Annotated in this window: 49 protein-coding genes (1 of these 49 only partly in view); 32 read left to right on the top strand and 17 right to left on the bottom strand. The window is 64.8% G+C overall.

Annotated elements, in window-relative coordinates; genetic code table 11:
• On the top strand, window positions 1-5,076 hold the 3' portion of the coding sequence (locus tag BDI24065_RS41545) for a YadA-like family protein (RefSeq protein WP_175033427.1). Its footprint begins 183 nt before the window's first position; 5,076 of the gene's 5,259 nt are visible here — the last part of the coding sequence; the start codon falls outside the window, past its left edge; its stop codon occupies window positions 5,074-5,076.
• Between the two features lie 44 nt (window positions 5,077-5,120).
• A complete protein-coding gene (locus tag BDI24065_RS24485; RefSeq protein WP_175033426.1) occupies window positions 5,121-5,516 on the top strand; it encodes an outer membrane protein assembly factor BamE in 396 nt (131 codons plus the stop codon).
• Window positions 5,517-5,778: 262 nt separating this feature from the next.
• Here the strand turns inward: BDI24065_RS24485 and BDI24065_RS24480 are convergent, their stop codons facing one another.
• Entirely contained in the window at window positions 5,779-6,588 is an 810-nt protein-coding gene (locus tag BDI24065_RS24480; RefSeq protein WP_175033425.1) for a hypothetical protein, read from the bottom strand.
• A gap of 361 nt (window positions 6,589-6,949) precedes the next feature.
• Entirely contained in the window at window positions 6,950-7,714 is a 765-nt protein-coding gene (locus BDI24065_RS24475; protein ID WP_175033424.1) for an LEM-3-like GIY-YIG domain-containing protein, read from the bottom strand.
• 991 nt (window positions 7,715-8,705) lie between these two features.
• Between BDI24065_RS24475 and BDI24065_RS24470 the strand changes: the two genes are divergently transcribed.
• Window positions 8,706-9,041 carry a hypothetical protein gene (locus tag BDI24065_RS24470; RefSeq protein ID WP_175033423.1) on the top strand — a complete coding sequence of 112 codons (336 nt, stop codon included), beginning with the start codon at window positions 8,706-8,708 and terminating at the stop codon, window positions 9,039-9,041.
• Window positions 9,042-9,328: 287 nt separating this feature from the next.
• Here the strand turns inward: BDI24065_RS24470 and BDI24065_RS24465 are convergent, their stop codons facing one another.
• Window positions 9,329-9,517, bottom strand: coding sequence for a hypothetical protein (locus tag BDI24065_RS24465; protein WP_175033422.1), 189 nt, complete (start codon window positions 9,515-9,517; stop codon window positions 9,329-9,331).
• A 124-nt stretch (window positions 9,518-9,641) separates the two neighbouring features.
• On the opposite strand from BDI24065_RS24465, the gene BDI24065_RS24460 reads away from it, so the two are divergent.
• The 12 genes from BDI24065_RS24460 (at window position 9,642) to BDI24065_RS24405 (ending at window position 20,587) form a co-directional block, all read left to right on the top strand.
• Entirely contained in the window at window positions 9,642-9,857 is a 216-nt protein-coding gene (locus BDI24065_RS24460) for a DUF3820 family protein (RefSeq protein WP_043184321.1), read from the top strand.
• Window positions 9,858-10,064: 207 nt separating this feature from the next.
• Window positions 10,065-10,574 carry a hypothetical protein gene (locus BDI24065_RS24455; RefSeq protein ID WP_043184322.1) on the top strand — a complete coding sequence of 170 codons (510 nt, stop codon included), beginning with the start codon at window positions 10,065-10,067 and terminating at the stop codon, window positions 10,572-10,574.
• A 216-nt stretch (window positions 10,575-10,790) separates the two neighbouring features.
• The gene (locus BDI24065_RS24450) at window positions 10,791-11,306 is read left to right on the top strand and encodes a hypothetical protein (protein WP_175033421.1); all 516 of its coding nucleotides are present in this window, start codon (window positions 10,791-10,793) and stop codon (window positions 11,304-11,306) included.
• A 104-nt stretch (window positions 11,307-11,410) separates the two neighbouring features.
• Window positions 11,411-12,562, top strand: coding sequence for a cytochrome c oxidase subunit II (locus BDI24065_RS24445; protein ID WP_175033420.1), 1,152 nt, complete (start codon window positions 11,411-11,413; stop codon window positions 12,560-12,562).
• A gap of 22 nt (window positions 12,563-12,584) precedes the next feature.
• Window positions 12,585-14,345 (top strand): cytochrome c oxidase subunit I, encoded by a 1,761-nt coding sequence (gene ctaD / locus BDI24065_RS24440; protein ID WP_175033419.1) that lies wholly within the window; start codon window positions 12,585-12,587, stop codon window positions 14,343-14,345.
• Complete coding sequence (locus tag BDI24065_RS24435) at window positions 14,342-14,953, top strand: cytochrome c oxidase subunit 3 (RefSeq protein ID WP_175033418.1); 612 nt, start codon at window positions 14,342-14,344, stop codon at window positions 14,951-14,953. The genes ctaD and BDI24065_RS24435 overlap by 4 nt, the downstream gene beginning before the upstream one ends.
• Window positions 14,950-15,681, top strand: coding sequence for a heme-copper oxidase subunit III family protein (locus BDI24065_RS24430; RefSeq protein ID WP_175033417.1), 732 nt, complete (start codon window positions 14,950-14,952; stop codon window positions 15,679-15,681). Before BDI24065_RS24435 ends, BDI24065_RS24430 begins: the two co-directional genes overlap by 4 nt.
• Before the next feature lie 8 nt (window positions 15,682-15,689).
• Complete coding sequence (locus BDI24065_RS24425; RefSeq protein ID WP_175033416.1) at window positions 15,690-16,031, top strand: cytochrome C oxidase subunit IV family protein; 342 nt, start codon at window positions 15,690-15,692, stop codon at window positions 16,029-16,031.
• A 160-nt stretch (window positions 16,032-16,191) separates the two neighbouring features.
• Complete coding sequence (locus tag BDI24065_RS24420; protein ID WP_175033455.1) at window positions 16,192-16,512, top strand: high-potential iron-sulfur protein; 321 nt, start codon at window positions 16,192-16,194, stop codon at window positions 16,510-16,512.
• A gap of 245 nt (window positions 16,513-16,757) precedes the next feature.
• Window positions 16,758-17,672 carry a LysR substrate-binding domain-containing protein gene (locus tag BDI24065_RS24415; RefSeq protein ID WP_175033454.1) on the top strand — a complete coding sequence of 305 codons (915 nt, stop codon included), beginning with the start codon at window positions 16,758-16,760 and terminating at the stop codon, window positions 17,670-17,672.
• 183 nt (window positions 17,673-17,855) lie between these two features.
• Window positions 17,856-19,130 (top strand): dicarboxylate/amino acid:cation symporter, encoded by a 1,275-nt coding sequence (locus BDI24065_RS24410; protein WP_175033415.1) that lies wholly within the window; start codon window positions 17,856-17,858, stop codon window positions 19,128-19,130.
• Window positions 19,130-20,587, top strand: a complete 1,458-nt coding sequence (locus tag BDI24065_RS24405; RefSeq protein WP_438820032.1) for an amino acid racemase — start codon at window positions 19,130-19,132, stop codon at window positions 20,585-20,587. The genes BDI24065_RS24410 and BDI24065_RS24405 overlap by 1 nt, the downstream gene beginning before the upstream one ends.
• Before the next feature lie 68 nt (window positions 20,588-20,655).
• Here BDI24065_RS24405 and BDI24065_RS24400 read toward each other — a convergent pair whose 3' ends face one another.
• The 3 genes from BDI24065_RS24400 to BDI24065_RS24390 are packed head-to-tail and all read right to left on the bottom strand — an operon-like array spanning window position 20,656 to window position 22,965.
• The gene (locus BDI24065_RS24400; RefSeq protein WP_254609854.1) at window positions 20,656-21,783 is read right to left on the bottom strand and encodes a D-alanyl-D-alanine carboxypeptidase family protein; all 1,128 of its coding nucleotides are present in this window, start codon (window positions 21,781-21,783) and stop codon (window positions 20,656-20,658) included.
• A 55-nt stretch (window positions 21,784-21,838) separates the two neighbouring features.
• Window positions 21,839-22,582, bottom strand: a complete 744-nt coding sequence (locus BDI24065_RS24395) for an SDR family NAD(P)-dependent oxidoreductase (protein WP_175033413.1) — start codon at window positions 22,580-22,582, stop codon at window positions 21,839-21,841.
• Window positions 22,583-22,593: 11 nt separating this feature from the next.
• Window positions 22,594-22,965, bottom strand: a complete 372-nt coding sequence (locus tag BDI24065_RS24390) for a DoxX family protein (RefSeq protein WP_254609853.1) — start codon at window positions 22,963-22,965, stop codon at window positions 22,594-22,596.
• A gap of 141 nt (window positions 22,966-23,106) precedes the next feature.
• On the opposite strand from BDI24065_RS24390, the gene BDI24065_RS24385 reads away from it, so the two are divergent.
• From BDI24065_RS24385 to BDI24065_RS24320, 14 genes are all read left to right on the top strand, one after another.
• Window positions 23,107-23,493 carry a winged helix-turn-helix transcriptional regulator gene (locus BDI24065_RS24385; protein ID WP_217481833.1) on the top strand — a complete coding sequence of 129 codons (387 nt, stop codon included), beginning with the start codon at window positions 23,107-23,109 and terminating at the stop codon, window positions 23,491-23,493.
• A 183-nt stretch (window positions 23,494-23,676) separates the two neighbouring features.
• The gene (uvrA, locus tag BDI24065_RS24380; protein ID WP_175033410.1) at window positions 23,677-29,580 is read left to right on the top strand and encodes an excinuclease ABC subunit UvrA; all 5,904 of its coding nucleotides are present in this window, start codon (window positions 23,677-23,679) and stop codon (window positions 29,578-29,580) included.
• Window positions 29,581-29,689: 109 nt separating this feature from the next.
• The gene (locus BDI24065_RS24375; protein WP_175033409.1) at window positions 29,690-29,926 is read left to right on the top strand and encodes a hypothetical protein; all 237 of its coding nucleotides are present in this window, start codon (window positions 29,690-29,692) and stop codon (window positions 29,924-29,926) included.
• Between the two features lie 116 nt (window positions 29,927-30,042).
• On the top strand, window positions 30,043-30,330 hold the full coding sequence (locus BDI24065_RS24370; protein WP_175033408.1) for a DUF1330 domain-containing protein: 288 nt from the start codon (window positions 30,043-30,045) through the stop codon (window positions 30,328-30,330).
• 441 nt (window positions 30,331-30,771) lie between these two features.
• Window positions 30,772-31,812 carry an LLM class flavin-dependent oxidoreductase gene (locus tag BDI24065_RS24365; protein ID WP_175033407.1) on the top strand — a complete coding sequence of 347 codons (1,041 nt, stop codon included), beginning with the start codon at window positions 30,772-30,774 and terminating at the stop codon, window positions 31,810-31,812.
• A gap of 74 nt (window positions 31,813-31,886) precedes the next feature.
• On the top strand, window positions 31,887-32,582 hold the full coding sequence (locus tag BDI24065_RS24360) for an energy transducer TonB (RefSeq protein WP_175033406.1): 696 nt from the start codon (window positions 31,887-31,889) through the stop codon (window positions 32,580-32,582).
• Between the two features lie 68 nt (window positions 32,583-32,650).
• Window positions 32,651-33,586 carry a MotA/TolQ/ExbB proton channel family protein gene (locus BDI24065_RS24355; RefSeq protein WP_175033405.1) on the top strand — a complete coding sequence of 312 codons (936 nt, stop codon included), beginning with the start codon at window positions 32,651-32,653 and terminating at the stop codon, window positions 33,584-33,586.
• Between the two features lie 12 nt (window positions 33,587-33,598).
• Window positions 33,599-34,021: an ExbD/TolR family protein gene (locus tag BDI24065_RS24350; RefSeq protein ID WP_175033404.1), complete on the top strand. Its 423-nt coding sequence runs from the start codon at window positions 33,599-33,601 to the stop codon at window positions 34,019-34,021.
• Between the two features lie 12 nt (window positions 34,022-34,033).
• Window positions 34,034-34,465: an ExbD/TolR family protein gene (locus tag BDI24065_RS24345; RefSeq protein WP_175033403.1), complete on the top strand. Its 432-nt coding sequence runs from the start codon at window positions 34,034-34,036 to the stop codon at window positions 34,463-34,465.
• Between the two features lie 455 nt (window positions 34,466-34,920).
• On the top strand, window positions 34,921-37,305 hold the full coding sequence (locus BDI24065_RS24340; protein WP_254609852.1) for a TonB-dependent receptor plug domain-containing protein: 2,385 nt from the start codon (window positions 34,921-34,923) through the stop codon (window positions 37,303-37,305).
• Between the two features lie 67 nt (window positions 37,306-37,372).
• Window positions 37,373-38,146 carry a 2OG-Fe(II)-dependent halogenase WelO5 family protein gene (locus BDI24065_RS24335; RefSeq protein ID WP_254609851.1) on the top strand — a complete coding sequence of 258 codons (774 nt, stop codon included), beginning with the start codon at window positions 37,373-37,375 and terminating at the stop codon, window positions 38,144-38,146.
• Window positions 38,147-38,148: 2 nt separating this feature from the next.
• The gene (locus BDI24065_RS24330; RefSeq protein WP_175033400.1) at window positions 38,149-38,859 is read left to right on the top strand and encodes a hypothetical protein; all 711 of its coding nucleotides are present in this window, start codon (window positions 38,149-38,151) and stop codon (window positions 38,857-38,859) included.
• A complete protein-coding gene (locus tag BDI24065_RS24325) occupies window positions 38,852-40,210 on the top strand; it encodes an MFS transporter (protein ID WP_175033399.1) in 1,359 nt (452 codons plus the stop codon). Before BDI24065_RS24330 ends, BDI24065_RS24325 begins: the two co-directional genes overlap by 8 nt.
• A 366-nt stretch (window positions 40,211-40,576) precedes the next feature.
• Window positions 40,577-43,297, top strand: a complete 2,721-nt coding sequence (locus BDI24065_RS24320; RefSeq protein ID WP_175033398.1) for a TonB-dependent receptor — start codon at window positions 40,577-40,579, stop codon at window positions 43,295-43,297.
• 191 nt (window positions 43,298-43,488) lie between these two features.
• Here BDI24065_RS24320 and BDI24065_RS24315 read toward each other — a convergent pair whose 3' ends face one another.
• The 4 genes from BDI24065_RS24315 to BDI24065_RS24300 form a co-directional block, all read right to left on the bottom strand.
• On the bottom strand, window positions 43,489-44,334 hold the full coding sequence (locus BDI24065_RS24315) for an HpcH/HpaI aldolase/citrate lyase family protein (RefSeq protein WP_438820031.1): 846 nt from the start codon (window positions 44,332-44,334) through the stop codon (window positions 43,489-43,491).
• Window positions 44,335-44,343: 9 nt separating this feature from the next.
• Window positions 44,344-45,534 (bottom strand): CaiB/BaiF CoA transferase family protein, encoded by a 1,191-nt coding sequence (locus BDI24065_RS24310; RefSeq protein ID WP_175033396.1) that lies wholly within the window; start codon window positions 45,532-45,534, stop codon window positions 44,344-44,346.
• A gap of 10 nt (window positions 45,535-45,544) precedes the next feature.
• Complete coding sequence (locus BDI24065_RS24305; RefSeq protein WP_175033395.1) at window positions 45,545-46,408, bottom strand: FAS1-like dehydratase domain-containing protein; 864 nt, start codon at window positions 46,406-46,408, stop codon at window positions 45,545-45,547.
• An 89-nt stretch (window positions 46,409-46,497) separates the two neighbouring features.
• Entirely contained in the window at window positions 46,498-47,670 is a 1,173-nt protein-coding gene (locus BDI24065_RS24300) for an acyl-CoA dehydrogenase family protein (protein ID WP_175033394.1), read from the bottom strand.
• Between the two features lie 112 nt (window positions 47,671-47,782).
• Between BDI24065_RS24300 and BDI24065_RS24295 the strand changes: the two genes are divergently transcribed.
• Window positions 47,783-48,712, top strand: a complete 930-nt coding sequence (locus tag BDI24065_RS24295) for a LysR family transcriptional regulator (protein ID WP_175033393.1) — start codon at window positions 47,783-47,785, stop codon at window positions 48,710-48,712.
• A 126-nt stretch (window positions 48,713-48,838) separates the two neighbouring features.
• On the opposite strand, the gene BDI24065_RS24290 is transcribed toward BDI24065_RS24295, so the two are convergent.
• Together BDI24065_RS24290 and BDI24065_RS24285 are read right to left on the bottom strand one after the other, a co-directional pair.
• Window positions 48,839-49,672, bottom strand: a complete 834-nt coding sequence (locus BDI24065_RS24290) for an AraC family transcriptional regulator (protein WP_175033392.1) — start codon at window positions 49,670-49,672, stop codon at window positions 48,839-48,841.
• 434 nt (window positions 49,673-50,106) lie between these two features.
• A complete protein-coding gene (locus BDI24065_RS24285; RefSeq protein ID WP_175033391.1) occupies window positions 50,107-50,898 on the bottom strand; it encodes an MHYT domain-containing protein in 792 nt (263 codons plus the stop codon).
• A gap of 362 nt (window positions 50,899-51,260) precedes the next feature.
• On the opposite strand from BDI24065_RS24285, the gene BDI24065_RS24280 reads away from it, so the two are divergent.
• Entirely contained in the window at window positions 51,261-51,905 is a 645-nt protein-coding gene (locus tag BDI24065_RS24280; protein ID WP_175033390.1) for a carbonic anhydrase, read from the top strand.
• On the opposite strand, the gene BDI24065_RS24275 is transcribed toward BDI24065_RS24280, so the two are convergent.
• Both BDI24065_RS24275 and BDI24065_RS24270 read right to left on the bottom strand, forming a co-directional pair.
• A complete protein-coding gene (locus BDI24065_RS24275; RefSeq protein ID WP_175033389.1) occupies window positions 51,892-52,260 on the bottom strand; it encodes a hypothetical protein in 369 nt (122 codons plus the stop codon). The genes BDI24065_RS24280 and BDI24065_RS24275 overlap by 14 nt on opposite strands.
• Window positions 52,257-52,991 (bottom strand): ABC transporter substrate-binding protein, encoded by a 735-nt coding sequence (locus tag BDI24065_RS24270; protein ID WP_175033388.1) that lies wholly within the window; start codon window positions 52,989-52,991, stop codon window positions 52,257-52,259. The genes BDI24065_RS24275 and BDI24065_RS24270 overlap by 4 nt, the downstream gene beginning before the upstream one ends.
• Window positions 52,992-53,388: 397 nt before the next feature.
• On the opposite strand from BDI24065_RS24270, the gene BDI24065_RS24265 reads away from it, so the two are divergent.
• Window positions 53,389-54,834 carry a DEAD/DEAH box helicase gene (locus BDI24065_RS24265; RefSeq protein WP_175033387.1) on the top strand — a complete coding sequence of 482 codons (1,446 nt, stop codon included), beginning with the start codon at window positions 53,389-53,391 and terminating at the stop codon, window positions 54,832-54,834.
• Between the two features lie 333 nt (window positions 54,835-55,167).
• Here BDI24065_RS24265 and BDI24065_RS24260 read toward each other — a convergent pair whose 3' ends face one another.
• From BDI24065_RS24260 to BDI24065_RS24250, 3 genes are all read right to left on the bottom strand, one after another.
• Window positions 55,168-55,584 carry a hypothetical protein gene (locus BDI24065_RS24260; RefSeq protein WP_254609850.1) on the bottom strand — a complete coding sequence of 139 codons (417 nt, stop codon included), beginning with the start codon at window positions 55,582-55,584 and terminating at the stop codon, window positions 55,168-55,170.
• A 210-nt stretch (window positions 55,585-55,794) separates the two neighbouring features.
• Complete coding sequence (locus tag BDI24065_RS24255) at window positions 55,795-56,538, bottom strand: hypothetical protein (protein ID WP_175033385.1); 744 nt, start codon at window positions 56,536-56,538, stop codon at window positions 55,795-55,797.
• Window positions 56,539-56,811: 273 nt separating this feature from the next.
• A complete protein-coding gene (locus tag BDI24065_RS24250) occupies window positions 56,812-57,114 on the bottom strand; it encodes a hypothetical protein (protein ID WP_175033384.1) in 303 nt (100 codons plus the stop codon).
• Window positions 57,115-57,671: the final 557 nt, after the last annotated feature.

Below are 57,671 nucleotides of genomic sequence, written 5' to 3'. Positions count from 1 at the left end.
GTGTTGATGGCGTCCGCGTATCTCGCGCTGTTCCATGCCGGCGCGCATGCGCAGTACAACCCGGATGGCGGCACGGCCACCGGCGGCGTCAGCTCGATCTCGATCGGCGTCGGGTCGAGCGCCGCGCAGACGAACTCCACCGCGTTGGGCAATCTGTCGACGGCGCAGGGCGTGTCGGCCACGGCCCTCGGCCCGGGTGCGCATGCGATGGCTGACGGTTCGACGGCCGTCGGCATCAATGCGCAGGCGACGGGCGTCAACAGCGCGTCGATGGGTGTGCAGGCGATCAGTTCGGGCGCGTTTTCGGTTGCCGTCGGCAACCAGGCGCAAGCGACGCAATCCGGTGCGGTAGCGATGGGCAGTGGCGCGACCGCAACCGGTGTTTCTGCCATCGGGCTCGGCAACAATGCAACGGCCTCCGGTCAGAATGCGGCTGCGCTCGGTCTTGGCGCGGTTTCGTCGGGCCTCAGCAGCGTTGCACTCGGCTTTTCGGCACAAGCAATCAACCAGGGCTCGATTGCGTTCGGCAACCAGTCCACCAGTTCCGGCGCGGCCGGTGTAGCAGTGGGCAGCGGCGCGCTGGCTTCCGGCAATTCCGCTCTCGCGATGGGTGTCAACAGCGGCGGGAAGGGCACGACGTCGATCGCGATCGGCTGGGGCGGCACCGCGGGGGTGGCCGGCTCCGGCACGCAGTCGCTCGGTACCAGTTCGATCGCGCTGGGCTCGAATACGACGGCCGGCGCCGATACCTCGATGGCGTTCGGCACGAGCGCGAATGCGGCGGGTGTCAGTTCGATTGCGGTGGGCGTCCAGTCGAGCGCGACGCAGCAGTTCGCGACCGCGCTCGGTAATGCCTCGCTGGCGAGCGGCGTGTCGGCGAGCGCACTGGGAGCCGGCGCGACGGCGTCGGCCACGAATGCGACGGCCATCGGCATCAACAGCGTCGCGGCGGCGGGTTCAACCGTGGCGATCGGCGACAGCAACTCGGTCGCGGCCGCCGCGGGTGCGGGCTCGATCGCCGGGGGTAACAATTCGAAGGTGCTGAGCGGCATCGGCGCCGTCGCGCTGGGCCAGGGCCAGACGGTCAGCGGCAACGGTGCGGTGGCGATCGGCGACCCGAGCACCGCGATCGGCACCGGCGCGGTCACGGCCGGGTCGAACAACACGGCCAACGGCGACGGCGCGGTCGCCATCGGCAATTCGAACACCGCGCAGGGCACCGGCTCGCTCGCGCTCGGCAACACGTCGACGGCCGCGGCGGCCGGTGCGGTGGCGTTCGGCGCGTCGGCCGTGGCGAACAATGCGGGCGACGTCGCGCTCGGCTCGGGCTCGACGACGGCTGCACCGAATCCGACGTCAAGCGCGACGATCGGCGGCGTGACGTACACGTTCAACGGCACGAATCCGACCAGCGTCGTCAGCGTCGGCGCGGCGGGTACCGAGCGCCAGATCACCAATGTCGCGGCCGGGCGCATCAATTCGGCGAGCACCGATGCGATCAACGGGTCGCAGCTTGCTGCGACGAACACGGCGGTGAATTCGCTGTCGACGTCGACGGCGTCGAGCGTCAGCTCGTTGTCGACCGGGGTGTCGTCGTTGTCGACCGGATTGTCGTCGGCCAACAGCTCGATTACGTCGCTTTCCACGTCGGCTTCGACCGGGATCAGCTCGTTGTCTACCGGGTTGAGTTCGACCAATAGCTCGGTGACGTCGTTGTCGACTTCCGCATCGACGGGCATCAGTTCGCTGTCGACGGGGCTGAGTTCGACCAATAGTTCGGTAACCTCATTGTCGACTTCAGCGTCGACCGGATTGTCGTCGGCCAACAGTTCGATCACGTCGCTGTCCACGTCAACGTCGACCGGCATCAGTTCGTTGTCGACGGGGCTGAGTTCGACCAACAGCTCGGTCACGTCGCTGTCGACTTCCACGTCGACGGGGCTGTCGTCTGCCAATAGCGCGATCACGTCGCTGTCTACGTCGACGTCGACCGGCATCAGCTCGTTGTCGACGGGCCTGAGTTCGACCAACAGCTCGGTGACGTCGCTGTCGACTTCGACGTCGACAGGGCTGTCGTCGGCCACTAGCGCGATCACGTCGCTGTCCACGTCAACGTCGACCGGCATCAGCTCGCTGTCGACGGGCCTGAGTTCAACCAACAGTTCGGTGACGTCGCTGTCCACGTCGACGTCGACCGGCATCAGCTCGCTGTCGACGGGCTTGAGTTCAACCAACAGTTCGGTGACGTCGCTGTCCACATCGACGTCGACCGGCATCAGCTCGCTGTCGACCGGCCTGAGTTCGACCAACAGCGCAGTGACTTCCTTGTCGACGTCCACGTCAACGGGCCTGTCGTCGGCCAACAGCGCGATCGCGTCGCTGTCCACCTCGACATCGACGGGCATCACCTCGTTGTCGACGGGCCTGAGCTCGACCAACAGCGCTGTCACGTCATTGTCGACCTCAACGTCGACCGGCCTGTCGACGACCAATAGCGCGATCACGTCACTGTCCACATCGGCTTCGACCGGCCTGAGTTCGACCAACAGCTCGGTGGCTTCGTTGTCGACATCCACGTCGACCGGCATCAGTTCGCTGTCCACCGGGCTGAGCTCGACCAACAGCGCGGTCACGTCGCTGTCGACCTCCACGTCGACGGTCGTCGGCTCGTTGTCCACCGGCCTGAGTTCGACCAACAGTTCGGTCACTTCGCTGTCGACGTCCACGTCGACGGTCGTCGGCTCGTTGTCCACCGGCCTGAGCTCAACCAACAGTTCGGTCACTTCGCTGTCGACGTCGACTTCGACCGCCGTCGGCTCGCTGTCCACCGGCCTGAGTTCGACCAACAGTTCGGTCACTTCGCTGTCGACGTCGACCTCGACCGCCGTCGGCTCGCTGTCCACCGGCCTGAGTTCGACGAACAGCACGGTCACGTCGCTGTCGACTTCGACGTCGACCAGCATCAACTCGCTGTCCACCGGCCTGAGTTCGACCAACAGTTCGGTCACTTCACTGTCGACCTCGACGTCGACGATCGTCGGTTCGCTGTCCACCGGCGTCGCGTCGTTGTCCACCGGCCTGAGCACGACGAACAGCAACGTCACGTCGCTGTCGACCGCCACGTCGACGAGCATCGGCTCACTGTCGACCGGACTCAGTTCGACGACGAGCTCGATCGCGTCGCTGTCGACGTCCACCTCGACGACCGTCGGCTCGCTGTCCACCGGGCTGTCGAGCACGAACAGCAACCTGACGTCGCTGTCCACCGCGACGTCGACGGGCATCGGCTCGCTGTCGACCGGCCTCAGCTCGATCGCCAACAACAACACCAACCTCGGCAACAGCACGGCGGGCGCGATCGGCGGCGGGGCCACCTACGATCCGACGACCGGGAAGATTTCCGCGCCGTCGTACGTGACGTACAACAGCGACGGGTCGACGACGATCAACAACAACGCCGGCTCGGCGATCGACAACATCAACGCGCACGGCATCAAGTATTTCCACGCGAACTCGACCGCGCCGGACAGCCAGGCGCTCGGGCTCGACAGCGTCGCGATCGGCCCGAACGCGGTCGCGAAGGTGGACGGCAGCATCGCGCTGGGCGCCGGCTCGGTGTCCGATCGCGCGACGGTGCCGGCTTCCGGCATCATCCGAAACGGCAGCGCATCGATTCCGTTCAACACGACCGACCAGACGTTGCTGGGTGCGGTCTCGGTCGGCGACGCGGCCAGCAAGACGTATCGCCAGATCACTAACGTCGCGGACGGCACCGGCCAGCAGGACGCCGTGACCGTGCGGCAGCTGGCCGGCGCGCTGCAGTCGTTCGCGGTCACGAGCCAGAAGTATTTCCATGCGAACTCGACGGCTGTGGATTCGCTCGCGGTGGGCGCGGATTCGGTCGCGGTCGGCCCGACGACGGTCGTCAACGGCGATAACGGCGTGGGCATCGGCAACGGCGCGATCGTCGAAGCCACCGCGCCGGGCGGCGTGGCGATCGGGCAGGCGGCCAGCGCCGCGCAGGCCGACGCACTCGCACTCGGCAGCGGCGCAACGGCGACCGGCGCGCAATCGGTCGCGCAGGGCGCCAACGCGGTCGCGGCCAGCGTGGGCAGCGTCGCGCTCGGATCGGGCGCGCACAGCACCGCCACCGATGCGCTCGCGCTCGGCGCCGGCGCGTCGGCGACCTATGCGAACAGCGTCGCGCTCGGCGCGGGCTCGCTGACGACGGTCGGCGCGCAGACGAACTACATCGCGTACGGGCTGAGCACCCCGCAATCGTCGGCCGGCGAGGTCAACATCGGCAACCGGCAGATCACCGGCCTCGCGGCCGGGAAGAACGGCACCGATGCGGTGAACGTGTCGCAACTCGACTCGGTCGCCAACCAGTTGACGACACTCATCACCCAGCGCACGTCGAACCTCGGCGGCTCGTACACGACGAATCCGACCGGCACGAACGTGGCGCCGGGCTCGACGGGGGCGAACTCGTCGGCGGGCGGCTCGGGGGCGGTCGCATCGGGCTCGAACAGCACGGCGGTCGGCAACGGGTCGCTGGCGTCCGGCAACGGGTCGACTGCGATCGGCGTCGGGTCGACCGCGGCGGGCAACAATTCGGCTGCGATCGGCACGGGCAGCAACGACGGCGGCCGCTCGAACGTCGTCGCCGTGGGCTCCGCGGATTCGGCACGCCAGGTCGTCAACGTCGCGGCCGGCACGCAGGGCACCGACGCGGTCAACGTGAACCAGCTGAACGCCAGCGTGAGCAACACGCTGTCGCAGGCGAACAGCTACACCGACGGCCAGGTCGCCAGCCTGCGCAACAGCCTCGACAGCTACCGCCGCGACGCGGACGGCGGCACGGCGACGGCGATGGCCGTCGCCGGCCTGCCGCAACCGTCCGGGCCCGGCAAGAGCATGGTCGCGCTGGCCGGCAGCGTGTATCGCGGCCAGTCGGGGCAGGCGCTGGGTATTTCGACGATCTCGGAGAACAACCACTGGGTCTACAAGGCGGCCGTCTCGACCAACACGCGCGGCACGTATGGCGCGGTCGTCGGTGCCGGGTATCAGTGGTGAGCCGCGGCCCGCGCCGTTTCCCTTCCATTCAGACAATGGCAAACATGAACGCAAATCTTGCAAAGTTCGCGGCCGCGGCACTGCTCGTTGGCGCAGGCCTGACCGGATGTGCCACGCAGCAGGGCGATCCGCCGTTCCCGTCGGCCGATACGGCCACGCTGCCCGAAGGTACGTACCCGAATCTCGCCAACCTGGCGCAGGTCCAGCCGGGTGTGACGAAGAACCAGCTGTACGAGCTGATCGGCCCGCCGCATTTCCACGAGTGGATCTTCCACGTGCGGACGTGGAACTACCTGTTCCAGTTCCGCGACGCAGGGAAGGTCACGACCTGTCAGTACCAGATCCGGTTCGATTCGGATAACCGCGTGGTGAAGACGCGGTGGGACAAGCCGGAGTGTGAGGCGGTTGGCGGGAAGGGGGTGGGTGGTGAGGAGGGTTGATGTAGCTTGATCGGACTGTGGGGCGGTTGGCGGGCGCTGATGTCGAGGGCATTGGCGCCCGGCACCGTGTTGCTGCGCAGGGCGTGAGAGCGGCCCGTGCCGTTGCGGGGAAACGGGATGAGTGGGACTACGGCCGGGTGTGCGGGGACGTCATTGTCGAGTGGCTGAAACGGGTTCGGCTACAGCGTGTGGACAAGCCTGAGGGGCAGCAGTCGACCCAAAGCAGACAGCCACTAATGTCGGCCTTGAACAAATTGCTAGGCTAGAGCAACTGAGTGAAGCTAGTGCTTTCAGATTCCAGGCTCAATGTGGATGATTCAATGTAGTTTTTCATCCATCTAAGTTTGTCGGTGATCTTAGCGTCGGACTTATACCTTTCCATCTTGACTGAAATGCTCGCGACAATATTTGCTTTCAGTTCGCTATGTGAAATTGAAATGCCGCCAAGAGATATGCTGCCTTCCATTTCCAAAATATATGCCGTATTCAAAATGAAATCAGCTCCATCTGGCATCACAATTGTCGGAATATATGATCTTTTTGGTAGGACGTTGTAGTAAGGGGATGAGGCGCCATAAACTTCGTCATAAACTATTTTTTCATGAGTTAATAATTTTTCTCCGAATTTTGGGTCGATTAAAATTCTTGGAGTTACTGCTTTTTTTGACTCAAGTAAGTACGCATCTTCAACTGCCGGGCCGAAGAAGCTCAATTCATCAAAATAAGCGCTGCCATATGTGGCGCCGCCCCTAATAAGATACCCCTCATTTAGTAGTTGCAGTGTCATTAATGATGTATTAAACAAAGCAACTTGGAAAAGCTTGTTTAAATTTTTTCTGGATTCATCTATGTTTGGTTTATATTTATAAAATATGTAGGCGCAATCTGAAAAGCTAAACAATTTTCTTGTATAGATCACATGTTCTTTCTCTTTGCTATCTTGGAGATCCTGATTCTGTTTGACTGACTCATGAAATATTCGATGGATTTTGTATTTTTCTTCAAAAGAACTCATCTCTTTGGAGCCTAATACGTCCAAGAAAATTACTATCATATCTTCATATTTATTCAATCTTTACTCCAAATAACCTAATTTAATTTAGGCGGTAAGAAACGAGATTATATTCCGGATAAAAGACAACTATCCGGAGCAATGCGCAGTAAACGCAGGGGCGACTTCTTTCTATACAAACCTAAAGATTTCAGGATCACAGCCTGTGATGAGCACAGAAGGCTAATGATCGAACGACGGAGACTGCCCGCTACCCGCCGGATGCGACGGACGGTTGCCGACCAGGAGCGAACTATCGGCATGGCGGGAAGCGTTTGGCCGTATTCGAGGCGCTGCGGCCGTAGGGCCACCGATGCTGTCGGCGCAGCGTCGTCGCTCCGGAATGTTCACTGTAAAGGCGTCAAGTCGCACTCGGCGCCGGTCAATTGATGTACCGGTAACCTTGCTGCGTCGCCATTACCTCGGCGTCACCGTCCACGAGCCTGCGACCGACGAGCGCATGGTCAGGAAGCAGTTGGCCGACAAACTCCCATCTGCCTTCGCCACCACCGAGCCTTCGCGTCGACAGCGTGGTTCCCGCTGGAAACCACTCCGCGATCGAATACGCGCGCACAATTACACCATCAGCAATCCCCAGGGCCATCGGATACGGAAGGGTGCCGGACTCGTCGCGTGTTCGACGGGAGGCAGCCACGCCGGACCAGAACTGGCGCACACAGTCATAGATTTCGATTTCGGACATCGTCGGTGAGTAAGTCCGATTGACGAAGAAGAGCATTAACGGCTCTTTGATATTCGCGATGTCGACCGGCTTGGAGCCATAGAGCCGCTCTACCTCTGCAGCGGTTTGGCGGCCGCGTTCGACACCGTGACCACGAACCCTGTTTGTGAGGTTTTCGAGGCCAAGCGTATCGATGATAGCGGCTTCGACCTCGAAGGACGCCTCTTTGGTTTCGAGCCCGTATCGGAGAATCTCGACTACTGGTTCTGCGCCAACCGCCCGGATCTCATTGATACGTCGGTGCTTCGAAGTCTCTTCAAATTCCGAATTGAGATGGTCGTAGGCCCGATTGTTACCACTTGCTTTCCCAACATAAAAAATCCTATTGTCGCGAGGATCGACAAGGGCATAGACGTAGTGGCCAAGGTACTTTGTTGTCTGAGAAGAAAAGCGGATCCGAGCCATTGTCAAACAACGAAAGTCGTAGAAATGAGATAGTACTCGCTTTGGTGCGGGGAGACTGCGTATGGGCGACGCGAAGGGCGACCGAGATTGAAGGTGAACGCCGCCAGCCGCCTCTGGCAGCGCTCTGCGGCCCGCCTTTATCAGTCGCTGACCGCTCGCATTGATCTACACAAGAAGCATAAACCGACCCGATCCAGCCGTTGCGGCCAGATCATGGTCAACGGATGTTTCCAACGTTGAACGGTCGTTTGAATGTCTGTCCGATTGCGCCGACGAACGCCCGGAACTGGCCGAACTCGGACCGACAGCGACGTTTCACCTGGCTTGGACCGGCGGACGGCGCGAGTCGACCCATAAGAGCCATTCGACCCGCTGCCTCGATGATCCGCTGACTACAACGAAGCAGGAGTTCCGGTACTCGTTAGGACCTGGAACACGCGCATCAACAAGAAGGTATCGTGCGGGGATCTTCCACTCTCCAGGATTGACGGGCTAACCATGGTGCCGGCTTCGTTTCTAGTTGAGTTTTGCGAACACGTGCCCATTAAAGAAGTCGAGGTGATGGCGCACGATTTACGGTACTGGGCTCCCGACCGACAACACATCGCGGAACGTACTTACTTGGTAACCGTTGTCCGTGAAAGCAAGCTTGCATTGTTTAAGAAGCGGTTGGCGTATGGCGAAAAGGCGGGATGGTGGCGATGGAGGTCGAGCCCGAAATGATGGTGGCAAGTTTGCTCGAGTCGCCCACTTTTCGACGACAGTTCATTTATACATACGCTCGATATATGCCATCCGCTCGACGCCTCAATTTGCGCGGCTGCTAATGAAATCTTGACGAACACCCGCAAGTACAACTCGAACTTCCGCTCCTGACCGCTACTTGCCAGCCCCCCCCACACGTTTGATCCGACGCAAGCGCACATCAATCACGACTCCCACGTTCTCAATCGCGAGTACACTGAAAACGCCCTAGAAACAGGAGAATGCGATGATCGACGCTGGCCCCCAAAGCACCTTCCGAGGGCTGCCGCTGACCCTGGAGCAGGACGCGGAAGTGAGGCACTACATCAAGGATCGGACTCGGCGCGGGCTGCCATGGGACACGTCGGAGTTGAGCGCGATGCTCAAGGACATGCTGCATCCCCCGGGTGACGGTGACAGTGATGGCGATGGCGATGGCGATGCGGCCTCCGAGGCCGACGAAACCAGAGCGGCCGCCGAGCGCGCGACGGCTTCGATTGACGAAGCGATGGATCCCATCGAGGCGAATGAGGAGTGGAATGCGGCCATGGAGTCGGAGGGCATGAAAGGGCCCAGACGATAAAAACGGAGCAACGACGCTCCGTTTTCTGGCCGCGCCGCATACCGGGCATGCGTACCGGATGCCAAGCGCTTCAACGGAGGCACGTTCCGCGTCGCACGTATGCTGCGTCGCAATGTATGCGGCGGCGCTGCCGAAGCACCGCGTGCCCCCATCGTGAGAATCCCGACCCGCCATCCGTCCGTTCGCAGGGAATGTCGGGCGCAGCCACCCACGCCACCCCTATCGCATGGCGCCAGCGAAACTGCGAGAGGCATCTTCTTGCCGGGCGCCCGTCAGCGGGCGCCATGTCAGTGTCTGAGCACGCAGACGGCCACGATTTCGTATCCGGGGTCGGCATGCACGTGCGCCGCCTTTTCCGCTTCCTCATACGAACCAAACGACGTGGCATCTTCAACCGCCGGTGCCATGCCGATATCGCCATCCTCGGCGGTGCAGAGGAACTGCTCGCCGGTCTTCACGACGTAGGTGGACAACATGATTCCCTCCATCGTTTGCAGGGGGGAATTCCAGTCTAGCAGGCGAGAAAAGGGGCGCAGGTGGTTCGTAGCGTCCTTTTCGCGAGGTCCGCGGCAGGACCGAAAAGCCGTGCACAATACCCGCATGCAAAATCCAGACCTCGAACACCTCGTCACCGTCACCATGCCCTTTGGGAAATACAAGGGCCGGCTCATTGCCGACCTGCCCGGGCCTTACCTCAACTGGCTGGCGCGCGAAGGGTTCCCGCGCGGCGAAATCGGCCGGCAGCTTGCGCTGATGCACGAGATCGATCACAACGGCCTGCGGGACTTGCTGGAGCCGTTGCGCAAACGCGGATAGCGCCAATCGGGGGCGAATGCCCCCGCATGCCACGCCGGCCCGCCTCGATCGACCGCGATCGACGACACCCCCCTCCAGCCACACCTGCTGAATGCACGCATGCGACCCCATCGCTGGCCCGCACGCACCTAGCGCGGCGCCGATGCTGACATAGAATATAAAACAGTCCCTTGAGGACGATTTGATGGCAAGAAAAGGGGTGCCGACATGAGACGCCTTTATTTCCTCGTACCCGATACGCAGATGGCGAAAGCCATCGTCGACGATCTATTGCGCGCACGCATCATCTGGCGCCATATCCACGTTCTCGCCGACCACAGCGTCACACTCGATCAGTTACCCGAAGCATCGTTGCTGCAAAGCAGCGATGTCGTGCATGCGCTCGAGCGCGGCGTCGCGCTCGGCGGCGCGGCCGGTGCGCTGATCGGTCTCGTCGCGCTGGTATTTCCGCCGGCGGAGCTCGTGATCGCAGGCGGCGCCGTCGTCGGGTTGACGTTGGCCGGAGCGGGTTTCGGCGCGTGGACCGCCGCGATGATCGGCATCGCCGAGCCGAACGCGCGACTCCAGCGATTTCGCGAGGCCATCCAGGAAGGCCAGATCCTGATCATGGCCGACGTGCCGGCATTGCGAGAGCAGGAAATCGAAGAGATGGTCGCCCAGCATTTTCCGAAGGCGGACCTGGAAGGCGCCGAGCCTACGACACCGATCTTCCCCTGACGCGCGACAGCAAGCCGGCCTGCCCGACACCCGCGTTCATCGACGCGTTTCGTCGAGCGCACGGCCGCGACCGCGGGCCGCGCGCGGTGCAGGTCGTTCGCACGTTGCGCAGGCAACCCTGTCCGCCATTCCGAATCGCGCAAGAGACGCAGGCCCGACGCGCGTGACGCCTTCGGAATCGAAGCGCCGACATCGAACCGTCGGCAAGGAGGTGGTATGGAACTGCACATTCAATCGCACCATTGGGAGCGTCGTAAGCCCGACTGGGTCGCCGCTGCCGTGGCCGGTCTCGCGGGCGGTGCGCTGGTGATCGCGCTGGAATTCGTCTGGTCGACCCTCGTGCTCGGCTCGAGCCCGTGGCAACCGACACACAAGATCGCGGCGATGGTGATGGGCCCTAGCGCGCTCGGCCAGATGACGCAATTCAACCTTGAAATCGTGGCGATGGCGCTGCTGCTGCACTACGTGCTCGGCGCGATCATGGGGATGATGCTCGCCGCGATCATGGCGCCTTTCCGCTTCGATTCGAGCGTGGGCATGGAAGCCGCCATCGGGCTGGCGTTCGGGATCGTCGCGTATGGGTGGAACTTCTACGTGATGACGGCCGTGTTCCCGTGGTTCGTCTCCGAGCGGGGCTCCGGGCCGTTGCTGGCCAACCTGTTGTTCGGCGTGGTTGCGGCCATCACCTACGGCAGGCTGGAGCGATTGCGCAAGCGGAACGTGGACGACTGACACATCGCGTTTCCCGCCGCGCCGAGCCTGACCACGCAGCGCTCGCGGGAGACACGGAACCCGGTGTCGGCGGCTCCGGCGAGTGACACTCAGCGAGGCGGCCTATGGCCCTTGCGATTGCCCTGGTCCTGATCATCCTGTTGGCGGTGGGGTTTCACTTTGCCAGTCCGTGGTGGATCACGCCGATCGCGTCGAACTGGGTGCGTATGGACGACATGCTGACGATCACGCTCGTCATCACCGGCGCATTGTTCATCGCCATCAACCTGTTCATCGTGGTCGCACTGGTGCGCTATCGCCACCGCAGCGGGCATCGCGCGGCCTACGAGCCGCACAACCGCAAACTGGAGTGGTGGCTGATCGGCCTGACCGCCGTCGGCGTGGCGGCGTTGCTGGCGCCGGGCCTGTTCGTCTACGCGGACTACATCCGGCCGCCGCGCAACGTGCTGCAGATGGAAGTGCTCGGCCAGCAATGGCAATGGCGCTTCCGCTTCGCCGGCCCCGGCGGCAAGCTGGGCACGACGGACGTGCGTTTCATCAGCAACGACAATCCGTTCGGCCTGAATCCCGCCGACCCCAACGGCCGCGACAACTACCTGATCGAGAACCCCGAGGTGCACCTGCCGCTCAACCGGCCGATCCAGGTCCTGACACGGTCGCGCGACGTGCTGCACGACTTCTATGTCCCGCCGTTCCGGGCACGGATGAACATGGTGCCGGGCATGGTGACCACCTTCTGGTTCACGCCGACCAAGGCCGGGCGCTACGACATCCTGTGTGCGCAGCTCTGCGGGATCGGGCACTCCGGCATGCGCGGCGTGGTGGTGGTGGAAGACGAAGCCGCGTTCTCGCGCTGGCTGGCGCAGCAGACCACGTTCGCGCAGCAGCAGATGGCCCACGTACAGGCCGCACCCGCCGCGGCCGGTGGCAGCGCGCAGGCGCTGGCCAACCTGGGCAAGACGCTCGCGGCGGCCAAGGGCTGCGTCGCCTGCCATACCGTGGACGGCAGCCCGCTCGTGGGGCCGACCTGGAAGGGGCTGTACGGCAAGACCGAAACGATGGCCGACGGCAGCACCGCGAAGGTGGACGAAGCCTATCTGCGCGCGTTCATCCGCAATCCGACGGCCCGCGTCGTGAAGGGCTTCTCGCCGATCATGCCGCACTTCGACCTGAGCGAGCAGGAACTGAGCGCGCTGGTGGCGTATATCGAGGCGCAAGGCGCGCCGCCGCCCGCCAGCGCCGCGGCCCAGCCGTAACGGAACAGACGGAGCAGACGCCATGACCTACGCGCACACCGACCACGCTCCGCGCAGCTTCTGGACCCGCTATGTGTGGAGCCAGGACCACAAGGTGATCGCCGTGCAGTACGCGCTGACGGCCATCGCCATCGGCCTGGTCGGCCTCGTATTGTCGGACCTGATGCGGTTGCAGCTCGGCTTTCCGGGCAAGTTCGCGTTCATCGACGCGAACCACTACTACCAGTTCGTCACCATGCACGGGATGATCATGGTGATCTACCTGCTGACGGCGCTGTTCCTGGGCGGCTTCGGCAACTACCTGATCCCGCTGATGCTCGGCGCGCGCGACATGGTGTTCCCGTTTCTCAACATGCTGAGCTACTGGGTCTACCTGGTGGCGGTGCTGGTGCTGGTGTCGAGCTTCTTCGTGCCGGGCGGCCCGACCGGCGCGGGCTGGACGCTGTATCCGCCGCAGGCGATCCTGCCGGGCACGCCGGGCGTGGAATGGGGCATCGTGCTGATGCTCGTGTCGCTGGCGATCTTCATCGTCGCGGCCACGATGGGCGGGCTGAACTACGTGACCACCACGCTGCAGGCACGCACGCGCGGGATGACGCTGATGCGCATGCCGCTCACGGTGTGGGGCATCTTCATCGCGACCATCATGGCGCTGCTGGCGTTTCCGGCGCTGTTCGTGTCGGCGGTGATGATGCTGTTCGACCGGACGCTCGGCACCAGTTTCTTCATCCCGGCCGTGGTGTCGATGGGGCAGACGCTCAAGCATGCCGGCGGCAGCCCGCTGCTGTTCCAGCACCTGTTCTGGTTCTTCGGGCATCCGGAGGTCTACATCGTCGCGCTGCCGGCCTTCGGCATCGCGTCGGATCTCATCAGCACGCACGCGCGCAAGAGCATCTTCGGCTACCGGATGATGGTGTGGGCGATCGTCATCATCGGCGCGCTGAGCTTCGTGGTCTGGGCGCACCACATGTTCATCGCCGGCATGAATCCGTACTTCGGCTTCTTCTTCGCCACCACCACGCTCATCATCGCCGTCCCGACCGCCCTCAAGGTCTACAACTGGGTGCTGACGCTGTGGCGCGGCGATATCCACCTGACCGTGCCGATGCTGTTCGCGATCGGCTTCATCAGCACCTTCGTGCTGGGCGGGCTGACCGGGCTCTACCTCGGCAACGTGAGCGTGGACATCCCGTTGTCGAACACCTATTTCGTGGTCGCGCACTTTCATATGGTGATGGCGGTGTCGCCGATCCTGGTGGTGTTCGGCGGCCTCTACCACTGGTACCCGAAGGTGACTGGCCGCATGCTCGACGACACGCTCGGACGCGCGCACTTCTGGATCACCTTCGTCGGCACCTACGCGATCTACTTCCCGATGCACTATCTCGGCATCCTGGGCATGCCGCGGCGGTATTACGCGTATCAGGGCTACAGCTTCATTCCGCATTCGGCGCAGACGCTCAACACGTTCATCACGATCGTCGCGCTGATCGTCGCGGCCGCGCAGTTGCTGTTCCTGTTCAACCTCGCGTGGAGCCTCGTGCGCGGCCGGCGTGCCGACGGCAACCCGTGGCGGGCCACCACGCTCGAATGGCAGACACCGCAAACGCCGCCCGTGCACGGCAACTGGGGCCCGACGCTTCCCGTCGTCTACCGCTGGGCCTACGAATACAGTCCGCCGGGGCAGGCGGAAGACTTCGTGCCGCAAAACCAGCCGCCCGCGACGGCGCCTGAACCTGAATCGGCCCATCCGACGCTGCACTCCGGCGAGGCCCACAAATGACCACGCTGCCGCGCCCCTTCGTTCCCGACGCGCCGCCCGGCTTGCCGAATGCGGGCCGCACCGGCCTGGTCGTGTTCATGGCGGTGGCGTCGACGTTGTTTTCGCTGCTGCTGCTCGCCTATGCGATGCGCATGCGCGAATCCGACTGGCAGCCGATCCCGCATCCGGCGCTGCTGTGGTGGAACACCGGCGCGCTGGCGCTGGCCAGCATCGCGATGCAGCGTGCCCGGCAACTGTCCCTGCATCGCACCGCGTGGCTGGTGGGCGGCGGCGTGCTGGCGGCCGTGTTCGTGATCGGGCAGCTGACTGCCTGGCACATGCTGTCGGCAGCCGGCGAGACCGTCGCCGTCAATCCGTCCAACAGCTTCCTCTACCTGCTCACCGGACTGCACGGGGTGCATGTGCTGGGCGGGCTGGTGGCGTGGGTCGTGACGATCGCGCAGCTCCGGCGCGCGGACCCGTTCCGGGCTCAACGGGCCATCGCGCTGTGCGCGCTCTACTGGCATTTCCTGCTCGCGGTCTGGCTCGTGCTGCTGGCCGCGATGTGGTGGCTGACGCCCGGGATCGTCGCCGCCATCTGCGGGCCGCTGTATGGAGCCGCGCCATGACCGCGCCCACGGTTCCCACCGAATCCGCTGCCGAATCCGCTGCCGAATCGCCCGCGGCCCCGACCGCCGACGCGCGGCCCGACGGCTGGCACGGCATCGTCACGGACTGGTCGTCCGACCGCGAAGCCTTCAGGGTGCCGTGGGGCAAGGCGATGATGTGGATCTTCCTGCTGTCGGACACCTTCGTGTTCAGCAGTTTCCTGATCGGCTACATGACGGTGCGCATGTCGACCACGGCGCCGTGGCCCGATACCGCGAAGGTGTTCGGCCTCAGCGTGGGCGGCGTGGAAGTGCCGTTGCTGCTGATTGCGATCATGACGTTCACGCTGATCAGCAGCAGCGGCACGATGGCGATGGCTGTCAACTTCGGCTACCGGCGCAACGCACGGCCCGCCGCCGCGCTGTTGCTGGCCACCGCGCTGCTGGGCGCGACGTTCCTGTCGCTGCAGGCGTTCGAATGGAGCAACCTGATCTTCCGTGAAGGGATCCGCCCGTGGGGCAACCCGCTGGGCGCCGCGCAGTTCGGCGCGTGCTTCTTCACGATCACCGGGTTCCACGGCTTTCACGTGACCTGCGGCGTGATCTACCTGCTGCTGATCGCACGCAAGATCCTGCAGCCGGGGTTCACCGAACACGGCAACTTCCAGATCGTCGAGATCGCCGGCCTGTACTGGCACTTCGTCGACCTGGTGTGGGTGTTCATCTTCGCGCTGTTCTATTTGTGGTGAGGGATGCCATGGAGCACACCGATCCCGCCGATCGACCCGACGCCGCGCACGGCCAGCAGCATCCGATCGGCCTGTACCTGAAGATCTGGGGCCTGCTGTTCGTGCTGAGCACGTTCTCGTACCTGGTCGACTACTTCAACGTGCAGGGCCTGATGCGCTGGGTGCTGATCGTCGTGCTGATGCTCGCCAAGGCCGGGCTGATCGTGTCGATCTTCATGCACATGATGTGGGAGCGGCTGGCGCTCGTGTACGCGATCCTGATCCCGCCGCTGAGCCTGCTGGTGCTCATGGTGCTGATGGCGGCCGAAGCGCATCACACGTTCGGGATGCGGGAGCTGTTCTTTCGCTGATGCCTTCGCCGGCCGTGCGTCGGCGCGACGGGCGCTACACATCGCGATGGACACGGTACATGCGCCATCGCCGGACGCCGTTTCGGAGCGGGCGGCATCACGTCATCGGGGAACGACGCTTCCCGGACATCCGTTTATGCAGACCTTGAGGGAGGACCCCATGAAATTTTCACGTCGACGCTTTATTGCGGCCACCACCGTTCTCGCCTCCGCGCTCGCCATTGGACGTCGCGCGGCGGCAGCGGATGCCGGTGCCGGTGTCGTGCAGGAAACCGATGCAAACGCCCAGGCGCTCGGCTACAAGGCGGATGCCAGCCGGGTCGACCATGCGAAGTACCCGAAATTCCAGGCGGGCGAGTCCTGTGCGAACTGCCAGTTCTTCCAGGGCAAGGCCGGTGCCACGATGGGACCGTGCGCCGTGTTCGGCGGCAAGCAGGTCAATGCGAAAGGCTGGTGCAACACTTATACGAAAAAGGCGTAGCGAAGGAGCGACGGCCTGGCGGCCGGGCAGCCGAAACGCCGTCGTCGACGGTGCTGTCGTCCGCGAACATCGTCCGATCAACGACGATGCCGAACGACGACGTTCAGATCGGCCACGGGCGCCGTGGCGAACGCCGACGCGATGCGCCGGATCGAGCACATACAATGTGGGCGTCCACCGGCCTGCGTGTCACCATGACTTCCGTGACGCGCAGGCTGATCCAATCGCGATCCTCCAAGGCCAACATGGAAATCAAATGGATCGAGGATTTCCTCGCCCTCGCTCAGTATCAAAGTTTTTCCCGGGCAGCGGAGTTCCGCAATGTCACGCAGTCGGGCTTCAGCCGCCGCATTCAGTCGCTCGAACAGTGGATCGGGGCCGAACTGATCGACCGCAGCAGCTTTCCGCCGGTGCTGACGCCGGCGGGCCGCCTGTTCCGCGAGACGGCCGAAGACGTGCTCAGCCGCCTGTTCGACACGCGTGCCATCATCCGCACCGAGCAGCGGATCGCCGGCAAGAGCCTGCAGATCGCGGCCGGCCACACGATCGCGTTGAGTTTCCTGCCGGCCTGGCTCAAGGCGCTCGCCCCGCATTTCGGCGAAGTGCGGGCGCGCGTCATTCCGACCAATGTCCATGATTCGATCCTGATGCTCGTCAACGGCAATTGCGAGCTCATGTTTGCGTATCACCATCCGGAACTTCCGCTCCATCTCGACCCGGCGAAGTATGAGCACCTGACCGTGGGCCTCGACACGTTGATGCCGGCATGCAGGCCCAACCCTCGATCGGTGCCCGCCTTTCGTCTTCCCGGCACGAAGCAGAATCCGCTGCCGCTGATTTCCTATACGGAAACCAGCTACTTCGGGCGGTGCCTCGCGCTACTGCTCGGTCGCGCATCGGATGCACCGGCATTGCAATTGCACTACGAATCCGACATGGCCGAGGTGCTGAAGAAACTCGTGATGGAAGGCGAGGGTGTCGCGTGGCTGCCCCGGAGCGCGATCGCGGCGGAACTGGCGGCCGGAGAACTCGTGCCGGCCGGGCCGGCGGCGTGGAACCTCGAAGTCGAACTGCGCGTGTATCGCGATGTGTCGAATCGCAGTGAATTCCTGGACACGCTCTGGCAGCATCTGCGCGCGGCGCCTTCCCGGCTCGGCTGAGTCAGGGTTTTCCCGCCTTATGCGGGGCTCGCATACCGCCATGTTGCACCGGCATCACGGTTTTATCGACGGTCCCTACCATTCGTTCCAACGGCAAAGGTGACGCGTGCCCCGCGTCGCGCTGCCTTCATCGCAGCGGCCGTCCGCCTTCCGGCGGCCGGGTGCCACCACGGACGGATGGACATGAAAAATCGCCTTACCTTAAGCATCGCAGTCGGCATGATTCTCGGGGTCGTCGCCGGCTATATCTGCCACACCCACATCGCGGACCCGGCCACGCTCAAAGCGGTCGCCGGCTATTTCTCGATCGTCACCGACATCTTCCTGCGCCTGATCAAGATGATCATCGCGCCGCTGGTGTTCGTGACGCTCGTGTCCGGCCTGGCCGGCATGGACAGCGGCGAGGACGTCGGGCGCATTGGTCTGCGCTCGATCGGATGGTTCGTCTGCGCGTCGCTGATTTCGCTGAGTCTTGGCCTCGTCATGGCCAATGCGCTGCAGCCGGGCGCGGGCCTGAACCTCACGGAAACCGCCGGCGAGGTCAACACCGGACTGAATACGGCCGCGCTGAACGCCCGGGACGTGATCACGCATGCGTTCCCGACCAGCCTTCTTGACGCGATGGCGCGCAACGACATCCTGCAGATCCTGGTGTTCTCGGTCTTTCTCGGTATCGCGCTGAGTGCGCTGAAGCACGACAAGCGGGTCGGCGTCGTGATCCAGTCGATCGACGGGATGGTGCCCGTGATGCTGCGGCTGACGAACTACGTGATGCGCGCGGCGCCGCTCGGCGTATTCGGTGCGATCGCGTCGTCGGTCACGCTGCGCGGGCTCGACGTGATCTACACGTATGGAAAGCTGATCGGCGCGTTCTATCTCGGCTTGCTCGTCCTCTGGATGATTCTGATCGGCGCCGGCTATGCGTTTCTCGGGCGCCGCGTCGTGAGCCTGCTGAAGGCCGTGCGCGAACCTGCGCTGATCGCTTTCTCGACCGCGAGCAGCGAGGCCGCCTATCCGCGCCTGACCGAGCAGCTCGAGCAGTTCGGTGTCGACAAGAAAGTGGTGGGCTTCACGTTGCCGCTGGGTTACGCGTTCAACCTGGACGGCTCGATGATGTATCAGGCGTTTGCCGCCATCTTCATCGCGCAGGCGTTCGGCGTGCACATGCCGCTGTCGCAGCAGGTCTTCATGCTGCTGGTGCTGATGTTGAGCAGCAAGGGGATGGCGAGCGTGCCGCGCGGCTCGGTGGTCGTGGTCGCGGCGGTCGCGCCGATGTTCCATCTGCCGGTGGCCGGCGTCGCGATGGTCCTCGCGATCGACCAGATCCTCGACATGGGCCGCACGATGACGAACGTGATCGGCAACAGCGTAGCGACGGCCGTGATCGCGAAGTGGGAGAGCCGGCGAGCAGCGAAGTCGAACGGCGCCGTATTCGACCAGCCGGAACTGAATGCATGATGGATACGAATACCGTGAAGGTCCGGCGAAAATTCGGCGTGGTCGGTGGCCTCGGGCCGCTGGGCAGCGCCGACGTGTTCTTCAAGATGGTGAAGGCGACGCCTGCGTCGTCCGACGAGGAGCACGTCGAGATGATTTTCGAGCAATACCCGTTCAAGGGCGCGGGGGCGGGCAGTACCGCGACCATCGAACGCAAGCTGTACGTGTTCGACCTGATCCGGGCGTTCGACGCGCGTGGCGTGACGACGGTCGTGCTCCCGTGTTTCCTGAGCCACACGTTCATCGACGAGCTGAAGGCGAACACGAGGCTGCCAATCGTGGATATCGTCGAAGCCGTTCGCAGCCATGTGCAACGCAAGTATCCCGACGCGACACGCATTGGCGTACTCGCTTCCGATTACGTGCGGGACAAACGGCTCTTCGATGCGTATTTCCCGTCGCCGCAATTCGAAATCGTCTATCCGCGTTCGTACGATGGCGTCGATCTCGTAACGGAAGCCGTCTACGGTGCCGACGGCATCAAGCGCGGCAATCTCGGAGGCCGCCCGGTCGAGTTGTTGCGCCGCGCCTGTGAGGATCTGGTCGATCAGGGTGTGCAGGTCATCGTCCCGGGGCTGACCGAGGTCGTGCTCGTCGCGGACGAAATCGGCCCGCAGCGCGTACCGCTCGTGGACTCGAACATGGCGTATGCGCAATACGCGGTGACGGGGCAGTACGCATCGCGCGCCGCGGCGTTCAAGATTGGGGTGGTGGGTGGCGTCGGGCCGGCCGCGACCGTCGATTTTCTGGACAAGATCGTTCGAAACACGCCGGCGTCGCGCGACCAGGAACATATCAAGCTGCTGGTCGAACAGAATCCGCAGATCCCCGATCGAACCGAGAATCTTGTGGGTGCCGGCGTGGACCCGACGATCGCCTTGTACGCGACCTGCAAGAAGCTTGAGGACGGCGATGCGGACGTCATCGCGATTCCGTGCAATACGGCGCATGCCTTCGTCGAGCGGATTCAGCCGTATCTCGACATCCCGATCGTCAACATGCTGACCGTCACGGTCGCTCACCTGCGCGACACCTATCCGGCGCTGCGCGAGGTCGGCGTGCTGGCGACGTCCGGCACGATCGAAAGCGGAGTCTACGAGAAGGCGCTGGAATCGCAAGGACTCCGACAAGTGGCGCCGAGGCCGGCGTTGCAGGCGCGCGTGATGGAGGCGATCTACGGAAGGCAGGGTGTCAAGGCTGGCTTCACGGCCGGACAGTGCGAGGAAGATATCGGCGCTGCCGTCGAGGCGTTGATTGCCGAGGGCGTGAGCGTGATCGTGCTCGGCTGTACCGAACTGCCGATCCTGCTGCCGGGGGGCGAATACGTCGCGCGAAACGGGGGGCGGGCGACGCTGGTCGATCCGACCGACGTGCTCGCCCGCGCGTGCATTGCCTGTGCGACGGCGGGGGGCGGCTGACCCGGTTCCTGTCCGGCGTGAGCGTCGATGACGTGGCCGAGGCGCTGCTTGTGCACCTCGGCACGACGTCACGTTCTGCCGGCGTCGACGGCACTCGGCCCGGCCGCGCGCGTGATGAACGGGTGTCCCGACGCGGGTGCCGACGCGTAATCCTTGTACGAGGAAAAGGCATAGTTCAGCAGCTGCGCCGCCCCCGATATTCTTGCGGCCGCAGTGGGCGCGCCGAGGACCACAGCAAACACGCGGCGCTTCATCGCCGGCGCTTGCTGCGGCCGGCTCGCGGTCGCGACGATGCAATATCCGGCGGCCGCGGTGTGCCCCGTCTTCAGGCCGTCCACGGACGGATCCATGCCCAGCAGCCAGTTCTTGTTGCGCTTTTCGAATTTTCCGTAGGAGAAGTGCTGCTCGGATGAGTATCCGTAGTATTCCGGGAAGTCCCGGGTGACGCGGAGTGCCAGCGTGGACAGATCGCGAGCGGTCGAATGGTTGCCCGGCGTCGTGATGCCGGACGGCGTGGTGAAACGCGTGTGCTGCATGCCGATCTGTCGAGCCGTATCGTTCATCAACTGCTCGAAGGCCGCGGGCGAGCCGCCGACCCGTTCCGCCAGCACCAGCGCCGCATCGTTCGCCGACGCGACGATCAGTCCCTGGACCAGATTCCGGACGGCGATGCGCTGTCCGGGAACCAGATGCATGCGTGCTTCGTCGCTGCCGACTTTCGCCACATCGGACGCCCCGACCGTCACCTTCTCGTCCCAGCCCAGGGTGCCGTTGCGCAACGCCCGCAGGACGATATACGCGGTCATGAGCTTGGTGAGCGACGCGGGCTGACGCTCCGCATCCGCATTGTGCTCGGCCAGGATCTGTCCGGATTCGCCGTCGACGACGAGCCACGACGCGGCTTGAATGGTCGGTGCGACGGGCGCGGGCGCGGCTTCGGCTGGCGCTGTCGAACCTGCGGTGAGGCAAGCCAGCAACAGGGGTAAGCGGAGGGAATGGAATCGTCTGGTCGTACGCCAAAAAAACTGCATGGAAATGTGAGCCGTGAGGGAGAGGTCTGGTCGGGTGTCGAGCGGATGGATCGACGGGGAAGCGTCGGTTGCGACACGGCGCGACAGGATGTGCGGACGCCGATCATAAGGGACGACATGGCGCGCGCGATGCCGTGTCGGCATCGCGTGATGCGTGTGCGGCATACGGCCGAGAAGCGTGAGCCGTATGCCGTCGCGATGTCTACCTGCCGAGCGTCGTTCAGCGTGCGCTGTCGATGATCGAACCGCCGTCTGGCGTGAGGCTGTAGCCCGTCAGGAACTGAGCGTCCTTGCTGGCAAGGAACAGGACGACCGGTGCGATGTCATCGTCGGGTGTGCCGAAACGCCCCAGCGGGTTGGTCGGCGGCGGCACGTCGGCACGCTCGCCCCACGTTTGCGCCAACGGCAGCACGTTGTTGACCGTGATCCGGTCGGCGGCCCATTCGCGTGCGGCGGTTCTCGTCAGCGCACGCACGGCTTCCTTCGCCATGTTGTACGGACCGTACCCCGCGAGGCCCATGACGCCGGCCATCGATCCGAAGTTGATCACGCGGCCGGCGCCGCTCGCTTTCAGATGCGGGTAGGCCGCCTGCATCGTCCGGAGGTACGCGATGGGCCCGAGATCGAAATTGCGTTTCAGTTTCTCCACCGACAAATCGGCGATCGAGGAAAACGGCGCGGACGGATCGAACGCATTGTTCACGAGGATGTCGATGCCGCCGCAGGTCGTGACAACCTTGTCGACGGCCGCGTTGATCTGGTCGGCGCTGCCGAGATCGCAAGGGATGCCGAGTGCACGGCCGCCGGCGGCCTCGATATCGGCCACGACCGAATCGACGTTGGCCGGCGTGAGCGACACGACCGCTACCGTTGCGCCTTCGGCGGCGAACCGTTTCGCGGTGGCGCGTCCGATTCCCCGGCCGGCGCCGGTGACGATGGCAATTTTCCCGCTGAGTCGGGCCATGATGTTCTCCTTCAGGTGATGATTGCGTGACCCACTGTCGCGGCGATGCCATACGGTGACGGGATGTCGCGCGCTGCGTTCTGCGTGGTGAATGAAACGACGAGACAGACGAGGGCGACCGCTGCCGGCAGTGCGTCGCGCGGCTTGCGAACACCGATGTGCGCCAGTCCGGAAAGCAGCAGGTGATAGAAGATGCCCGCGTACGCGAGATCGCTGAGCGGCACACCGGCACGCGTCACGATGGCCGCTACGGCGGCGATTTTCACGACGGTCAGCAGCGGCACGAGATAGGCGGGATAGCCTAGCCCGACGAGGATTGTGCGGATCCGATCCCGCTTGACGATGTAGAGCGTCGCGGACGCGAGATAGAGCAGCGACAGCAATGCCGTGCTGATCCAGTAGGCAAGATTTGCAGCCATTTGTTACGGGTTCCTGTGTTTCGTCGCTATCGACTTGGCGCAAGAATGTCGTCTAAGATGAACACCCGCAAGTAGGATGATTTGCTGTCTGTTGGTATGGAAAAAATGACTAAAGACGCCGGCGAAGTGAACATGCACGACGAAATGCGGCGCGCATTCGCGCTGCTGTCCGGCAAGTGGAAGCTGGAGATCATGTGGCTGCTCAACCAGCGCGTCTATCGTTTCGGAGAGCTACGGAAAGCAATTCCGGGCATCACGCAGCACATGCTGACCGCTCAGTTGCGTGAGCTCGAAGCGGACGGCTTGATTACCCGCACGGTGTTCGCGGAAGTGCCGCCGCGCGTCGAATACGAAATCACCGACAAGGCGCGCGGCCTCGGGCCGACGATGGAGGCGCTGACGGCGTGGTGGAACGAGTACGGGCGAACCGTGCCGGCCAGGCCGCCGGGGCGTGGACGCAAAGCCAGTCCCGACAACGCGAAGCCGGAGTGATCTGGCGCGTTTTCACGAATCCGCGCTGTTCATGGAAAACTGTATGAATATACAGTATAGTGTCCGTCGAAATCGAGCCGCCCAGGTGTAACCCCGTGCGGCCCGTGCGCCGCGCCTGCGGGCATCCGCCGCAGCGTCCCGGCACCGAGCACTCTGGCTAACTCATTCAGACGGGCAGGCAAATTGTCATCCAGCAATCTGATCCGCATTCGCGGAGCACGTCAGCACAACCTCAAGAATCTCGACCTCGACCTGCGCACCGGCGAGATGACGGTCGTCACCGGCCCGTCGGGCTCCGGCAAGTCGAGTCTCGTGTTCGACACGCTGTACGCGGAAGGCCAGCGGCGCTACGTCGAGACGTTCAGCGCGTACGCGCGGCAGTTCCTCGACCGGATGGACCGCCCGCAGGTCGAGCGCGTCGACGGCGTGCCGCCTGCCATCGCGATCGACCAGACCAACCCGGTGCGCAGTTCGCGCTCGACCGTCGGCACGATGACCGAGCTGAACGATCACCTGAAGTTGCTGTACGCGCGCGCGGCCGAGCTGTTCGACCGCCAGACCGCGCGCCAGGTGCGGCACGACACGCCGGAGACGATCTACGCGGAGCTCGTCGCGCGCACGCAGGCGGACGATCCGCGTGTCGTCGTCACGTTCCCGGTCGAGCTGCCGGAAACGGTGTCCGACGAAGAAATCGCACAGTGGCTGTCCGCGAGCGGCTACACGCGCGTGCAGGCGCAGCGCGAGGTCGCGTCGCCCACCGGGCTGCGCAAGGTGCTCGACGTGGTGGCTGATCGCTTCCGTGTGCAGAACACCGACAAGGTGCGCGTCGTCGACGCGATCGAGGCGTCGCTGAAGCGCGGCGGCGGGCGCGTGAACGTGTACGTGCTCGCGGCGGAGCCGGAGCAGGCGGAGGGCGCGGCGGCCGAGCCGCAGGTGTGGCGCTTCTCCACCGGGCTTCACGATCCCGACAGCGACCTGCGCTACGCGGAGCCGCAGGCGGCGCTGTTCTCGTTCAATTCGGCGTACGGCGCGTGCGAAACCTGCCGCGGCTTCGGCCGCGTGATCGGGGTCGATCTCGGCCTCGTGATCCCCGACGCGCGCAAGACGCTGCGCGGCGGCGCGATCAAGCCGATGCAGACCCCCGCCTGGAAGGAGTGCCAGGACGACCTGATGCGCTACGCGGCGAAAGCCGGCATCCCGCGCGACACGCCGTGGGCCGAGCTGTCGGATGGCGAGCGCGACTGGGTCGTCAACGGGTCGCCGGACTGGAACGGCAAGTGGCAGAGCCAGTGGTACGGCGTGAAGCGCTTCTTCGGCTATCTCGAGTCGAAAGCGTACAAGATGCATATCCGCGTGCTGCTGTCGAAATATCGCAGCTACACGCCGTGCGACGTGTGCGGCGGCGCGCGCCTGAAGACGGAATCGCTGCAATGGCGGCTCGGCTCGAAGGAAAACGCCGACGGCGTGCTCGCGCCGGCCGGCCGCTTCATGCCGCGCGGCGTCGACTGGAGCCGCACGCAGCTCGAAGCGCTGCCGGGCCTGACCGTGCACGACCTGATGCTGCTGCCGATCGAGCGCATCCGCCGCTTCTTCGACGGCATCAGCCTGCCGAGCGCGCTGCTCGACGATGCGCTGAAGCTGCTGCTCGCCGAGGTGCGCACGCGCCTGAAATACCTGTGCGACGTCGGGCTCGGCTACCTGACGCTCGACCGGCAGAGCCGCACGCTGTCGGGCGGCGAGGTGCAGCGGATCAACCTGACCACGGCGCTCGGCACGTCGCTCACGAAAACCCTGTTCGTGCTCGACGAACCGAGCATCGGGCTGCATCCGCGCGATCTCACGCGGATCGTCGAGGCGATGCAGCGGCTGCGCGACGCGGGCAATACGCTGGTCGTCGTCGAGCACGATCCGTCGGTGATGCTCGCGGCCGACCGGCTGATCGACATGGGGCCCGGCCCGGGCGAGCGCGGCGGCACGATCGTCTACGACGGCACGCCGGGCGACATCCGGTCGGCGCACACGCTGACGGGCGAGTATCTCGGCGGCCGCAAGCATGTCGCGCACGCGTCGAACTGGGCGCGCCGGGTGGTCGACGCGAACACGCCGCGCATCGTGCTCGAAGGGGCAAGCGAACACAACCTGCGCGACGTCACGGTCGAGATTCCGCTGCAGCGGCTCGTCTGTGTGACGGGCGTGTCGGGGTCCGGCAAGTCCACGCTGCTGCAGGACGTGCTCTATCCGGCGATGGCGCGGCACCACGGCAAGGCGACCGAGTCGCCGGGCGCGTTCCGCAGCCTCTCGGGTGCCGACCAGGTGGGCGACGTCGTGTTCGTCGACCAGTCGCCGATCGGCAAGACCACGCGTTCGAACCCGGCGAGCTACGTCGGCGCGTTCGACGAGATCCGCAAGCTGTTCGCGAAGGCGCCGCTCGCGCTGCAACGCGGCTACGGCGCGGGCACGTTCAGCTTCAACTCGGGCGACGGCCGTTGCCCGACCTGCGGCGGCTCGGGCTTCGAGCACATCGAGATGCAGTTCCTGAGCGACGTCTACCTGCGCTGCCCGGACTGCGACGGCAGCCGCTACCGCGCCGAGATTCTCGAAGTGCGCATCGAGCGCAACGGCCGCGCACTGAACATCGCCGACGTGCTCGACCTCACCGTCAGCGAAGCGGCGGCGTTCTTCGCGACCGATGCCGAGGTGCTGCGCGTGCTGCAGCCGATCGTCGACGTCGGCCTCGAATACGTGAAGCTCGGGCAGCCGGTGCCGACGCTGTCGGGTGGTGAAGCGCAGCGCCTGAAGCTGGCCGGCTTCCTCGCCGAATCGGCGGCGGCCGCCAACGGGCGCCGGGTCGCGACGGAAGAGGCGCGCATCGCGCGGGCGAAGCTGTTCATGTTCGACGAGCCGACCACCGGGCTGCACTTCGACGACATCGCGAAGCTGATGCAGGCGTTCGGCAAGTTGCTCGCGGCCGGCCATTCGCTGATCGTGATCGAGCACAACCTCGACGTGATCCGCGCGGCCGACTGGCTGATTGATCTCGGCCCGGAAGGCGGCGACGGCGGCGGTCTCGTGCTGTGCGCGGGTACGCCTGACGACGTGAAGGCCTGCGCCGAATCGCACACGGGCGTGGCGCTGCTGCAGTACGACCGCGCGATGGATGCCGAGCTGGCGCTCGCCGACGAAGGCAAGCCGCTGCAGGCCGTGCTGAACGCGGCGCGCGAGCGGCGTGCGATCGAGGGCGAGGACGTCGTGCGGATCGTCAACGCGCGCGAGCACAACCTGAAGGCGCTCGACGTCGATATCCCGCACGGCAAGTTCAACGTGATCACCGGCGTGTCGGGTTCCGGCAAGTCGACGCTCGCGTTCGACATCCTGTTCCACGAAGGCCAGCGCCGTTACCTCGAATCGCTGAACGCGTATGCGCGCTCGATCGTGCAGCCTGCCGGCCGCCCCGAAGTCGACGCCGTGTACGGCATTCCGCCGACCGTCGCGATCGAGCAGCGGCTGTCGCGCGGCGGCCGCAAGAGTACGGTCGCGACCACGTCCGAGGTCTGGCACTTCCTGCGGCTGCTGTACGTGAAGCTCGGCCTGCAGCATTGCATCCACGACGGCACGCCGGTCACGTCGCAGTCCGTCGAATCGATCGCCGCGCAGTTGCTGCGCGATCATCGCGGCGAGCACGTCGGGCTGCTCGCGCCGCTCGTCGTCAACCGCAAGGGCGTGTATACGGATCTCGCGAAATGGGCGAAGGCGCGCGGCAGCACGCATCTGCGGGTCGACGGCGAGTTCGTGCCGGTCGATCCGTGGCCGAAGCTCGACCGCTTCCGCGAGCACACGATCGAGCTGCCGGTGGCCGATATCGTCGTGTCGCCGGACAACGAGGCCGAACTGCGGCGCGTGCTCGACGAGACGCTGGAGCTCGGCAAGGGCGTGATGCATCTGCTCGCGCCGCTCGACGGGCTGCACCATGCGATGCAGAACGACCATTCGACCGCGCGCGTCGGCACGGTCAAGGTGCTGTCGGTCAAGCGCGCGTGCCCGGTATGCGGCACGAGTTATCCGGAGCTGGACCCGCGGATGTTCTCGTACAACAGCAAGCATGGCTGGTGCACGACCTGCGTCGGCACCGGCGTCACGCTCACGCGCGAACAGCGCGCCGCGTATGACGACACGGTGCTCGCCGAGGATGGCCGCGGCCGCGAGCAGACGCTGCCGTCGGACGAGCAGGAACCGGAAGGCGTCGGCAACGAGCCGTGCCCGGATTGCCACGGCACGCGGCTGAACCCGTCCGCGCGCGCGGTCACGTTCGACGCGCATCCGATCGTCGAGGTCGCGCAATGGACGGTGTCCGACACGCGCCGCTGGATCGACGGGCTGGAACTGACGGGGCGCGACGCGCAGATCGCGCGCGACATCGTCAGCGAGATCGGCAGCCGCCTCGCGTTTCTCGAGGAAGTCGGGCTCGGCTACCTGAGCCTCGATCGCGCGGCGCCGAGCCTGTCGGGCGGCGAAGCGCAGCGCATCCGGCTCGCCGCGCAGCTCGGCAGCAACCTGCAGGGCGTCTGCTACGTGCTCGACGAGCCGACGATCGGCCTGCATCCGCGCGACAACCAGATCCTGCTGGATGCGCTGCGCAAGCTCGGCGACAAGGGCAATACGCTCGTCGTCGTCGAGCATGACGAGGACACGATCCGCCGCGCCGATCACATCATCGACGTCGGCCCGGGCGCCGGCAAGCGGGGCGGCACGCTGGTCGCGCAGGGCGCGGTCGCCGATCTTGCCGCGCAGTCCGATTCGGTCACGGGGCGCCTGCTCGCGCAGCCGATGACGCACCCGCTGCAGCCGCGCCGCAGCGTGAGCCTGCCGGGCAAGAAGGGCGGCGCCGCGGTGCCGGAAGCCTGGCTGACCGTGCATGGCGCACGGCTGCACAACCTGCGCGACGTCACGGTCGGCATTCCGCTCGCGCGGCTCGTCGCGGTCACGGGCGTGAGCGGTTCGGGCAAGTCGACGCTCGCCCGCGACGTGCTGATGACGAACCTGCTCGACGCGGTCGGCCGCTCGGTGCTGTCGTCGCCGGCCACGCGCCGCGCACGCAAGGCGGCGCAGCAGGATGCACCGGCCACCAACCGCCGTTCGAGCGTGCTCGCGCGCAGCGCACCGCGGCCGTCGCTGAACGTCACGCATGCGTGGCAGGGCTGCGAGTCGCTGAGCGGCTGGGAGCAGATCGACCGCGTGCTGGAAGTCGACCAGACGCCGATCGGCAAGACGCCGCGTTCGTGCCCGGCCACCTATATCGGCGTGTGGGACACGATCCGCAAGCTGTTCGCCGATACGCTGGAGGCGCGTGCGCGCGGCTACACGGCGTCGCGTTTCTCGTTCAATACCGGCGACGGGCGCTGCCCCGCCTGCGAAGGGCAAGGCGTGCGCACGATCGGGATGAGCTTCCTGCCCGACGTGAAGGTGCCGTGCGACGTGTGTCACGGGCAGCGCTTCAACCCGGAGACGCTCGCGGTCACGTGGCGCGGCCGGAACATCGGCGACGTGCTGACGATGGAGATCGACGAGGCGGTGGAATTCTTCGCGCCGATCTCGAACATCGCGCATCCGCTGCAGCTGATGAAGGATGTCGGCCTCGGCTACCTGACGCTCGGCCAGCCGTCGCCCACGCTGTCGGGCGGCGAGGCGCAGCGCATCAAGCTCGTCACCGAGCTGACGAAGGTGCGCGACGACATCACGCGGCGCGGCCAGAAGGCGCCGCATACGCTGTACGTGCTCGACGAACCGACGGTCGGCCTGCACATGGCGGACGTCGCGAAGCTGATTCGCGTGCTGCACCGGCTCGTCGATGCGGGGCACAGCGTCGTCGTGATCGAGCATGACCTCGACGTGATCGCGGAAGCCGACTGGATCATCGATCTCGGGCCGGAAGGCGGCGTGGGCGGCGGTACGATCGTCGCGGCGGCGCCGCCGGAAGCGCTCGTGCAGGTGAACGCAAGCCACACCGGGCAGGCACTCAAGCCGGTGCTGGCGCGAACGGGTACGGACGAAGGGGAAGCCGAGCGCGAGGGGGAAGCGCGGGTAGGGTGAGCGTGACGCTTCGTCTCGACGGCCCCGGTGCCGGGCGGTGATGCCCCCAGCTGACTTGCACGTCGCTGCGGGCACACTGCGATCCGGCCCATGCACCCCTCGTTGAGGGGTGTTTTCTTTTGTTTTGGGGCCGCGGTCGACGCCCTATGCCACCGCCGCGATCGCCGTCATAGGCCTGCAGCCCGATCAGCACGAACGCAAGCTGCCGGGTCTCGAACCCGGCGCGCACCGGGAATTGCTGATGGTCATCGCGTGCGAACGAGATGGCGAGGCTGCCGGCGATCGCGGCAGCCGCGACACGCGCCCGACCGATCGGGTGCGTTCATTGTTAATCCGGCTCGAATAGAGAGTTGGAAGCAGGGGGATAAGAGAAAGCGCGCCCGATGGTTAGGATGAGTGCCGTTGTCCGGCGGACGATCTTCGGATCGTCCCATCATTCTCGAACGCATCAGGAGTGCAATCTTGGCGACCTATATCGTCTTCACGCGTGAAAGCACGCAGGATCAGCAGGAACTCGATCTCTACCAGGACAAGGTCGGCGCGACGACCGCCGGCCACCCGTTGAAGGTGCTGGCCGCGTATGGCCCGCAGGAAACGCTCGAGGGCGACGGCCCGGAAGGGGTGGTGATCGTCGAGTTTCCGTCCGGGGACGCGGCGCGCGCGTGGTACGACAGCCCGGCATACCAGGCCATCGTTCAGCATCGCTTCAAGGGCGGACGCTTTCGGGCCGTGCTGGTCGAAGGCGTTTGACCGGGGGCGAGCCTCTTGGAAACGGCGCCCGTGTAGAGCCGTTTCCACGCTTGCGCAGCAACACATCCGTTCTCAAACCGGCGATGAAGTGGAAAGCGGCAATCGACCTGCCCGCCGCGCCGAACCCATCCGCCGCAGGTTTCCGCACTGTCGCTTCTTTCCGGTGTTCGAGTGCGGATGCGCATCGAACCGTCCGGCATCAATCGCGAATTCCATTATTGATGCGCACGCTATCTGTCTCGATGCGCGCGTCATATCCATAGAAGAAATGACCGCAACGGGGCAGTCGCACGTTCTCCATAATCGAAGACTCGTGTGAAGTTGTCTGTCCCTTCTACGCTTCCTCACGACAGCTTGAATCCGATGTGCTCGGCCATTCTCGAGGTCGAGCTCGATGTCTCATTTCCTTTCGATTTTCGACCGATTGCGAAGGATACGAAAGTGAGCAACGTACGCATTGATCAAATTGCCTTCCTGACAACGGGAAATTACCCCGGCGAAGATGCCGCGGCGGGATTCGAGCGGGCGCTCGCGCTGTTCCATGCCGGCGAGGCGCTCGGCTACGACGGTGCCTGGATACGGCAACGCCATCTCGAGCGCGCCGTCTCGTCGGCCACCACGTTTCTCGCGGCGGCGAGCCAGCGCACGACCCGGATCGGCCTGGGCGCGGCGGTCATCCAGATGGGATACGAGAATCCGTTCCGGCTGGCCGAGGATCTCGCCACCGTCGACGTGCTCTCGCGCGGACGGCTCCAGGTCGGACTCAGCGCGGGTGCGCCGAATCACGGGGCGCTGCTGGGCGACCGCCTGTTCGACACCGATCCGGAGCATGTCGACTTCTCGCATGCGCGCCTGGCCCGGCTGCGCCGCAATCTCGCCGGCGACTGGCTCGGCGACGAAGACACGTTCGTGGAATCGGCTGCCGGCCGGGTCCGGCCGCGCGTGAGCCCCTTTGCGCCCGGCTTGACCGGGCGGCTCTGGTACGGCGGAGGTTCCAGGCGGTCGGCCGAATGGGCCGCCCGCAATGGATTCAACCTGCTGATCGCCAACGTGACCACGGGCGAGGGTACCGACAGCCATCTCGACGCCCAGCTGCGGCAACTGGCGCTGTATCGCGACCATTGGCATGAGGCCCACGCACCGCGTATCTCGGTGGGGCGCGTGATCGTCCCGACCGACGGCGCGAGCGCGAAAGATCGCGAACGCTATCGCGCGTTTGCAGACGGGCGTCATGCCCGCACGCTTGCGCCGCAGGGCGAGCGACGCACGCTGTACGCGCCGGATCTCGTCGGCACCTCGGACGAAATCCTGGCGCGGCTGCTGGCCGATCCGGTGGTCGAGCAGGTGCGGGAGTTGCGCGTCGAGCTGCCCTACGACCTGCCGTTCGAGAATTATCTGCAGATTCTCGACGATGTCATCACGCGTATTGCGCCGGCACTCGGCTGGCGTCCCGCCGATCGGCGAGAACCGGTTGCGGCCTGACCGGCGGCGCGTAGGCGGACCGGCGGACGCGAACCCCGCGCCGGACGCCTGACCTCATTGGCCTTGGACTGAACATGACAACCGCTTCTCCATCCCGACTCGCGGCAATCGGCCGTCCGCGCGAGTTCGGCAAAAGGCAGACCCACCCGTTGCGTCGCTTCGGCGGCATCGCGATCGCCATCGCGCTGCATCTCGTCCTGATATGGGCGCTCGTGAACGGCCTGGCGACCCGGGTCGTCCAGATCGTCCAGCAGCCGATCGAGGCCCGCATCGTCGTCCCGGTGAAACCGCCGCCGCCACCACCGCCGCCGAAACCGGTCGAAAAGGTCGTGTCGAAGCCGCGGGTGACGGCGCCGCCACCGCCGTTCGTGCCGCCGCCCGAGGTGCACGTGCAGGCCCCGCCGCCCGCCACCATCACGCATCAGGACGCGCCGGCCCCGACCGCACCGGTGCACGAAGCCCCGCCGGCCCCCGTGCCCGTACCGGCTGCCAGGCCGGTGAACCGCGAGATCGGCGTGGTCTGCCCGAATTCGGACGAGGTTCGCGCGTCGATCGTCTATCCGCCGGAGGCGCAGGACAACAACATCACCGGTGACGTGACCGTCGAATTCACCGTCGACCCGGACGGCCGCGTCACGAACCTGCGGGTCGCTCAGCCGGCGGATCCGGTGCTCAATCGTGCCGCGCTGAATGCGGTCAAGCGCTTCAACTGTATCGCCCAGGGGCAATCCGTGCGCGTGCGGGTACCGTTTTCCTTCAACCTGAACTGAGGCGGGGCAGGCAAGGCGGTGGACGCCGCCTGCTTCCCGAATCGATCCATCTTGCCTATGGAGTCCTTATGAAAAAGCAATTTCGGGCCGCACTGGCGGCGAGTCTGACGATCGCCGCCGGCGTGGGCGGCGCGCTGGTCGCCCCACCATCCGTGCTGGCACAGGAGACGACGGCGACACAGGTCCGGACAGCATCCGGTGCATCGCCGATCGCGGTGGCGCCGGCTGCGTCGAACGGATCGGAGCGCCCGGTGCCGCCACCCGAACCCGCGACGTCGGCAACCGTCGAGAACCCGTACGGGCTGGGGGCCCTGTGGGCGAGCGGCGACTTCGTGGCCCGCTTCGTGCTGGGGCTGCTCGTGGTCATGTCGCTCGGCAGCTGGTACGTGATGGTCACCAAGTTCATCGAGCAGGCGCGTGCGAACAGCCGGGCGAAGTCGGCCGACGAACAGGTCTGGAATGCGCCGACGCTGGCCGAGGGCACGGCCCAGCTCGACGATGCGTCGCCGTTTCGCTTCATCGCCGAGAACGCGATCGAGGCGGGGGAGCACCACGACACGGCGCTGCTCGATTCGGTCGATCGCAACACCTGGATCGAGCTGAACATCGAGCGTTCGATCACCAACGTGTCGAACCGCCTGCAGGACGGCCTGGCGTTTCTGGGCACGGTGGGGTCCACCGCGCCGTTCGTCGGGCTGTTCGGGACGGTGTGGGGCATCTATCACGCGCTGACGGCCATCGGCATCGCGGGCCAGGCGTCGATCGACAAGGTCGCGGGGCCGGTGGGCGAGGCGCTGATCATGACCGCGATCGGCCTGGCGGTGGCCGTGCCGGCCGTGCTCGGCTACAACTTCCTCGTGCGCCGCAACAAGTCCGTGATGGAACGGGTGCGCAACTTCGGTGCGCAACTGCATACGGTATTGCTCGCGGGCGGCAGACGGGCCGCGGGCCGCATCGCGCCGCCGGCGGCACAGTCGCCGCAGGTGCTTGCCGTTCAATCCTGAGCGGAGCCGGCCATGGCAATCAGCGTGGGCGGTGACGACAACGACGAGGTGATCTCGGCGATCAACACGACGCCGCTCGTGGACGTGATGCTGGTGTTGCTGATCATCTTCCTGATCACGATCCCGGTGGTGACGCACACGATCCAGGTGCAGTTGCCGGCGGAGCGGATACAGCCGCTGCAGACCCAACCGAAAAGCATCGAGATCGCGGTGAACCGGCAGGGCGACCTCTTCTGGGGAACCGAGCACGTGAACCTTCAGGCGCTGGTGTCGCGCCTGAAGGAGATGTCGACACAGACGCCGCAACCGGACGTGCACGTACGCGGCGATCAGGCGACGCCGTATCGGTACATCGGTCAGGTCGTCACGGCATGCGAGCGGGCCGGGGTCGTCAAGATCGCCTTCATCACGGAGCCGCCCGCACGCGGGGGCTAGGGAGTTCGAACGATGGGTATGAACGTGGGCGCCGGAGGGCGCAACGACGATCCGGACGTGATGGTGGACATCAACACCACGCCGTTGATCGACGTGATGCTGGTGCTGCTGATCATGTTGATCATCACGATCCCGATCCAGATGCACTCGGTGAAGATGAACCTGCCGGTGGGAAACCCGCCGCCACCGCCGCATCCGCCCCAGGTGGTGCAGATCGACATCGGCGCGGACGGGTCGGTCAACTGGAACGGCTCGCCCGTGAACGGGCCGGCCGGGCTGGGGGCGAAGTTCCGCGAAGTCGCGGCCGAAACCGACCAGGACGAGATCCGGCTGCGGCCGGACCAGGCGGCGCCTTACCGCGCGGTGGCCGAGGTGCTGGCATCGGCACAGCGCGAAGGGGCGACGAAGATCGGCCTGATCGGCAACGAGCAGACCATGCCGTGAGCGACCCGAAAGAAAAACAGAGTGGGGAATCGGATCCAGCCGCCATCGCAATGATGTCGGTATTGCCGCGATAGTTTCCGACGGCGCGGTTCGGGCCGGCAATGCGCAGCACGTCGAGCGAAATCGACATTTCACAAATATGCGCATACTCGTTGCCATTATTCAAATCGTCTATTCCAGACGGGCGTTGATTTAATCGACGCCATTTCCCTCCGCCATACAATCGCAACATTATCGAAGCAATTGCGTAATCACATGCAAGACCGGTGCCGACATTTAAATTGATAAATGAAAATATGCATTTGTTATTTAACAAAATGTTTCACCGGGAGGATGATTCGTCACGCACTGAAATCAAAACAAACGAGAAGCGTGACGCGAGAATGGCATGACACCTTGCGGCTCGCTGAAATGAGGGCCTTGCAGTGGTTTATCAGAGAAACGACAATGCGCGCGTGACGTATCCCCGTCGCCGCTCGCTGGCGCTGGCCGCCTATTGGATTACCGCCGGCGGCGCCGCGTGGGCGCAGGGCGGTACGCCAAACCCGACGCCCGCCAGCGATGCCCAGGACGTCGTCGTGACCGTTCAGGACGTTGTCGTCACCACCGGTACGCGTGAAAACGCGCGGAAAATGCGCGATGCCGCTGCCCCGGTGGAAGTGATCGGCGGCGACGCGCTGCGGCGCACCGGGCAGGGCAATCTGCGCGACGCGCTCGTCCAGCTCTCGCCGTCGATCGCGCGCCAGGCGATGCGCGGCGATGCGGGCAACCTGACGAGCGCGCTGACATTGCACGGGCTGAGCCCCGATTACGTGCTCGTGCTCGTGAACGGCAAGCGCCGCCATTCGACCGCGAATGTCTCGCTGAACCGCGGGCCGCAGCAAGGATCGACCGGAGTCGACGTCGACCTGATCCCGATCGCGGCGATCGACCACGTCGAGATTCTCCGCGACGGCGCTTCCGCGCAATACGGCTCGGATGCGATTGCCGGCGTGATCAACGTCATCCTCAAGTCGGATTACAAGGGCGGTGAACTTTCAAACACGACCGGCCAGACCTATCAAGGGGACGGTCTCGCGCAGAACAACGCGGCCAACATCGGGCTACGGCTCGGCGATGCGGGCTATCTCGACCTGAGCGCCGAGTACAACCGGCAGAATCATACGGTGCGCACCGGCGCCGATCCGCGAACCGGCCAGAACGACAACCTGATTCTCGGGTCGCCGGCCAGCACGCGGGAAGCGGTCGCATTCAACGCGGGCTACCTGCTCGAAGGCGGCGCGAAGCTGTACGGCTTCGGCACGTATGCGCACCGGAACGGCAGCAGCTACCAGAACTACCGGTTGCCGTCGGTGCTGCCGACCCTCTACCCGAACGGTTTCACCCCGCAGGAGACGCTCAACGAAAACGACTTCTCGCTGACCGCGGGCGTGAAGGGCGACCGGCTGCTCGGCTGGGCGTGGGATATCAGCTCGACCTACGGCCGTGACAACATCGGCATCGGGATGGTCAATTCGGCGAACACGAGCCTGTTCGACGCGACCGGATCGACGCCGACCGGCTTTCGCCTGTCGACCTTCACGAGCACGCAGTGGACCAACAACCTGGACCTGTCGCGCGCATTCCACCTGCCGTTGCTGCCCGCGCCGCTCAACGTGTCGGTCGGCGTCGAGCATCGCCACGAAAGCTATACGGTCGGCGCGGGCGATCCGGCATCGACCTTTGGCGCCGGTAGCCAGGCGTTGCCGGGCCTGTCCCCGCTCAGTGCGCTGTCGAAATCGCGCGAGGTGCTCGGCACCTACGTCGATCTCGCGACCCGGCTCGCGCCGAACTGGCAACTGGATCTCGCGGGGCGCTTCGAGCATTACAACGACGTCGGCGGCACCACCAACGGCAAGGTCTCGACGCGTTACGACATCACGCCGCGCATCGCGGTTCGCGGCAGCGTCGGCACCGGCTTTCGCGCACCGTCGCTCGCGCAGCAACACTTCACGAACCTGAACATCTCGCCGCTTTCCGCATACGGGCAGCTGGCACCGAACTCGCAGGCCGCACGCAATCTCGGCGCGACGCCGCTCAAGCCCGAGAAGTCGACCAACTTCGACATCGGGCTCGTGCTCAACCCGCTGCCGAACCTGAACGTGACGATCGATGCGTACCAGATCAACATCCGTGACCGGATCGTGCAGGGCGGCACCTATAGCGGACAGCCCGCGATCGATGCACTGACGCAGGCCGGCATCACGTTGCCGGCAGGCCTGCCGTCCGTGACTGCGAACTATTTCACGAACGGCGTGAATACGCGCACGCGCGGCGTCGACATCCTGGCCACGTATCACAGCAACTTCGCGAGGTGGGGTTCCGTCGACTGGGATCTCGGCATCAACTTCAACACGACGAGCGTGACGAGCGTGGGCCGCGACACCAACGGCAACACGCTGCTGAACGCGCAGCAGGTCGGCTACATCACGTCGTCGACGCCGAAGAACAAGATCATCGTCGGCGGCACCTGGCACCGCGACAAATGGGCCCTCAGCCTGCATGAAACGCGTTACGGCACGACCTCCGGCGAAGAGAGCTACTGGAGCGGCCCGAATGCCTATTCGACGACGCGCTTCGCCCATTTCACGAACGCGGCGAGGTACGTCACCGACGTCGAGCTCCGTTATGCGATGACGCGCAAGTTCGAAATCGCGGTGGGCGCGAACAACCTGTTCAACGTGTACCCGAGCAAGCTGCCGGCGGAGAACCAGTTCCTGGGCACGCAGTACGACATCGTATCGTCGCCGATCGGCATCAACGGCGGGTTCTATTACCTGCGCGCCCGTTACCTGCTCTGATGCGCGCGGCTCCTTCACTCCTTCCATTCATCACGCCATGAACCGACCGGCAGAGGTTGACCATGCAGTGATCGACGTCGACGAAGCGTCGCTGTCCGCCGATCACATTCTCGATTTGTGCAAAGGCACTGCGCTCGCGATACGCATTCGTGCGTTCACGCCGCCAGCGGTCATCCGGCGAGCGGAGGCGCAACTGTTCTCCCATCCCGAACGGGGTGCCCTTGGCCATGCCGTCGAATTTACGCGGCTCGGCATCGCGTACGCAGAGGTGCGATCCGATGAGGTCAGGCAGGCCTACCACCGGCATGCGCGCGCCAATATCGAGCGCGTTCGCACGCTGTTCGGCGAGCTGGCATCGCCGGTCGACCGGTTCCGCACCCTGCTCGACGACGCGTGGCCCGAAGGGGCCCGACTGCTGAGCGTCGACGGGCGCAAGTGCTTCGTCGGCGTGTGCCGCTACCTGACCCCCGGCGTGGATCTCGAGCCGCACATCGACAACCTGGAATGGACGCTGCCGACCGGCACCGGGTGGGCGCTGCAGTATCAGCTGTCGGCCAACCTCTATCTGCAGGTGCCGCCGCACGGCGGCGAGCTGGAACTCTGGCGCATCGCGCCCGATTCTCGCGAATACGAAACGCTCAAAGGCGATCGCCACTACGGAATCGGCCGCGAGCAGGTGGGCGCGCCTGACCTCGTGATCAAGCCGGAGGCGGGCGACCTGATCTTCCTGAATCCGCGTTTCATTCACGCGGTTCGCCCTGTCCGGGGCACCGACCGAGTCACGTTGAGTGCCTTCGTCGGCATCCGATCCGTCACCGAACCCTTAGTTTACTGGAGCTGACCATGTACAAGGTTTCATTGCAGGCACAAGGAAAATTTCAGGCGCACGAGTACGTCGGCAAAACGGCACTGCTGCTGATCAGTGTCGGCAAGGAATATCACGAAGGCGAGAAACTGGCGGCGACGGTCGACAAGATCAACGTGGCGGGATTCGGGCAATGCGTGATCGGCGTGGCCGATACGTTGCAGCGCCACAACTACGTGACCGGTTCCGCGCACAGCAACTATCAGAAAAGCCGCGACCGCGGCGACGCATGGCTCCGGGACCACACCGACACGCTCGCGAAACTGTCGATGCGGCGCGAGATCCTGCGATGGGACGACCTGCTGCGCCGCGACGACTACTCGCAGTATTACCATCTGATCACGAACGAGTACTACTCGAATCACGAATACCGTCATGCGATCAACGACACCATCGGCGTGTTTGCGGAGAGAAACGGGCTGGTGCAAGGCACGCCTGAACACGAGGACGCGTTCTATCGCTCGCTCTTCTACATTCTCGAGGAATGCCCGATCATCATGCCGATGTGGGCGCAGGACGGCATCGATTTCATCATTTACCCGAAGCAGATGACCGCCGCGATGAGCAAGACCCGCGAGATTTTCGTGCAGAAGGGGAGCGATACCCGCGCCAACTGGCTGGCGGTCAAGTTCAAGAAAAAGTCGCAGTCGAATTCAGAAGAAGACACCGAGGCACTGGCGCATGAGTAATTCATCGAGCAAGGTTCGGAAGTACGTCGGGTTGACCGGCATCTGTATCGCGAGCTTCCTGGGATGTATCGATCTCACGGTCGTCAACACGATTCTTCCGGCGATCGGCCGCGATTTTTCGATCCCGATCCAGACGACGCAATGGATCACCTCCATCTTCATGGTCGCGCTATCCGCGTTCATGGTGCCGGTCGCGACGCTGGCAGACAACCTGGGCCGCAAGAAGCTGCTGATCGTCGGCCTTTTGATCTTCGGCGCGGCGTCGTTGTTCGCGGGCATCGCGCATCAGTTCTGGCTGCTGGTGGCGTTCCGCTTCCTGCAGGGCATCGGTTGCGCGATCCTGTACACGGTATCGGGAGCGATCGTCAGCTATACGTTCGACGAGAACGAACAGGGCAAGGCGCTGGGGATCCTGTTCGGTGCCAACGGCGTCGGGCTGGCGCTCGGCCCGATCATCGGCGGCCTGTTCGCCGGCGCACTCGATTGGCACGACGCGTTCCTGATCAACATTCCGTTCATCGTGATCAGCCTGGCACTGTGTGCATGGGCGATACCGGAGTTCAAGGCGCAGGCGCGCAAGCGCATCGACGTGACGGGATGCCTGTTGCTGGTCGTCGGCTTGACCACGCTCGTCAGCTATCTGTCGATCGACGGGGGCCGGCTCACGCTCGGGTTGCTGCCGGTGTCGCTCGTCGCCCTGGCGCTGTTCGTCTGGCATGAGTTGCGCACGCGCGATCCGATCGTCGAGTTTCATTTCTTCCGCGAACCGAGGTTCCTGTCCGCGCTGCTCGCGACGTTCTTTCTCGCGTTCTTCTACTGCATCGTGCTGCTCACCTTGCCGATCTTCTTTTCGACCCAGCTCCACAAGAGCGACATCGCCATCGGGCTGTTTCTGCTGCCGGCGACCATCACGTTTTCCATCGCGTCGTCCTGGATCGGCGGCCGCAGCGAACGGCTCGGCCCGTCGCGGGTGATCGTGACTGGCCTGGCGCTGTTCGTCGTCGCGTCGATTCTGCTGTCGGTCGCCGCGCGACAGCCCGATGCGGGCTGGTTCATCGTGCCGCTGCTGCTGTTCGGCATCGGCTGGGGCGCGATACTCGGGCCCTCGACGCTGGTGGCGCTGGGCGCGCTGCCGCGCGACCAGGCGGCCGTGGCGATGGGCACCTCGTGGACGGTGCACAACGTGGGTGGCGCGAGCGGCATTGCGTTTGCCATTTTCCTGATGCGGCACGTCGACGATTTCCGGCAGGGCTACCAGACGCTGATGCTGGCGCTCGCGGCCATCATCCTCGCTGCCGGTGCGCTGTACCACGTGCTGTCGCGCGAGTCGGTCGCGGTGGCCATCGACTGACCGGCCGTCGGGCACGCATGGCTCGCGCGTCACCCCGCGAGCAGGCCCGGATCCAATCCACGCGAGTGTCCGGGCGGTTACCGGACACACGTCTTGCTGCTCGACAGGTGCGCGATCTGGATCGAGCGAAGACGCACGCGTGCGCATGCGGGCTTTCCGAACGATTTCGACTTGATGCGACGGGCGCTGCCGATGCAGTGCCCATGTCGAGCGCATGGCGCGGCATTGGGCAACGCGTCTGAAACGCGGCAGGCAGATTCTCGAGTCAGGACGATCCGTATCGTTCAGATGAATTCGGATATCTAAACAGATGTCATTTTAAAATTCATACCGGCATGGCCGGCGAATGAGCGCGAGAAAAAGAAGATGAAGCGAAGCGTGGTGATGCTGCTGACTGCCGCAGGGGCGTGGTGCGCCTCCGTTGCGATACCTGAAGCGCCCGCCTGGGCGCAGAACCTGCCGGCGCCCGACGCGCCGGCGTCGGCGGTGGCCGTGCCGGCCGCACCGGCGTTGCCGGCATCGGGCGCGCGCGACGCGCTGACGGTCAAGCGTTTCGAAGTGACGGGCTCGTTGATCCGCAGCGCCGACAAGGTCGGTTTCAACCAGGTCCAGACGATCACGGCGAAGGATATCGTGAACAGCGGCCAGACGACGGTCGCCGACTACTTGCGCAGCGTGACGGCCAATTCATCGAGCAGTTGGGGTGACGGCTCGGCGGCGACATCCAACTTCGCGGTCGGCGGAGCAGGTATCGCGTTGCGCGGGCTGAGCGAAAAATACACGCTGGTGCTCGTCGATGGCCAGCGCGTCGCCCCGTATGCTTACGCGGCCAACGGCACCGATCAGTTCTTCGACCTGAACACGCTGCCGCTCAACATCATCGACAGGATCGAGATCGTCAAGACGGGCGCGGTGTCGCAGTACGGCTCGGACGCGGTCGCCGGTGTCGTGAACATCATTACGAAGAAGAACTATCAAGGGCTGGAGCTGTCCGGCGCCTATGGCGGCGCGACGAACGGCGGCGGAGGCGCGGGCACGACCCGGTTCGGCCTCCTCGGCGGCTTCGGTGACATCCACGCGGATCGCTTCAACGTAACGGCGGCGCTCAGCTACTACAAGAACAACGGCGTGCTCGCGTCCGACCGGGACATGACGGAGAACCAGAATTTCTCGAACTACCCGGGCGGCCTGTCCAACCAGTCGACTTCGTACTGGGCGAGGGCGAACGGCAACGTGCCGCTCGATCCGTGCGCGTATGGTGGCCATGTCGTACCCGGCAACTCGAATTCGCAGTCGTTCGGTGCCGGCGGCACGATCTGCCAGCGCAACACGGCGGGCGCGTCGTCGCTCGTTCCGTGGACCGAGCGGCTGAGCGCGAAGCTGCATGGCGAGTTCAGGATCGACGATGCGACGCAGGCGTTCGCCGATCTGTGGGAGAGCAACAATACGACGGTCGCGAACCGGGGCGTCGGCCGCCTGACGACCAGTACGCAGACCTACGATCCGGCGACGGGCAGCGTTTCGCTGATCTCGAACGTCGTGCCGGCCGGCAATCCAGCCAACCCGTTCGGCGTGCCGACGCAGTTGCGCTATGCGTTTCCGGCGTCGCAATCCGTGCATGTCAGTTCGAACTACTGGCGCGCCGCGACGGGCGTGAAAGGGACGTTCGCGTTGCCGTCGGCGGGCGACTGGGACTGGAGCGCGTCGTATGCCCATTCGCAGGACACGGTCTCGCAGAACTATTCGAACCAGATGAGCGCCAGCGAGCTGACGAACCTCATTCAGAACGGCGGATTCGATTTCTCCAATCCGTCCGCAACGCCGAACGGACTGAACGGCCTTTACCAGAGCACGTCGAATCAGGCGATCACGAAGCTCGATGTGCTGGATGCGACGCTGTCGAGCCCGAACCTGTTCACGCTGCCGACGGGTAACGTGGGCCTGGGGCTGGGGGCGCAGTTCATGCATCAGAGCCAATACATCGGCACGGGGGCGGGCTGGGCGAGCGGCCAGTTGACGTCGCCGTCGATCCAGTCCGTCAATGGCGAGCGCAACGTTTCGGCGGTCTATTACCAGATCGACGTTCCGCTGCTGAAGACGCTGACGTTCAGCCAGTCGGGCCGCTACGATCACTACAGCGACTTCGGCGGTGCGTTTTCGCCGCGGTTCGCGCTGCGCTTTCAGCCGGTGCGGGAATTCACCGTGTACGGGTCGTACAATCGCGGTTTCCGCGCGCCGACGCTGATCGAGAACACGTCGTCGCGGACCTTCGGCTCGCAGGGCGTGGTGGATGCGCGAGATCCGAACAATCCGGGTTCGTACAATATCGTCGAGGAAATTCGCGCGGGCAATCGCAGCCTGCAGCCCGAGCGCACGAAGAACTTCAATGTCGGATTCGAGTTTTCGCCGACGCGCACGACCGATATCGGGTTCGATTGGTACAAGATTCACATCGACAACGTGATCGGCACGGACGACGTGCAGGTCGTGGTCAATCAGAACGATCCGTCGCAGGTGGTCCGCAACGCCAACGGCAGCATCGCGTATATCACGCTGCCCTATCGCAATCTGTCGTCGCTCGACACCGACGGCTTCGAGGCCACGTTCCGCCAGACGGTCGAGACGACAATCGGCACCTTTACGCTGTCCGGCGACTGGGCCTATGTGTGGCACTTCAAGATGCCGGTCGGCGGCGTGGAACGGGATTTCGCCGGCAACAACGGCGCACTTCACCAGCCGTTCGGCGGCAGTTCTCCGCGCTGGAAAGGGAACACCGATCTGAGCTGGAATTATCACCGGTGGAACGCGACCCTGAGCTGGCTCTATGTCGGCCCGTATGCGCAGGCGATTCTCGCGCCGGGTACGTACCCCGGCATGGCGGATGGCGTTGCGTCGTACAGCCAGTTCAATCTGATGGTCGGCTATACGGGATTCAAGCATTGGACGCTGTACGCGGGGATCGACAACCTCTTCAATCGAAAGCCGCCGTTCGATCCGGTATGGATGGCGGGGCCAACCGGCTACGATGCATCGCTCTATACGTACGTCGGGCGATTTGCGCAGGTGGGCGCGACGTATCGGTTCTGAGGGCCGCTGGCGACGGTCGCGCCCCGTTCAAACACCTTCATCCGGCTGCATGTTCGGTACTTCGATTGCGCCGGGGCGTGCATTGCGTGTCGCAATGGCCGGGCACGTACCGTCCTGTACTCGACAAGCCCGATCGTTCGTCGCGAGGCCGGCTGTCGAAGTCGCGGATCTGGCCGTGTCGTCGCGATCGATTATTTCCGCGCGCCGGCGAGGATCGTCTCGGCAGCGCGAATCACCGGGAGATCGACCATCCGGCCGTCCAGGCTGAACGCGGCGCCGCCATGCTTCGCGGCTTCGTCGATCACGCGGCGCGCCCACGCCTGCTCGTCTTCGGAATAGCCCATCGCATCGTTCACGCCGGCGACCTGCGCCGGGTGGATGCACAGCTTGCCGCCGAACCCGAATGCGCGCGCGCGCCGCGCATCGGCCGTCAGGCGCTCGGCGTCGTCGGTGCGTGTGGTGACGCCATCGATCGGCGCGGGCAGCCGGGCGCGGCGCGACGCGGCCACGATCGCATTGCGCGCACAGGCCAGCTCCGGCTCGTCGGGTGTCGCGCGCATGCCGAGGTCGAGCTGGAAATCCAGGTGCCCGAACGCGACGCGCACGACCTGCGGGTCGCGTGCCAGCGCGTCGGCCGCATCGAGCCCGGCCAGCGATTCGATCAGCGCGACGAGTTGCGCGTGCTCGCCGAGCTGCTCGGCAACTTTGCGCAGCGCGCCCGCGTCTTCGGACTTCGGCAGCATCACGGCCACGCCTTGCGAGGCCCAGTCGCGCAGCAGCGCGATGTCCGCGTCGTGCCACGGCGTGCCGATCGCGTTCACGCGCACGACGGTGCGCGCCCGCTGCTCGGCCGTCAGCAACGGCAGGTGCCGCGCGAGTTGCGCGCGTGCGTCGTCCTTGCTGTCGGGGCCGACGGCATCTTCGAGGTCGACGATGATGCAGTCGGCACCCGAATCGAGCGCCTTCGCGAAGCGCTCGGGGCGCGTGGCCGGTACGAACAGGAGACTGCGCGCGTGACGGACGGGGGAGAGGGGCATGGACATGGCTCAGATCACGCCGGCGGCGCGCAGTTGTTCGATATCGGCGTCGGTGCGCCCGAGTTCGTGCAGGATGGCCGCGCTGTGCTCGCCCAGCGCGGGCACCGCGTCCATGCGCACATCGAAGCTGTCGATCGTCGCCGGCGGCAGCAGCGCCTGCAGTTCGCCGGCCGGCGAGTCGATCGTGCGAAAGCGCTGGCGCGCGTGCAGTTGCGGATGCGTCCAGAGATCGCCGATCTGGTTCACGGCGGCGTTCGCGATTTGCGCTTCGTCGAGGCGCGCGATCACGTCCTGTGCGGTGACGGAGGAGAACGCCTGCTCGATCACGGCCTTCAGTTCGGCGCGGTGCTCCGAGCGGCGCACGTTCGCGTCGAAGCGTGGATCGGTTGCGAGTGCCGGGTCGCGCAGCACGACGTCGCAGAACGCCTTCCATTCGCGCTCGTTCTGCAGGCCGAGCATCACGACCCGGCCGTCGCCGGCCTTGAACGGGCCGTACGGGTAGATGGTCGCGTGCGCGGCGCCGTTGCGGCCCGGCTGCTGCTGGCCGTCGTACGCGTAGTACATCGGGAAGCCCATCCACTCGGCCAGCGCCTCGAGCATCGATATTTCCACGTGCGAGCCGATGCCCGTGACGCCGCGCTGCAGGAGCGCGCTGAGGATGCCCGTGTATGCATACATGCCCGCCGCGATGTCGGCAATCGACGTGCCGGCCTTGCACGGCTCGTCGGCCGTGCCCGTGATCGACAGGAATGCGGCCTCGCTCTGGATCAGCAGGTCGTAGGCTTTCTTGTCGCGGTACGGGCCGTCGGCGCCATAGCCCGAGATGTCGCAGACGATCAGCCGCGGGTGCTTCGCGTGCAGCGCGTCGAACGACAGGCCCATGCGCGCGGCCGCGCCGGGCGCGAGGTTCTGCACCAGCACGTCGGCCTGCGCGACGAGTTCGCCCAGCACGTCCTGCGCGGCCGGTTGCTTCAGGTCCAGTGTGAGGCTTTCCTTCGACCGGTTGGTCCACACGAAATGCGACGCGAGACCGTGGGTGCGGTGATCGTACGCCCGCGCGAAATCGCCGACGCCGGGGCGTTCCACCTTGATGACGCGGGCACCGAGGTCGGCGAGCTGGCGCGTGCAGAACGGCGCGGCGATCGCGTGTTCGAGCGTGACGACGGTCATCCCGCTCAGCGGGCCTTTTCGAGCTTGCATGATCGGATCGTTATTCCAGTTCGGCGCTGGCCTGCATGGCCAGCTGCCCTTGCGGGCCGCGCGCCCACAGGCGGGCGGCAGGTCCTTCGAGCTTGCCGTTCACGGTGAACGGCGCGGTGTCGAACAGCGGGCTGACGGCCTTGAACTCGAAGTTGCGTATGGTCTTGCCGGGGTGCGCGCGGCGCAGCTCCTCCAGCAGCAGCATCGCGATCAGCGGGCCGTGCACCACCAGGCCCGGATAGCCTTCTTCCTGCATCGCATAAGGTCGATCGTAGTGGATCCGGTGGCCGTTGAACGTGAGGGCGGAAAAGCGCATCAGCAGCACCGGATCGGGCGTGACGACGCGCGAATACTGCTCGTCGGTCGGCGCCGGTACCCGTGCCGGCTGGGGGGGCGGTGCGCCGGCCGTGGCGAGCGGCGGTGCATCGCGATACACGATGTCCTGTTCTTCGCGGATGGCCACGCCTTCGACGTCGCTCGTTTCATGCAGCACGGTGACGAACACCAGCTGGCCGCTGCGGCCGGATTTGCTCTGCACGCCGAGGATCGTGGAGCGGCGCTGCACGGGCGCATCGACGGCCAGCGGGCGCAGGAACTGCAGCCGTCCGCCGGCCCACATGCGGCGCGGCAGCGTGACGGGCGGCAGGAAGCCGCCGCGCTGCGGATGACCGTCGACGCCGATGTTCGACTGACGCTCGCCCGGCAGGAAGTACAGCCAGTGCCATAGCGGCGGCAGCGTCTCCGGTAGTTCGGATGCGTTCGCGTAGTCCAGCGTTGCCCGCAACAGACGGACGGGGGCCCGCGTAATCCGGTCCACGCTGTCAACGCTCCGGCCGACCCACGCGTCGAAGGATTCGGAAGGCTCGATACTCATGGTGTTTCGTGTTCAATGATGGACGTGTCAGGGAAGCGGCCGGCGCCGTCACGGTGTGATGGCCGGCGCGAACACGGCCACGTCCGGAATCAGTAAGAACGGGGGAGCTGCAGCACGTGCTCGGCCACATGCCCCAGGATCATGTTGGTGGAAATCGGCGCGACCTGGTACAGACGCGTTTCGCGGAACTTGCGCTCCACGTCGTATTCGCAGGCGAAACCGAAGCCGCCGTGCGTCTGCAGGCACGCATTGGCCGCTTCCCAGCTTGCCTTCGCCGCCAGGTACTTGGCCATGTTGGCCTCGACCCCGGCGTTCTGGCGCGCGTCGATTTTCTCGCAGGCGCGCCAGCGCATCAGGTTCGCGGCCTCCAGCTCGATGAACGATTCCGCGAGCGGAAACTGGATGCCCTGGTTCTGCCCGATCGGGCGGCCGAACACCTTGCGCTCGCTCGCGTAGTCGCGTGCTTTCTCGAGGAACCAGTAGCCGTCGCCGATACACTCCGCCGCGATCAGCGTGCGCTCGGCGTTCAGGCCGTCGAAGATCACCTTCAGCCCCTTGCCTTCGGTGCCGAGCAGCGCGTCTTCCGGCAACTCCAGGTTGTCGAAGAACAGCTCGTTGGTCTCGTGGTTGACCATGTTGAGGATGGGGCGCACCGTCAGGCCGTTGCCGATCGCCTTGTCCAGCTCGACGATGAAGCACGACAGCCCGTCGCTCTTCTTCTGCACCTGGTCGAGCGGCGTGGTGCGCGCGAGCAGGATCAGCAGGTCGCTGTGCTGGACCCGCGAGATCCACACCTTCTGGCCGTTGATGACCCAGCGGCCGTCCCTCTTTACGGCCGTGGTCGTGAGCTTGGTGGTGTCGCTGCCGGTGGTCGGCTCGGTCACACCCATCGACTGCACGCGCAGTTCGCCCGCCGCGATGCGTGGCAGGTAGCGCTGCTTCTGCGCTTCGGTGCCGCTGAACACGATGGTGTTCATCACGTACATCTGGCCGTGGCACGCGCCCGAATTGCCGCCGGAGCGGTTGATCTCTTCCATGATGACCGACGCCTCGGCCATCGACAGCCCCGGGCCGCCGTATTCCTGCGGAATCAGCGCGGCCAGCCAGCCGGCCTGCGTGAGGGCCGTGACGAACGCTTCGGGGTAGCCGCGCGCCTCGTCGATCTTGCGGTGGTAGTCGGCCGGGAACTGGTTGCACAGGCCGCGTACCGCGTCGCGGATTTCCTGGTACTGGTCGGGGGCGGAAAAAACGGAGGCGCTCATGAATCGTGTCTCGTCATCGGCATGGGTTGAGTCCATAATAAATTTCGATGGATTTCTTAAACAATAGAATTTCCTGATCGATAAATCAGTTTTTGGTATCGAGGTATCCGCGATGGATCTCAAGCAACTGCGCGCCTTCGTCACCGTCGCCGAAACGGGCAACGTCACCCGGGCGTCGAGCCTGTTGAATCTCGTACAGCCGGCCGTGTCGCGCCAGCTGCGCCTGCTCGAGGAGGACATGGGGACGGAATTGTTCGACCGCAGCCGTCATGGCATGCAGCTCACGCCGTCGGGCAAGACGATGCTCGAATACGCGCGCCGCATCCTCAACGAGGTGGCGCGGGCCAAGGCCGAGATTCAGCCGACGGACGGGCCGGTGGCGGGCATCGTGAGCATCGGGCTGCTGGCCAGCACGTCGGACCTGCTGGCCACGCGGCTGGCGGGCGAGGTGGCGCGGCGCTATCCGCACATCCGCCTGCGGCTCACGATCGGTTACGCGGGCCACCTGCAGGACTGGCTCGAAGCGGGGGATGTCGATGCGGCGCTGCTGTACGGGCAGAAGGAGACGCCCGCGCTGCACGTCAAGGCGTTGATCGACGAGAGTCTGTGGGCCGTCGCGGCGCCGTCGGTCGGGCTGTCGCGCAAGCGGCCGGTGCCGCTCGAGCGGGTCGCGCGCGAGCCGTTCATCCTGCCTTCCGCGCCGCAGGGCCTGCGGGCCGCGATCGAGCACGCGGCGGCCGAGGCGGGCGTGACGTTGCAGGTCTTCGCCGAAACCAATGCGCTGAGCGTGCAGAAGGAACTGGTTGCGCAAGGCCATGGCTGGACGATCCTGCCCGCCGTCGGCGTGACGCAGGAGGTCGAGCGCGGCATCCTGACCGCGGCGCCGCTCGCGTCGCCGGGTGTGAGGCGCACGATCGTGCTCGCGGCACCCAGCAGCCGGCAGGCCACGGCGCCGGTGCGCTGCGTGGTCGGTGTGCTGCTCGACTGCGTGAAGGCCACGTTCGACCAGGGCGACTGGCCGGATGCACGCTGGCTGGGCTAGGAGGTGAGCAGGCCCGTGGGCGCGAACAGGCGCCGGGGCGATCGCGGCCTGCCCCGGCGGGCGTACCCGGCCGGGCAGGCCATCGCCGGCAGGCCCCAGCGTGACGCCGCCGGGGTCGCGCGGCGCTTACTTCAACGGCAGGCAGATGCGCGTCTGCAACTGCGCGGGCGGCGTGCTGCGCGGGTCGTTCAGGTACTGCTCGAACATCGGGAAGTCGGCCGGCACCATGCCGCTCGCGGGCAGCCATTCGGAGAACATCCAGTTATACGGCCGGTCCATCTCGTTGTACGGCCCGGTGTACGTCAGGATCGCGCAGCGGCTGGCGGGAATCTCGAAGCGTTCCAGCTCGTCGCCCACCTCGGCGTCGGGCGCGACGGACATGCCGGCCATCGAGCGCAAGCGGTCGGCCGGCACCTGCTCGGGGTCGTCGAAATACACGCCGAAGCCGGTCGCCTCGGGGCGCGCCAGGCCGCGGGCGGCGGCCAGCATGAACGCCCGGGTGAAGACCGGGCCGATTTCCTGATAGCTGCCGTGGTGCGGCAACGCGGCCAGTACGGCGCCGGGGAAGGTTTCGATGGTAACGGGATACATGCCGAGCTCCTGTGGATTGAACGGAACGGAGCGGGCCGCGCGGTAGCGCCCCGGCGACAGGCCGAAGGTCGCACCGAACGCGCGGTTGAAGGCAGCATCCGACGTATAGCCGGCGCGCTGCGCAACGTCGCGCAATGGCACCCCGGTCCCGCCCAACGCGACCGCCGCGCGGTGCATGCGAATGCGCTGCACGGTGGCGTTCACCGTCTCACCGAGCATCGCGCGGTAGACACGATGAAAGTGATACGGCGACAAGCACGCGAGGTCGGCCAGCAGATACAGATCCGGGTCGGCGTCGGGGTGGCTTGCCAGCCAGCGCAGGACGGGGTCCATGCGCCGGGCGTATTGGGTCAGGGTTCGGGTTTTCAATGGCGGGCTCCTGGAGGAGCAATGTAGGCGCGGCGGGTTTGCAGATTTTGCGGTTTTTCGGGGTAGGGGAACCCGCGTCGACGCTACTTCACCCGCTACAGCCGCGCCAGCCATTCCCGCCGCATGAGCTTGCCGTTGAACGGCAGCGCGTCGATCGGGATGATGCGCGCCGGGTGCGTGTACGCGGCGAGCCGTTCGCGCCTATACCGGCGCAACGCGGCTTCGTCGAAATGGCGGGCGGGGCGACAACGCACGAGTACGTCGATTCGCCCGACCCGAACCCTCGGACGTCGATCGCACGCGGCATCTCGTCCGACGCGGGGTCGGCGCGCCGAAGCGGCCGTCTGCCCGTGCTCCCGTGCAGCCGGTGTGCCGAGCCGGGAGCACGGGGGAATGCCGATTTGACGGGTTCGGATGAAGTCGACCGTGCGCTGTTAGCGAGTGGGATTCCGTTGATCGAGATGGGCGCTCAAAGTCGCCTGAGCGCGGACTCGTGCCTGAGTATTGGTCCTGGCATCCAGAAGCATGATCACGGTGGTGACCCCGAAAATCACCAGGCTGAAAGTCGCGACGATACCGGCCAGCCACGGTGCGGGTAGATCGGAGAGGGTCACTGTCGACTCGCTGCCTCGTTCGAAGCTGGCCGCTGCCATGCCGCAATAATGCATCCCGCACACGGCCACGCCCATGACGATGGCCGAACCGATCTGGCGTGTTCTGCCGAATGTGCTCGGCCGGCGCAGATCGAAGGCCAGCAATAACGCGGCGCCGCTTGCCAGGATCGCGATGATGACGGACAGCGCGACCAACCAGGGCTGGTATCGAATACCGGCGCAGATGCTCATCGCCTGCATGCCGAGATAGTGCATGCCGGCGACGCCCAGTCCCATGACGATTGCGCTGACAATGAGTTGCGGCCAGTGCAGGGCGAAGCGGGCGAGCGGTACGAAGCCGACCGTCGAAGCGGCAATCGCAATGAGCAAGGAAGCGATGGTGGTGGGAATATCGTAGCCGACAGCGACAGGCAGGTGAAATGCCAGCATGGCGACGAAATGCATCGACCAGATACCGAGCCCCATGATGCAACCGCCGAAAGCGATCCAAGGCCAGATCGAACGATTCCCGATGAGATTCAGGCGGTCGGAGATATTGAGCGCCGCGAACGATGCGAGGATTGAAAGCAAACAGGAAAGTACGACAAGCGCAGGGGCGTAGGTGCCGGACATGATCGTTATTCTCGGTTATAGGCTTTTGGTCGTTTGAGGGCGCCCTATTTTTGCGAGTGCGCCGTCCCCTCGTGTGTCCCGCAAATATACCGAAACCCGGAATCGAATCAAGGGCGCCGCTGCCAACTCAGGGTGGGGCGTCGATGCGACGGACGTCCCCGTATCGTGCGGGGTTTTCGGTCCCGGGCAGACCGGATCGGATGCGCGGTGAGCGCATGGGGGCGCGTTGAGGAAGTCCGGCTGACCGACGTCCGCGCCCACCTGATCGCGACACCGTCGATCTGCGATAATGGCGCCCGCCTTGGCGGACGCAGCGTACGATCACGTTGCCGCCCGCCGTGAATTCGCATCAGGAGAATCCCTTGCGCGACATCATCGACGGCTTCCTGCGCTTTCAGCGCGAGGTCTATCCGCAACGTGTCGAGCTGTTCAAGCAGCTCGCGACCACCCAGAATCCCAAGGCGCTGTTCGTGACGTGCTCGGACAGCCGCGTGGTGCCGGAACTGCTGACGCAGCGTGAGCCGGGCGAACTGTTCGTGATTCGCAACGCGGGCAACATCGTCCCGTCGTACGGACCGGAACCGGGAGGCGTGTCGGCCACGGTCGAGTATGCGGTCGCCGTGCTCGGCGTGCGGGATATCGTCATTTGCGGGCACTCGGATTGCGGCGCGATGGGCGCGATCTCACGGTGTACGTGTCTGGACCATATGCCGGCTGTTGCGAACTGGTTGCGCCATTCCGATGCCGCGAAAGCCATCAATGCCGCGCATCAGTTCGACTCCCCTCGGGCCAAGCTCGACGGTCTGGTGCGCGAGAACGTGATCGCGCAGCTCGCCAACCTGCGCACGCATCCGTCGGTCGCTCTCGCGCTCGAGCAAGGACGAATGAACCTGCACGGTTGGGTCTACGACATCGAGATGGGGCGCATCGACGCACTCGACGGGGCGACACGCCACTTTGTCCCGTTGAGCGAGTCGCCGACCACGGTGGCGGTCAAGTCGTACTGAGCGCGGAGACCTTGCTCCGGCCGCTCGAATCCGTCCCGCTGGCGCGCCGATACGTGCCGACGAAGGACACGTCGGTACGCGTCGACAGGAAGTCGTCGGCGCGGAACGATGCCGGGTTGTCGTGCGCGCCGTTCTGGCCATCGGCCCCGCTGTTCTTCGTGTACACCGACGCGGCGCCGACGAGGAACGGCGGCGTGATCGGATACTTCACGTTCAGCTCGGCGTTGTTGAATGTCGCCGTGCCGGCGATGCCGCCTGCCGGTACCGGGCCCGTCGTCGTATCGCCGAGGCCGCGGAACTGCGTATTCGAACAGGTCGCGAATAAGTCGCGCCCGCGGTGAATCGATGCAATCACGCTTGCGGCGCGACGGATGCACCGGTGATGCCATGCCGTTGCAGCGAATCCGCGACGAAGCCCGACGCCTTCATTTCCTCGACGAATGCATTCAGCGCCGCCGCGGCCGCTTCGCCGCGGCTCTTCGGCACGCCCATTGCCTGCCGGATCACCATGAACCGCTCGTCGAGCAGGCGCAGGCCGGGCGTTTTCGCCGCGTCGGCCTCGAGCTGCTGCTTCACGCCCGCCGCGACTTCCAGTTGCTGCTCGATGAAGGTCTGCACGACGGCTTGCGACGTCGGCGCACGCACGATCTGCGCGGCTTTCAGTTCGCGCGTGAGGAACAGGTCGTAGGCACTGCCCTTGCCGACCGTCACGCGATTGTGGGGCTGGTCGACGTCCGCGTTCGTGCGGACCGGCGAAGCGTCGCGCACGAGATAGAACCCTTCGATCAGCACATACGGCGCGGTGAACGCGACCGTTTCGCCGCGCAGCGGATCGACCGCGAAGAAGCCGAAATCGGCACGCTCGTCGGTCAGCGCCTGTACCGATTTGCCGGCGGCGTCGAACACCACGAGTTCCAGCTCCGCCGACAGGCGTTCGGCGAACGCGCGCGCGAGATCGATCGACACGCCGAACGGTTCGCCCGTCGCCGGATCGCGGTTCGCGAGGATCGGGTTGCCGAGATTGATCGACGCGCGCAGCTTGCCGGTCGGCGTGAACGCGGAGAGGACGGAAGGGGCGAGGGGCATGGGAGGCTCGTTGCGGTCGTAGGGGTGGGGTTCGGGGCGCGCCGAGGCGCGTCCGTGCGTCGACATCGAGCTTATCACCCGGATTTCGTCATGGAGCAGGGTCGAGCGGCGCAAGCCGGCCTTCCTTCGTTGCGAACTCGGCGATGCGCTACCCAGGCCGTTCCCTCATCTTCGGGCGCGAACCATCAGCCATGAAGTGGTGGGCGCGCAAAGGGGCCGAGTCGTTGCGAGGGGCGTTTCCGTGCTGAAAAAGGCGCCGGGTTTGCCTGCTTTGTGCCAGCCCGTGGCTGCTTCCGGCTGGCCGTGTCGCTCCCCGTCGGCGCCGGCCAGGCAGGAGCAGCGGGCCTCGATCCGCCCGGCAACCGCTAGAATTGCGGTTTTAGTCCGGAATACGTCCATGTCTTTTGCCTCGCTCGGCCTGATCGATCCCTTGCTGCGTAATCTGCAGGACCTCAATTACCAGGCCCCCACGCCGGTGCAGGCCAAGGCGATTCCTGCCGTGCTCGATGGCAAGGACGTCATGGCCGGGGCCCAGACCGGCACGGGCAAGACGGCGGGTTTCGCATTGCCGCTGTTGCAGCGACTGGTGCAACACGGGCCGGCGGTGTCCAGCAACCGCGCGCGCGTGCTGGTGCTGGTGCCCACGCGTGAACTGGCGGAACAGGTGCTGCAGAGCTTCGTCGCTTACGGCAAAGGCCTCGACTTGCGATTTCTCGCCGCTTACGGCGGCGTGAGCATCAACCCGCAGATGATGAAGTTGCGCAAGGGCGTGGATGTGCTCGTGGCGACGCCGGGCCGTTTGCTGGATCTCAACCGCCAGAACGCGGTGCAGTTCGATCAGGTACAGACGCTGGTGCTGGACGAAGCCGACCGCATGCTGGATCTCGGCTTTTCGCGCGAACTCAACGCCGTCTTCGCCGCGCTGCCTGCGCAGCGCCAGACGCTGCTGTTCTCTGCGACGTTTACCGACGATATCCGCGCGATGGCGGCGAGCATTCTGCGCGGCCCGGTCAATATCAGCGTCAGCCCGCCCAATGCCACGGCCAGCAAGATCAAGCAGTGGGTGGTGACGGTGGACAAGCGGAACAAGCCCGACCTCTTCATGCACCTCGTGGCCGAGAACAAGTGGGAGCATGCGCTGGTATTCGTCAAGACGCGCATTGGCGTGGATTACCTCGCGGCCATGCTGGACGAAGCGGGCTATGCGGTCGACACCATTCACGGCGACAAGCCGCAACCGGCACGCCTGCGCGCGCTGGAACGCTTCAAGACGGGCGAAGTCCAGATGCTGGTGGCCACCGATGTGGCGGCGCGCGGGCTGGATATCGACGACCTGCCGCTGGTGATCAACGTGGACCTGCCGATCGTGGCGCAAGATTACGTGCACCGTATTGGCCGTACCGGCCGCGCAGGTGCGAGCGGTGTGGCGGTGTCCCTGGTGTGTGCCGACGAAGCGCCGCAACTGGCGGCAATCGAAGCGCTGATCAAGCAAACGCTGCGCCGTGAAGAAGAGCCGGGTTTCGAGGCCGAACACCGCGTGCCGGAGACCAGCGCGACGGGGCAGATCATTAAGAAGCCCAAAAAGCCGAAGAAACCCAAAGTGCCGCAAGCCGTGCCGGTTGCCAGGCAGGCGCCCGGCAACAAGCCACACCCGCAGGGCAGCGACAGCAAGCGCAAGCCCGCCGCACCGCACGCAAAACCGGCCGGTAACGGACCGGACTACACCATCGGCAGCCCGTTCAGCGTGCAGAAGCCGCGTGGCAAATCTGCCGCCAAGCCAGCGGCGGGAGCACGCAAGCCGGCTGGCAAACCCGCTGGTGGCCGTGGGAAACGTCCGTCCTGATTCGTGGGGATGAGGCACGCCAGCCATTGAAGATGGCTGGCGGTTCGGGGGCTGAAGGTAGCCTCGAGTGCGTTGCGCCGCCGGGTTGAATCCGCAGCTGAAAGCGGAGGTGCAGGAGAGCCCGCTTGGACAAGCACTCGCTGCGGATGCCCGGACGGCGGCCAGGGTTAGCGCTGCCAAGGCAGATCGCGCGACTGGACGGATTGCCGGGAAACCTGTTCGACTGTTTGGTGCGGCCACTGCGGGCGCGAGCATCGCCGCCGAAAACCAGGATCCGGACCTGCAGTTCGCCTCCGCAGCCGTGCGCAATCTTGTCGTGCTACTGGTGCGGCCTTACTGCCATTCACCGGGATGACAGATCACCCAACCCGGAAGGTAGCTATCCATGTCCGTATGACCCCAGCACCAGCCGTGCTGGTGAAGGGTCTTCATCAACTGCTCGCGTTGTGCGCAGGCGCTTCCCGGAGCGTATTGCCCGTTGGGCAATAATTTCGGTGCGGGGCCGTTCCGGCATTTTTCATTGACCACTTCTTCCTGATGCATCAGTGCCTGGACGGCAGGTGGAATGGTGCGGGCCAACGTGGCCTTGTATTCGATGCAGGCCGGCGCCTTGGGATCGTTGGACGCGCGCGCACATTTGGACTGGAGCTTGTCGATGTTTCGCGATACTTCGGGGGGATACGTCTCGGCGTGCGCTGTAGCAATACAGCCAGCCAGCAACAGGTAGGCGGCAAGTGATCTGGTCAACATCATTTCGCGTATGACACGATGCGTCCGGTAGCTCGGGAACGGGCGAATTATGGCATGCGCGCGTTTTCAACGAGTCGACCAGCAATCGCGTTGAATTGAACTCCTCGTCATGCGAGCAACGCTCGATGAGGCAATAAGCTACCGCGCCGTTCCGGGTCAACCACGGTACGAAACGACAACCGACGGAACAATGCCGAGGGCTGGCTACTTTTACGGGATCGGGTATTTGTTCACGATCTTGTAGGTGCGCACCAGGTCGCCACCGGATAGCCTGACTCTAGGCACCACGGCCCAGTCTCGATACCCATTGTCTTTGGAAGCATACAACCCGCCAGCGGGGTGCGGGTGCGCCTGGATATTGGCAATCCAGTTGATGCCGGCATGTCTGGCAAGGGTCATGATGCGGGAATAGCGCTCGTCGTCGCTCGTGAGGGAGTTTTGCTTTGCGTCGTAAAGCCCCAACTCGCGACCCAGCCAGTCGAGCCACCCATGATCGAAGTTAGCAAACTCCTTCTGTCGGATTGCAGGCGTCGTGAACCCGATCGTATCGAAGATGGATTTCGGCCCTAGCTCGCTCACCGTATCCTCGACGGCGCTCGCCAGCGTGTCGAGCATGTCCTGGGTTAGCAGCTTTGCGCCCAAGTCGATCCGAACGGCGAATTTGCTAGGCTCCACTTGATAGACGTAGCGACCGGCAGCCATCGGACGATTCGCAAACGGATTTTTCCCCGCCGTCTGGCGCCGCTTGACTGCATCAAGTGAAATGGTCGTCTGATTGCGGGCCGTCTGTTCGTATTCCGTGAGCCAGACAAATTCTTGAGCGGAGTCTGTTTCGCCAAATTGATGCAGTCCCGGCTGAAATCCGTATGTGCGGTTTGTGGCCGGGTTATTCAGGTCGAGCCAACCCACGGTTGTGCCGTGCCAGTATTGTGTGGTTTGTGTGGCGGTCGTCATGCAGATCTCGCGAAGCGTTGAAAAAGACTCGGAACGAGCCGTAGTTTTGATAAGGGGCGCCACTGGATCGATGGCATTCGGGAATCGATTGCGGTCCGTCGTCCGTGCGCTCAATCCACACCGAGGCGCGCCATTCGTTGCTCACGCGCATGATGAACCATGCGCTTCTTTGTTGGGCAAAACTCCTGCTCCTGCTCCTGCTCCTGCTCCTGCTCCTGCTCCTGCTCCTGCTCCTCGTCATCGCCGAGACGCGCACCTAGTGCGGTGCGCAGGTCACATGTCGAATTCGCGAATTATCGCCGAAGTTTTTTCGGCGAGTTTGTCGCGCGAACGCCGGTCGCCGTCGCATAGGATGACACGCCGCGACAATCCTCGTTCGTACGACTCGCGAATGCCCGCGTCGAGGTTCAGGGTGTCAATCGATCGATCAACGGCTCGCGACCAAGTTGAGGTGCTGCTCGCAGGAGCGTCGGCATTGCGCCGCAACCCGTTGACCGTGTTAAGCACCGACTCGGCAAAGCAGGGGACGCCGCCGACCGCTTCAAGCGTCCCGCATCGGTAGTTGCTACCGGCCACAAAACGTCGCTCGCCAGCAGCGTTGGTCGGACATCAGGGCGACCGTTCCGCCCCGGCAAACGGCCGTTCGACCCATGCGATAAAAGTCGCAGGATCGACTGTTTGCAGCAGGTCGACGCTGGAATCCTCCCGCTGCATTCGCCCGCAATTTCCGTGCACGCGAATCATCCTCGTTCTCGTGCAATCCGATGGCGGCCCGTCCGCCTCTATTCTTAAAATAAGACGATTTATTCAAAAAATAGAAACCCATTTGACACGTCTGAAATTACACGGATTCCACTGTCTTTTTTATTTCCAAAATAACTTAACGTTGCCTTGTAATCCCGCAATCGCGCGTCTATGTTCGTTCAATAACAAATCGTTTTGCTCACCAGGTTGTCGTGGGCCTGCTTTGTGTCCGGGGGTAGTCGGTAGTTAACGAAGGGAAGGAAGGCGACGACTATGGACACTTGCCTCACGCGCACCGTCTAGACACCCTACGTCTCCATCTTCAAGCATCCACTCGCCTGTACGGCCATCCCGCGCGCCGGGTGGCGTCATGCCTGCGCGTTGGCTTG

Source organism: Burkholderia lata, assembly GCF_902499025.1.
Classification (GTDB): Bacteria; Pseudomonadota; Gammaproteobacteria; order Burkholderiales; family Burkholderiaceae; genus Burkholderia; species Burkholderia lata_C.
This window is presented reverse-complemented; position numbering and strand designations above follow the sequence as displayed.

Bases quoted from the DNA above. Each gene is read 5' to 3' on its own strand.
- BDI24065_RS24485 (WP_175033426.1), top strand. From the start codon at position 5,121: ATGAACGCAAATCTTGCAAAGTTCGCGGCCGCGGCACTGCTCGTTGGC.
- BDI24065_RS24475 (WP_175033424.1), bottom strand. From the start codon at position 7,714: ATGGCTCGGATCCGCTTTTCTTCTCAGACAACAAAGTACCTTGGCCAC.
- BDI24065_RS24470 (WP_175033423.1), top strand. From the start codon at position 8,706: ATGATCGACGCTGGCCCCCAAAGCACCTTCCGAGGGCTGCCGCTGACC.
- BDI24065_RS24465 (WP_175033422.1), bottom strand. From the start codon at position 9,517: ATGTTGTCCACCTACGTCGTGAAGACCGGCGAGCAGTTCCTCTGCACC.
- BDI24065_RS24460 (WP_043184321.1), top strand. From the start codon at position 9,642: ATGCAAAATCCAGACCTCGAACACCTCGTCACCGTCACCATGCCCTTT.
- BDI24065_RS24455 (WP_043184322.1), top strand. From the start codon at position 10,065: ATGAGACGCCTTTATTTCCTCGTACCCGATACGCAGATGGCGAAAGCC.
- BDI24065_RS24450 (WP_175033421.1), top strand. From the start codon at position 10,791: ATGGAACTGCACATTCAATCGCACCATTGGGAGCGTCGTAAGCCCGAC.
- BDI24065_RS24445 (WP_175033420.1), top strand. From the start codon at position 11,411: ATGGCCCTTGCGATTGCCCTGGTCCTGATCATCCTGTTGGCGGTGGGG.
- ctaD (WP_175033419.1), top strand. From the start codon at position 12,585: ATGACCTACGCGCACACCGACCACGCTCCGCGCAGCTTCTGGACCCGC.
- BDI24065_RS24435 (WP_175033418.1), top strand. From the start codon at position 14,342: ATGACCACGCTGCCGCGCCCCTTCGTTCCCGACGCGCCGCCCGGCTTG.
- BDI24065_RS24430 (WP_175033417.1), top strand. From the start codon at position 14,950: ATGACCGCGCCCACGGTTCCCACCGAATCCGCTGCCGAATCCGCTGCC.
- BDI24065_RS24425 (WP_175033416.1), top strand. From the start codon at position 15,690: ATGGAGCACACCGATCCCGCCGATCGACCCGACGCCGCGCACGGCCAG.
- BDI24065_RS24420 (WP_175033455.1), top strand. From the start codon at position 16,192: ATGAAATTTTCACGTCGACGCTTTATTGCGGCCACCACCGTTCTCGCC.
- BDI24065_RS24415 (WP_175033454.1), top strand. From the start codon at position 16,758: ATGGAAATCAAATGGATCGAGGATTTCCTCGCCCTCGCTCAGTATCAA.
- BDI24065_RS24410 (WP_175033415.1), top strand. From the start codon at position 17,856: ATGAAAAATCGCCTTACCTTAAGCATCGCAGTCGGCATGATTCTCGGG.
- BDI24065_RS24405 (WP_438820032.1), top strand. From the start codon at position 19,130: ATGGATACGAATACCGTGAAGGTCCGGCGAAAATTCGGCGTGGTCGGT.
- BDI24065_RS24400 (WP_254609854.1), bottom strand. From the start codon at position 21,783: ATGCCGCACACGCATCACGCGATGCCGACACGGCATCGCGCGCGCCAT.
- BDI24065_RS24395 (WP_175033413.1), bottom strand. From the start codon at position 22,582: ATGGCCCGACTCAGCGGGAAAATTGCCATCGTCACCGGCGCCGGCCGG.
- BDI24065_RS24385 (WP_217481833.1), top strand. From the start codon at position 23,107: ATGACTAAAGACGCCGGCGAAGTGAACATGCACGACGAAATGCGGCGC.
- BDI24065_RS24360 (WP_175033406.1), top strand. From the start codon at position 31,887: ATGACAACCGCTTCTCCATCCCGACTCGCGGCAATCGGCCGTCCGCGC.
- BDI24065_RS24355 (WP_175033405.1), top strand. From the start codon at position 32,651: ATGAAAAAGCAATTTCGGGCCGCACTGGCGGCGAGTCTGACGATCGCC.
- BDI24065_RS24350 (WP_175033404.1), top strand. From the start codon at position 33,599: ATGGCAATCAGCGTGGGCGGTGACGACAACGACGAGGTGATCTCGGCG.
- BDI24065_RS24345 (WP_175033403.1), top strand. From the start codon at position 34,034: ATGGGTATGAACGTGGGCGCCGGAGGGCGCAACGACGATCCGGACGTG.
- BDI24065_RS24330 (WP_175033400.1), top strand. From the start codon at position 38,149: ATGTACAAGGTTTCATTGCAGGCACAAGGAAAATTTCAGGCGCACGAG.
- BDI24065_RS24325 (WP_175033399.1), top strand. From the start codon at position 38,852: ATGAGTAATTCATCGAGCAAGGTTCGGAAGTACGTCGGGTTGACCGGC.
- BDI24065_RS24320 (WP_175033398.1), top strand. From the start codon at position 40,577: ATGAAGCGAAGCGTGGTGATGCTGCTGACTGCCGCAGGGGCGTGGTGC.
- BDI24065_RS24315 (WP_438820031.1), bottom strand. From the start codon at position 44,334: ATGCCCCTCTCCCCCGTCCGTCACGCGCGCAGTCTCCTGTTCGTACCG.
- BDI24065_RS24310 (WP_175033396.1), bottom strand. From the start codon at position 45,534: ATGCAAGCTCGAAAAGGCCCGCTGAGCGGGATGACCGTCGTCACGCTC.
- BDI24065_RS24305 (WP_175033395.1), bottom strand. From the start codon at position 46,408: ATGAGTATCGAGCCTTCCGAATCCTTCGACGCGTGGGTCGGCCGGAGC.
- BDI24065_RS24300 (WP_175033394.1), bottom strand. From the start codon at position 47,670: ATGAGCGCCTCCGTTTTTTCCGCCCCCGACCAGTACCAGGAAATCCGC.
- BDI24065_RS24295 (WP_175033393.1), top strand. From the start codon at position 47,783: ATGGATCTCAAGCAACTGCGCGCCTTCGTCACCGTCGCCGAAACGGGC.
- BDI24065_RS24285 (WP_175033391.1), bottom strand. From the start codon at position 50,898: ATGTCCGGCACCTACGCCCCTGCGCTTGTCGTACTTTCCTGTTTGCTT.
- BDI24065_RS24270 (WP_175033388.1), bottom strand. From the start codon at position 52,991: ATGCCCCTCGCCCCTTCCGTCCTCTCCGCGTTCACGCCGACCGGCAAG.
- BDI24065_RS24265 (WP_175033387.1), top strand. From the start codon at position 53,389: ATGTCTTTTGCCTCGCTCGGCCTGATCGATCCCTTGCTGCGTAATCTG.
- BDI24065_RS24260 (WP_254609850.1), bottom strand. From the start codon at position 55,584: ATGTTGACCAGATCACTTGCCGCCTACCTGTTGCTGGCTGGCTGTATT.
- BDI24065_RS24255 (WP_175033385.1), bottom strand. From the start codon at position 56,538: ATGACGACCGCCACACAAACCACACAATACTGGCACGGCACAACCGTG.